This window comes from Pseudomonas sp. Z1-29, assembly GCF_051131995.1.
Taxonomy (GTDB): domain Bacteria; phylum Pseudomonadota; class Gammaproteobacteria; order Pseudomonadales; family Pseudomonadaceae; genus Aquipseudomonas.
On record NZ_CP071645.1, the window covers coordinates 849,159 to 905,503 of the forward strand.

50 protein-coding genes and 1 pseudogene (2 of these 51 cut by a window edge) are annotated in these 56,345 nt (G+C 61.8%); 25 read left to right on the top strand and 26 right to left on the bottom strand.

Annotated elements, in window-relative coordinates; translation table 11 throughout:
- Together J3P84_RS04020 and miaB are read right to left on the bottom strand one after the other, a co-directional pair.
- Window positions 1-124 carry the 5' portion of a PhoH family protein gene (locus J3P84_RS04020; protein WP_434627991.1) on the bottom strand. Its footprint begins 884 nt before the window's first position, so only the first 124 of its 1,008 coding nucleotides appear in the window; its start codon is at window positions 122-124; the stop codon falls past the left edge of the window.
- 215 nt (window positions 125-339) lie between these two features.
- Window positions 340-1,668 (bottom strand): tRNA (N6-isopentenyl adenosine(37)-C2)-methylthiotransferase MiaB, encoded by a 1,329-nt coding sequence (miaB, locus tag J3P84_RS04025; RefSeq protein ID WP_434627994.1) that lies wholly within the window; start codon window positions 1,666-1,668, stop codon window positions 340-342.
- Window positions 1,669-1,801: 133 nt separating this feature from the next.
- On the opposite strand from miaB, the gene J3P84_RS04030 reads away from it, so the two are divergent.
- Entirely contained in the window at window positions 1,802-2,131 is a 330-nt protein-coding gene (locus tag J3P84_RS04030; protein WP_003185742.1) for a DUF1820 family protein, read from the top strand.
- 215 nt (window positions 2,132-2,346) lie between these two features.
- On the opposite strand, the pseudogene J3P84_RS04035 reads toward J3P84_RS04030, so the two are convergent.
- Window positions 2,347-2,478, bottom strand: a pseudogene (locus J3P84_RS04035) (tetratricopeptide repeat protein); the annotation flags it as partial.
- A 235-nt stretch (window positions 2,479-2,713) separates the two neighbouring features.
- On the opposite strand from J3P84_RS04035, the gene J3P84_RS04040 reads away from it, so the two are divergent.
- Window positions 2,714-5,488 (top strand): RHS repeat-associated core domain-containing protein, encoded by a 2,775-nt coding sequence (locus tag J3P84_RS04040; protein ID WP_434627997.1) that lies wholly within the window; start codon window positions 2,714-2,716, stop codon window positions 5,486-5,488.
- A 20-nt stretch (window positions 5,489-5,508) separates the two neighbouring features.
- Here the strand turns inward: J3P84_RS04040 and J3P84_RS04045 are convergent, their stop codons facing one another.
- The 4 genes from J3P84_RS04045 to J3P84_RS04060 form a co-directional block, all read right to left on the bottom strand.
- Window positions 5,509-6,063: a tetratricopeptide repeat protein gene (locus J3P84_RS04045; RefSeq protein WP_305498608.1), complete on the bottom strand. Its 555-nt coding sequence runs from the start codon at window positions 6,061-6,063 to the stop codon at window positions 5,509-5,511.
- Window positions 6,064-6,285: 222 nt separating this feature from the next.
- Window positions 6,286-7,569: a glutamate-1-semialdehyde 2,1-aminomutase gene (gene hemL / locus J3P84_RS04050; RefSeq protein ID WP_434571634.1), complete on the bottom strand. Its 1,284-nt coding sequence runs from the start codon at window positions 7,567-7,569 to the stop codon at window positions 6,286-6,288.
- Between the two features lie 27 nt (window positions 7,570-7,596).
- Window positions 7,597-8,223 carry a thiamine phosphate synthase gene (gene thiE, locus J3P84_RS04055; RefSeq protein WP_434571635.1) on the bottom strand — a complete coding sequence of 209 codons (627 nt, stop codon included), beginning with the start codon at window positions 8,221-8,223 and terminating at the stop codon, window positions 7,597-7,599.
- A gap of 15 nt (window positions 8,224-8,238) precedes the next feature.
- Window positions 8,239-9,036, bottom strand: a complete 798-nt coding sequence (locus tag J3P84_RS04060; RefSeq protein WP_434628003.1) for a hydroxymethylpyrimidine/phosphomethylpyrimidine kinase — start codon at window positions 9,034-9,036, stop codon at window positions 8,239-8,241.
- A 406-nt stretch (window positions 9,037-9,442) separates the two neighbouring features.
- Between J3P84_RS04060 and J3P84_RS04065 the strand changes: the two genes are divergently transcribed.
- The 4 genes from J3P84_RS04065 (at window position 9,443) to J3P84_RS04080 (ending at window position 16,061) form a co-directional block, all read left to right on the top strand.
- Window positions 9,443-11,827, top strand: a complete 2,385-nt coding sequence (locus J3P84_RS04065) for a hybrid sensor histidine kinase/response regulator (protein WP_434628006.1) — start codon at window positions 9,443-9,445, stop codon at window positions 11,825-11,827.
- A gap of 73 nt (window positions 11,828-11,900) precedes the next feature.
- Window positions 11,901-13,550: an acyl-CoA dehydrogenase family protein gene (locus J3P84_RS04070; RefSeq protein ID WP_434628009.1), complete on the top strand. Its 1,650-nt coding sequence runs from the start codon at window positions 11,901-11,903 to the stop codon at window positions 13,548-13,550.
- A 299-nt stretch (window positions 13,551-13,849) separates the two neighbouring features.
- Window positions 13,850-15,349 carry an AMP nucleosidase gene (amn, locus tag J3P84_RS04075; RefSeq protein WP_305501175.1) on the top strand — a complete coding sequence of 500 codons (1,500 nt, stop codon included), beginning with the start codon at window positions 13,850-13,852 and terminating at the stop codon, window positions 15,347-15,349.
- A 145-nt stretch (window positions 15,350-15,494) separates the two neighbouring features.
- Window positions 15,495-16,061: a pseudouridine synthase gene (locus tag J3P84_RS04080; RefSeq protein ID WP_434631154.1), complete on the top strand. Its 567-nt coding sequence runs from the start codon at window positions 15,495-15,497 to the stop codon at window positions 16,059-16,061.
- Here J3P84_RS04080 and J3P84_RS04085 read toward each other — a convergent pair.
- Both J3P84_RS04085 and J3P84_RS04090 read right to left on the bottom strand, forming a co-directional pair.
- Window positions 16,056-16,265: a DUF2788 domain-containing protein gene (locus J3P84_RS04085; RefSeq protein ID WP_305498615.1), complete on the bottom strand. Its 210-nt coding sequence runs from the start codon at window positions 16,263-16,265 to the stop codon at window positions 16,056-16,058. The genes J3P84_RS04080 and J3P84_RS04085 overlap by 6 nt on opposite strands.
- Before the next feature lie 227 nt (window positions 16,266-16,492).
- On the bottom strand, window positions 16,493-16,972 hold the full coding sequence (locus tag J3P84_RS04090; protein WP_305498616.1) for an Lrp/AsnC family transcriptional regulator: 480 nt from the start codon (window positions 16,970-16,972) through the stop codon (window positions 16,493-16,495).
- A gap of 413 nt (window positions 16,973-17,385) precedes the next feature.
- Here J3P84_RS04090 and J3P84_RS04095 point away from each other — a divergent pair, with 413 nt between their 5' ends.
- On the top strand, window positions 17,386-18,366 hold the full coding sequence (locus tag J3P84_RS04095; protein WP_434571643.1) for a DUF6515 family protein: 981 nt from the start codon (window positions 17,386-17,388) through the stop codon (window positions 18,364-18,366).
- A gap of 145 nt (window positions 18,367-18,511) precedes the next feature.
- Here J3P84_RS04095 and J3P84_RS04100 read toward each other — a convergent pair whose 3' ends face one another.
- Complete coding sequence (locus J3P84_RS04100) at window positions 18,512-19,405, bottom strand: cation diffusion facilitator family transporter (protein WP_434628014.1); 894 nt, start codon at window positions 19,403-19,405, stop codon at window positions 18,512-18,514.
- A 27-nt stretch (window positions 19,406-19,432) separates the two neighbouring features.
- Window positions 19,433-19,852 (bottom strand): polyribonucleotide nucleotidyltransferase, encoded by a 420-nt coding sequence (locus J3P84_RS04105; protein ID WP_434571645.1) that lies wholly within the window; start codon window positions 19,850-19,852, stop codon window positions 19,433-19,435.
- Window positions 19,853-19,947: 95 nt separating this feature from the next.
- On the opposite strand from J3P84_RS04105, the gene hrpB reads away from it, so the two are divergent.
- Window positions 19,948-22,464, top strand: coding sequence for an ATP-dependent helicase HrpB (gene hrpB, locus J3P84_RS04110; protein WP_434628017.1), 2,517 nt, complete (start codon window positions 19,948-19,950; stop codon window positions 22,462-22,464).
- A 130-nt stretch (window positions 22,465-22,594) separates the two neighbouring features.
- On the opposite strand, the gene J3P84_RS04115 is transcribed toward hrpB, so the two are convergent.
- Both J3P84_RS04115 and J3P84_RS04120 read right to left on the bottom strand, forming a co-directional pair.
- Window positions 22,595-23,674: an endonuclease/exonuclease/phosphatase family protein gene (locus J3P84_RS04115; protein ID WP_434628020.1), complete on the bottom strand. Its 1,080-nt coding sequence runs from the start codon at window positions 23,672-23,674 to the stop codon at window positions 22,595-22,597.
- Window positions 23,671-24,330, bottom strand: a complete 660-nt coding sequence (locus tag J3P84_RS04120; RefSeq protein WP_434571649.1) for a YciC family protein — start codon at window positions 24,328-24,330, stop codon at window positions 23,671-23,673. The genes J3P84_RS04115 and J3P84_RS04120 overlap by 4 nt, the downstream gene beginning before the upstream one ends.
- 176 nt (window positions 24,331-24,506) lie before the next feature.
- Here J3P84_RS04120 and J3P84_RS04125 point away from each other — a divergent pair, with 176 nt between their 5' ends.
- From J3P84_RS04125 to J3P84_RS04145, 5 genes are all read left to right on the top strand, one after another.
- Window positions 24,507-25,277 (top strand): DUF2076 domain-containing protein, encoded by a 771-nt coding sequence (locus tag J3P84_RS04125; RefSeq protein ID WP_434628024.1) that lies wholly within the window; start codon window positions 24,507-24,509, stop codon window positions 25,275-25,277.
- Window positions 25,278-25,405: 128 nt separating this feature from the next.
- Window positions 25,406-25,885 (top strand): NYN domain-containing protein, encoded by a 480-nt coding sequence (locus J3P84_RS04130; RefSeq protein WP_030140338.1) that lies wholly within the window; start codon window positions 25,406-25,408, stop codon window positions 25,883-25,885.
- A gap of 21 nt (window positions 25,886-25,906) precedes the next feature.
- Entirely contained in the window at window positions 25,907-26,518 is a 612-nt protein-coding gene (locus J3P84_RS04135; RefSeq protein WP_434571652.1) for a 3'-5' exonuclease, read from the top strand.
- Between the two features lie 375 nt (window positions 26,519-26,893).
- Window positions 26,894-27,796, top strand: a complete 903-nt coding sequence (yedA, locus tag J3P84_RS04140; RefSeq protein WP_434628027.1) for a drug/metabolite exporter YedA — start codon at window positions 26,894-26,896, stop codon at window positions 27,794-27,796.
- Between the two features lie 58 nt (window positions 27,797-27,854).
- A complete protein-coding gene (locus J3P84_RS04145) occupies window positions 27,855-29,192 on the top strand; it encodes a DEAD/DEAH box helicase (protein WP_434571654.1) in 1,338 nt (445 codons plus the stop codon).
- A 135-nt stretch (window positions 29,193-29,327) separates the two neighbouring features.
- Here the strand turns inward: J3P84_RS04145 and J3P84_RS04150 are convergent, their stop codons facing one another.
- On the bottom strand, window positions 29,328-30,569 hold the full coding sequence (locus J3P84_RS04150; protein WP_434628031.1) for a TIGR03862 family flavoprotein: 1,242 nt from the start codon (window positions 30,567-30,569) through the stop codon (window positions 29,328-29,330).
- Window positions 30,570-30,850: 281 nt separating this feature from the next.
- Window positions 30,851-31,771, bottom strand: coding sequence for a histone deacetylase family protein (locus J3P84_RS04155; protein ID WP_434571656.1), 921 nt, complete (start codon window positions 31,769-31,771; stop codon window positions 30,851-30,853).
- Between the two features lie 72 nt (window positions 31,772-31,843).
- Here J3P84_RS04155 and J3P84_RS04160 point away from each other — a divergent pair, with 72 nt between their 5' ends.
- From J3P84_RS04160 to J3P84_RS04170, 3 genes are all read left to right on the top strand, one after another.
- Window positions 31,844-32,413, top strand: coding sequence for a GNAT family N-acetyltransferase (locus J3P84_RS04160; RefSeq protein ID WP_434571658.1), 570 nt, complete (start codon window positions 31,844-31,846; stop codon window positions 32,411-32,413).
- Window positions 32,414-32,517: 104 nt separating this feature from the next.
- Window positions 32,518-33,387: an acyl-CoA thioesterase II gene (gene tesB / locus J3P84_RS04165; RefSeq protein WP_072411434.1), complete on the top strand. Its 870-nt coding sequence runs from the start codon at window positions 32,518-32,520 to the stop codon at window positions 33,385-33,387.
- Entirely contained in the window at window positions 33,384-33,977 is a 594-nt protein-coding gene (locus tag J3P84_RS04170; protein ID WP_434628036.1) for an HAD family hydrolase, read from the top strand. Before tesB ends, J3P84_RS04170 begins: the two co-directional genes overlap by 4 nt.
- Before the next feature lie 123 nt (window positions 33,978-34,100).
- On the opposite strand, the gene J3P84_RS04175 is transcribed toward J3P84_RS04170, so the two are convergent.
- Window positions 34,101-35,048 (bottom strand): alpha/beta hydrolase, encoded by a 948-nt coding sequence (locus J3P84_RS04175; RefSeq protein ID WP_434628039.1) that lies wholly within the window; start codon window positions 35,046-35,048, stop codon window positions 34,101-34,103.
- The gene (gene ypfJ, locus J3P84_RS04180) at window positions 35,049-35,936 is read right to left on the bottom strand and encodes a KPN_02809 family neutral zinc metallopeptidase (RefSeq protein ID WP_434628042.1); all 888 of its coding nucleotides are present in this window, start codon (window positions 35,934-35,936) and stop codon (window positions 35,049-35,051) included. It abuts the gene before it with no gap.
- Window positions 35,937-36,183: 247 nt separating this feature from the next.
- On the opposite strand from ypfJ, the gene J3P84_RS04185 reads away from it, so the two are divergent.
- Window positions 36,184-37,062 carry a DMT family transporter gene (locus J3P84_RS04185; RefSeq protein WP_434571664.1) on the top strand — a complete coding sequence of 293 codons (879 nt, stop codon included), beginning with the start codon at window positions 36,184-36,186 and terminating at the stop codon, window positions 37,060-37,062.
- Between the two features lie 154 nt (window positions 37,063-37,216).
- On the opposite strand, the gene J3P84_RS04190 is transcribed toward J3P84_RS04185, so the two are convergent.
- A complete protein-coding gene (locus tag J3P84_RS04190) occupies window positions 37,217-38,554 on the bottom strand; it encodes an MFS transporter (protein ID WP_434628046.1) in 1,338 nt (445 codons plus the stop codon).
- A gap of 269 nt (window positions 38,555-38,823) precedes the next feature.
- Between J3P84_RS04190 and quiC the strand changes: the two genes are divergently transcribed.
- The gene (gene quiC, locus J3P84_RS04195) at window positions 38,824-40,722 is read left to right on the top strand and encodes a 3-dehydroshikimate dehydratase QuiC (protein WP_434628049.1); all 1,899 of its coding nucleotides are present in this window, start codon (window positions 38,824-38,826) and stop codon (window positions 40,720-40,722) included.
- Window positions 40,723-40,824: 102 nt separating this feature from the next.
- Entirely contained in the window at window positions 40,825-41,502 is a 678-nt protein-coding gene (locus J3P84_RS04200) for a TetR/AcrR family transcriptional regulator (RefSeq protein ID WP_320389482.1), read from the top strand.
- Window positions 41,503-41,646: 144 nt separating this feature from the next.
- Here J3P84_RS04200 and J3P84_RS04205 read toward each other — a convergent pair whose 3' ends face one another.
- The 4 genes from J3P84_RS04205 to J3P84_RS04220 form a co-directional block, all read right to left on the bottom strand.
- On the bottom strand, window positions 41,647-42,498 hold the full coding sequence (locus J3P84_RS04205) for a shikimate dehydrogenase (RefSeq protein WP_434628052.1): 852 nt from the start codon (window positions 42,496-42,498) through the stop codon (window positions 41,647-41,649).
- Window positions 42,499-42,503: 5 nt separating this feature from the next.
- Window positions 42,504-42,944 carry a type II 3-dehydroquinate dehydratase gene (gene aroQ, locus J3P84_RS04210; protein ID WP_434628055.1) on the bottom strand — a complete coding sequence of 147 codons (441 nt, stop codon included), beginning with the start codon at window positions 42,942-42,944 and terminating at the stop codon, window positions 42,504-42,506.
- A 261-nt stretch (window positions 42,945-43,205) separates the two neighbouring features.
- On the bottom strand, window positions 43,206-44,285 hold the full coding sequence (gene trmA, locus J3P84_RS04215; protein WP_434628058.1) for a tRNA (uridine(54)-C5)-methyltransferase TrmA: 1,080 nt from the start codon (window positions 44,283-44,285) through the stop codon (window positions 43,206-43,208).
- Window positions 44,282-45,577 (bottom strand): NCS2 family permease, encoded by a 1,296-nt coding sequence (locus J3P84_RS04220; protein WP_305498657.1) that lies wholly within the window; start codon window positions 45,575-45,577, stop codon window positions 44,282-44,284. Before J3P84_RS04220 ends, trmA begins: the two co-directional genes overlap by 4 nt.
- Window positions 45,578-45,795: 218 nt before the next feature.
- On the opposite strand from J3P84_RS04220, the gene J3P84_RS04225 reads away from it, so the two are divergent.
- Both J3P84_RS04225 and J3P84_RS04230 read left to right on the top strand, forming a co-directional pair.
- A complete protein-coding gene (locus J3P84_RS04225; RefSeq protein ID WP_434628061.1) occupies window positions 45,796-46,233 on the top strand; it encodes a DUF4879 domain-containing protein in 438 nt (145 codons plus the stop codon).
- An 80-nt stretch (window positions 46,234-46,313) separates the two neighbouring features.
- Window positions 46,314-46,880: a DJ-1 family glyoxalase III gene (locus J3P84_RS04230; RefSeq protein ID WP_434628064.1), complete on the top strand. Its 567-nt coding sequence runs from the start codon at window positions 46,314-46,316 to the stop codon at window positions 46,878-46,880.
- 5 nt (window positions 46,881-46,885) lie between these two features.
- Here the strand turns inward: J3P84_RS04230 and J3P84_RS04235 are convergent, their stop codons facing one another.
- The gene (locus J3P84_RS04235; protein WP_434628067.1) at window positions 46,886-47,173 is read right to left on the bottom strand and encodes a HigA family addiction module antitoxin; all 288 of its coding nucleotides are present in this window, start codon (window positions 47,171-47,173) and stop codon (window positions 46,886-46,888) included.
- 14 nt (window positions 47,174-47,187) lie between these two features.
- Window positions 47,188-47,466: a type II toxin-antitoxin system RelE/ParE family toxin gene (locus J3P84_RS04240; RefSeq protein WP_434628070.1), complete on the bottom strand. Its 279-nt coding sequence runs from the start codon at window positions 47,464-47,466 to the stop codon at window positions 47,188-47,190.
- 179 nt (window positions 47,467-47,645) lie between these two features.
- Between J3P84_RS04240 and J3P84_RS04245 the strand changes: the two genes are divergently transcribed.
- Genes J3P84_RS04245 through J3P84_RS04255 form a run of 3 tightly spaced genes read left to right on the top strand, consistent with a single transcriptional unit; the run spans window position 47,646 to window position 51,357 of the window.
- The gene (locus tag J3P84_RS04245; RefSeq protein WP_434571674.1) at window positions 47,646-48,170 is read left to right on the top strand and encodes a (2Fe-2S)-binding protein; all 525 of its coding nucleotides are present in this window, start codon (window positions 47,646-47,648) and stop codon (window positions 48,168-48,170) included.
- On the top strand, window positions 48,167-49,159 hold the full coding sequence (locus J3P84_RS04250; protein WP_434628074.1) for an FAD binding domain-containing protein: 993 nt from the start codon (window positions 48,167-48,169) through the stop codon (window positions 49,157-49,159). The genes J3P84_RS04245 and J3P84_RS04250 overlap by 4 nt, the downstream gene beginning before the upstream one ends.
- A complete protein-coding gene (locus J3P84_RS04255; protein ID WP_434628077.1) occupies window positions 49,156-51,357 on the top strand; it encodes a xanthine dehydrogenase family protein molybdopterin-binding subunit in 2,202 nt (733 codons plus the stop codon). Before J3P84_RS04250 ends, J3P84_RS04255 begins: the two co-directional genes overlap by 4 nt.
- Before the next feature lie 164 nt (window positions 51,358-51,521).
- Here J3P84_RS04255 and J3P84_RS04260 read toward each other — a convergent pair whose 3' ends face one another.
- Both J3P84_RS04260 and J3P84_RS04265 read right to left on the bottom strand, forming a co-directional pair.
- Window positions 51,522-52,307: a hypothetical protein gene (locus J3P84_RS04260; RefSeq protein ID WP_434628080.1), complete on the bottom strand. Its 786-nt coding sequence runs from the start codon at window positions 52,305-52,307 to the stop codon at window positions 51,522-51,524.
- Between the two features lie 80 nt (window positions 52,308-52,387).
- Window positions 52,388-52,717 carry a hypothetical protein gene (locus J3P84_RS04265; RefSeq protein WP_434628082.1) on the bottom strand — a complete coding sequence of 110 codons (330 nt, stop codon included), beginning with the start codon at window positions 52,715-52,717 and terminating at the stop codon, window positions 52,388-52,390.
- Between the two features lie 671 nt (window positions 52,718-53,388).
- Between J3P84_RS04265 and J3P84_RS04270 the strand changes: the two genes are divergently transcribed.
- On the top strand, window positions 53,389-56,345 hold the 5' portion of the coding sequence (locus tag J3P84_RS04270) for a Tc toxin subunit A (protein WP_434628084.1). The gene runs 3,319 nt beyond the window's last position; the window shows 2,957 of its 6,276 coding nt (coding positions 1-2,957); the start codon lies at window positions 53,389-53,391; the stop codon falls past the right edge of the window.

Below are 56,345 nucleotides of genomic sequence, written 5' to 3' on the forward strand. Positions count from 1 at the left end.
TCTCGATGGCCAGGCGCTGTTCGATCAAGCGCAGATGCTCGTCGAATTGCCCGCACAGATTGGCGAAGCGGCGAGCCTCGAAGGGCTCGAGAATGAAACGATGTGGTTCGATGGGTGCGTTCAAGGTCGTTTTTAGCCGCCCAGGGGCAATTAAGATGAAATCAAGGATAACGCCAGTAGGCTGGGTGCGAAAGCTCTTAAGCGGCGCAATCTGACAACAGGCTCGCCACGACCAGTGTGGGAGCGAGCCTGCTCGCGAAAGCGCTGTCACATCCAACCTCGATATTGACCGTAATAGCGCATTCGCGAGCAGGCTCGCTCCCACATGGAGTGGTGTTGTTACTGGACCAGCGAACCGCGCAGGGAGTGCGGTTGCGCGGCGTCGATGTGCACGTCGGCGAACTGGCCGATCAATGCCGGAGTGTCGCAGCGGAAGTTGACGATACGGTTATTCTCGGTGCGCCCCTGCAATTCGCCCGGGTCTTTTTTCGAGTAATCGGTCACCAGGATCCGCTGGATGGAGCCGACCATTTGTCGGCTGATCTCGAAACCTTGCTGGTTAAGGCGGTGCTGCAAGGCATTGAGTCGCTCCTTCTTCACTTCCTCGGGCGTCTCGTCCATCAGGTCCGCCGCTGGCGTGCCGGGGCGCTGGCTGTAGACAAAGGAATAGGAGAAATCGAAGCCCACATCCTCGATCAGCTTCATGGTCTGTTGGAAATCCTTCTCGGTTTCGCCGGGGAAACCGACGATGAAATCCGAACTGATGCAGATCCCCGGGACCGCCGCGCGCAACTTGCGCAGCTTGGATTTGTATTCGAGCGCCGTGTGGTTGCGCTTCATGGCCGCGAGGATCCGGTCGGAACCCGATTGCACCGGCAGGTGCAGGTGCTTGACCAGTTCGGGGACCTCGGCGTGGGCCTGGATCAGGCTGTCGGAAAACTCCAGCGGGTGTGAGGTGGTGTAACGGATGCGGTCAATGCCGTCCACCGCCGCCACGACGCGGATCAGTTCGGCAAGGTCCGCCAGGCGACCGTCATGGGTCAGCCCTCGGTAGCCGTTGACGTTCTGCCCCAGCAGGGTCACTTCGCGCACGCCGTTTTCCGCCAGGTGGATGATCTCGGCAATCACGTCGTCGAAGGGGCGGCTGACTTCTTCGCCGCGGGTATACGGCACCACGCAGAAGGTGCAGTACTTGCTGCAGCCTTCCATCACCGATACGTAGGCACTTGGGCCGTCGATACGCGGTTCGGGCAGGTGATCGAATTTTTCGATTTCCGGGAACGAGACGTCTACTTGCGGCAGCTTGGTAATGCGTGCGGCGTCGATCATCTCCGGCAGGCGGTGCAGGGTCTGTGGGCCAAAGACCACGTCCACGTAGGGCGCGCGGTCACGAATGGCCGCGCCTTCCTGGCTGGCGACACAGCCACCAACGGCAATGACCATGTCCGGGTTGGCCAGCTTCAGTTCGCGCCAGCGGCCCAACTGGGAATACACCCGGTCCTGGGCGCGTTCGCGGATCGAGCAGGTGTTGAGCAGGATCACGTCCGCGTCTTCCGCGCGAGCGGTGACTTCCAGGGCCTGGTGTTCACCCAGCAGATCGACCATGCGCGAGCTGTCGTACTCGTTCATCTGGCAACCGTGGGTTTCGATGTAAAGCTTCTTGGCCATGGACGGGTTCATCACGTGATTCAAAGAACCGCGCATTATAGGGAAATAGTGGCCTGTGTGGCTAATTCCCGCGAGCAGTGGCTATGCTATAGTTCGCGCCCTCATTTTTACCCGCCGATGTGTTTCGCCAGCCATGACCAAACGTGAAGCTCCAATCTACAAGGTGATTTTCCTCAACCAGGGCCAGGTATTCGAAATGTACGCCAAACAGATCTATCAGAGTGATCTGTGGGGCTTCCTGGAGGTCGAGGAATTCGTCTTTGGCGAGCGCACGCAAGTGGTCGTCGACCCGAGCGAAGAAAAGCTCAAGGCGCAGTTCGAAGGCGTGGTGCGCAGCTTCGTGCCGATGCACTCGATCGTGCGCATCGACGAGGTCGAGCGCCTGGGCACGCCGAAAATCAGCGAAGCCCGTGGCGCGGTCGGCAATGTCATGCCGTTTCCGATGCCGATGCCTGAGAAATAAATCCGCTGACAAGCTGAGCGCAGTCCTTTGTGGCGAGGGAGCTTGCTCCCGCTGGGCCGGTCCGACGCCTCGGGCGAAGCGGCCCCCAGATGTTGCGGTCGCTGCGCAACCGAGCGGGAGCAAGCTCCCTTGCCACAATAAGTACCAGTTCAGTTCCAGATCTGCGGCGGGTTCAGGGCAGCGGGGAAAAGGCATACGCCCACGGCGTTCTGCTATTCCATCAGATATTTGCAAAAGATCTGCCCTAGCACCTGGGGCGCCACTTCCAGCTCGTCGCGGGGCATCTGTTCGGCGGCTTCATCGGCGGTGTCCGGGGCTTCTTCGACGGCATTGACCGCCGCCATCTTCTTCCCGAGGCAATCGGCAAAATGACCGGCTCGGTGGTTACTCAGGAGCTACCTGTCAGATCTGACAGTAGCGGCATTTTCATCCGACGATAATATTTTCCTCACCGCGAGTCGGTGGAGTACCGGGACGCGGTGACTTGCTCTGTCTTGGTCTCGGTTACACCAGTACCGCTGGAAATGGTCCCGGGTGGGCAGCGTGCTGCCTCGCCACAGATGAATAGGAGTGTGGCTGCACATGTCTCTCACTGGTTTGCTGCACAGTAACACTCCGACTCTGAACATCATCGACCCACGGGGCCTGCCGTCACGCGCGGTGCGCTATTGCCGCACTTCATCAGGGCAAGATGCCGAAGCGCGGATAGAACGCCAGGTATTCGACGCCGCCGGACGTGGGGTGGCGCAGTGGGATGCGCGGTTATGGACCCGGCACGAGGCCGGCGAGGCAGTAACACCGAACCAGACCGCAATCCATAGCCTGTCGGGGCAGGTGCTATCGACCGTAAGCGTGGACGCGGGTTGGCGGGTGGCGCTGCCGGGCGAGGCCGGACAGGTTCGACAGGCTTGGGACGGGCGCGGTAGTCATCGCACTGATTATGATGGCTTGCTGCGTCCGGTGGCGGCATACGAACAGGCAGCCGGGGAGGCCGGGCATCGTGTGGAGCGTCTGGCCTATGGTGGCCCCGCGGAAGCCGGCAGCAATCGTTGCGGCCGACTGCTGCGTCACGACGACCCGGCCGGCACGCGACGCTGGCCGAGCTACTACCTACGGGGCCAGGCTCGGGTCGAAATCCGCAACTTCCTGCTGACGCTGGAGACTCCGGACTGGCCTGAAGACGAGGTCGAGCGCGATGCGTTGCTTGAGCCAGAGGCCTTTACCACGATCTGGACCTATGACGCGTTCGGCGCGGTGCTCACCCAGATCGATGCGCGCGGCCACGAGCGGCGCCACGCGTACACGGTTGCTGGGCAGCTAAGGGAAAGCGGGTTGACCCTCTCGGGAGGTACCGAACTGTGCCTGGTCCACGAACTTGCCTACAACGCTTTCGGCCAGGTTGAGTCTCAGGCAGCGGGCAACGGCGTGCGCAGCACGGCCACCTACGATCCGGCCGACGGCGGCCTGCTGCACTTAGCGACCAGTCGCCCCGGCGGCGCCCAGCTGCAGGCACTCAGCTATGTTTACGATCGGGTTGGCAATGTGCTGAGTATCGAGGATGGCACCGTGGCGATCACTTATTTCGCCAACCGCAAGAGCGATGGGCTAAGCACCTATGCCTACGACAGCCTGTATCAACTGATCGAGGCAACGGGGCGGGAAACTCCCGGCGTCGGCGTAGGCCCCGGGTTGCCGGGAACCATCCCGCTGCCCGGCGCTGGAGACACCAGCGTACTCACACCTTACACCGAACGTTATGTCTATGATGCCGGTGGCAATCTCACCTTGCTGGCACACCAGGGCTTGCAGAGCTGGACCCGGCGCATGGCTATTGCCCCCACCAGCAACCGCAGCTTGCCGTGGCCAGAGAACAGCCCCGAACCGGACATCGAGGCGGGTTTCGATGCCAACGGCAACCTGCGAAGCCTGGAAGGCCAGCCATTGGCGTGGGGCGTGCGCAACCAACTCCGGCAGGCAGCTCAACTGCTGCGCGAGGACGGGCCGGCGGACCGAGAACACTACATCTATGACGGCGACAACTGGCGAGTGCGCAAGACCACCCTGCGCCAGGCGTTAGCCATCACTCACGTCGCCGAAGTGCGCTACTTGCCGGGGCTGGAACTGCGGACCAACACGGCTACGGGAGAGGCGGTGGAAGTGGTCACGGCATCGGCCGGACGAGCCCAGGTGCGAGCTTTGCACTGGCAGGCGGGGCGCCCGCCCGACATCCCCAACGATCAGCTGCGCTACCAGTTCGGCGACCACTTGGGCAGTGCGGTGATGGAGCTCGATGGCCAGGCCCAACTGATGAGTCGGGAGGGCTACTATCCGTACGGCGCTACGGCCTGGAGGGCGGCCCGCAGCGCCACAGAGGCGAAGTACAAGGTGATCCGCTACTCAAGCCAGGAGCGTGATGCCACAGGGCTCTTATATTACGGCTTCAGGTATTACGCCCCGTGGCTGCAGCGGTGGGTCAATCCGGATCCGGCGGGGGATGTCGATGGTGTGAACCTGTTCAGGATGGTGCGGGGGAATCCCCTGGCTCTGGTCGATAAACAGGGGCATGGCGCGGTACCCGTCATAGGCGAGGCTGCGGACGACTACCGATATTTGCCGATTGGTCTGACATCGATAAATGAGCTGAAAGATATAAGGCCAGCCGGTAATGCAACACCCTTGAAAGACAGTGATTTGGTTCACTCGATTGAGCCGCCAAAAGAATTCTTGCTTGACGATGCGAGTCGCGAAACCTTTAGCGAAGCTGCCCAAGGAACAGCATTCACAGGCGTGGCGCATATCAATACCGGCGTGATTTATCTTGCTCCGTTGCGCGCCAGTGGGCGCTCCATGCCTCATACAAATAGAACGTGGGACAGTGCAACGGTAACGAACATAAAAGGCGAAAGAGTAAAAATCCTGCCGATTACGCACAATGATCCCGCGCAACCTATACCGGGTCACACTCAATTAGCGGAGAAGATTGAGGTTGATCAAAGCGAGCTGGTTGGTTTCTCGGCAATCAAAGGGGTAGGGGGAGCAGTTTACAGTGTGGGGTACACTTCCAGGTCAAGTCAGAATACGCCGCTTGTTGAGGGTGCCGATACGATAGGTTCACCAGATGACTTCAAGAGTTTTAAGTTTGTTAGAAAAAATGACCTGGTTGGATTTACGCATATGGTTGGTGTCATTCCCGAAAAATGGGCGAATCCGATCCGTAATCGCCTGACGCAAGAGTTTGGAACATCAACCGAAAACCCTAACCCCTTTGCTCAAGCTACTTCAACCGCGATTGCACTGCCGCCCCCACCGCCACCGCCACCCCCACCGCCATTATCGATTGGCAGACCGCGCCGCTAACATTCAGGGCTGCGCAATAATCAGGGCAATGGCGAGAACGGCGTACGCCCGTCGGCGTTCTGCAATTCCATCAGGTATTTGCGAAAGATCTGGCCCAGCACCTGGGTCGCCACTTCCAGCTCGTCGCGGGGCATCTGCTCGGCGACTTCGTCGGCGGTGTCCAGTGCTTCTTCGGCGCCGTTGACCGCCGCCATCTTCAAGACGATGTAAGCCTGGACGTTGTTGGCCGGCACGCCTTCGCCATGGAAGAACATGCCGCCAAGCTTGAATTGCGCCTGGGCGTGGCCTTGCAGCGAGGCTTTTTCGAAATAGTCGAGGGCTTGCTTGAGGTCGCGGGGCGCGGCCTTGCCGTCATAGTAGAACTCGCCCAGCTCATATTGCGCTTGGGCATCGCCCTCGTCGGCGGCTTTTCGACAGGCGTCGAGTGCCGGTGCCAGATCTTGTGGCTGGGTGTTGAGCGTGCAACGGCCCATCGCCGGGATCAACAACGAGTTGCCGCCTGCCTGTGCGTTGGCGAGCAGGGGCTGAAGGAGCAACAGGCAGCCCAAGGCAAGGGTGCGGCCGGTGCGGTTCATGGGAATCGACTTACCTCTGAGGGGCGCGTGGACCCTCCGGGGGATCCAATAAGCGCGCATTATGAAATAAGCAGGGCCATCCTTACAAAGTCTTTACTCGTTTTTCTGCTGCGAGGGAACGATAGCGGCCACTTGTTGGGCAAATACCTGGAAAAAGGTATCCCGGGGCAATGGCCAATCACTGACGCTGGTGTCAGCCAGCGTCAGTGATTGGCCATACATTTACTTCAGCGCAGCAAAGGCCCGCTCGGCCGCGTCGAGGGTGATCTTCAACTCGGCCTCGCCATGGGCGATGGAGGTGAAGCCGGCTTCGAACGCGCTTGGCGCCAGGTAGACGCCACCCTCGAGCATCAGGTGGAAGAAGCGCTTGAAGCGGTCGGCGTCGCTGGCCATCACGTCGTCGAAGGTCACGATGTCATCGGCGCCACTGAAGTACAGGCCGAACATGCCGCCGGCCTGGGTGGTCACGAACGGGATGCCCGCCGCATCGGCGCGTACTTGCAAGCCGTCGAGCAGGCGAGTGGTGAAGTCGCTCAGCTCGGCGTGGAAACCCGGACGGCTGATCAGGCGCAGGGTGGTCAGGCCGGCAGCCATGGCCAGCGGATTGCCCGACAAGGTACCGGCCTGGTAGACCGGCCCCAGCGGGGCGATGCATTCCATGATCGCGCGCTTGCCGCCGAAGCAGCCTACCGGCATGCCGCCGCCAATGATCTTGCCGAAGGTGCTCAGGTCCGGCGTTACGCCGTAATGAGCCTGGGCACCGCCGAGGGCGACGCGGAAGCCGGTCATCACTTCGTCGAAAATCAGTACCACGCCGTGCTGGTCGCACAGGCTGCGCAGGCCTTCGAGGAAACCCGGCGCTGGCGGCACGCAGTTCATGTTGCCGGCCACCGGCTCGACGATGATGCAGGCCACTTCCTGGCCGACTTCCCCGAGCATTTTCTCGACTTCTTCGAGGTCGTTGAACGGCAGGGTCAGCGTGTGTTTGGCAAATGCCGCCGGTACGCCCGCCGAGCTGGGCACGCCTTGGGTCAGCGCACCGGAGCCGGCCTTGACCAGCAGGCTGTCGGAGTGACCGTGGTAGCAGCCTTCGAATTTGATGATGCTGTCGCGCCCGGTGTAGCCGCGCGCCAGGCGGATCGCGCTCATGGTCGCCTCGGTGCCGGAACTGACCATGCGCACCATTTCCATCGATGGCACGATGGAGCAGACCAGATCGGCCATTTCGGTTTCCATCGCGGTCGGCGCGCCATAGGACAAGCCGTGCTCCAATTGCTTGCGCACCGCGTCCAACACGTCCGGATGGCTGTGGCCGAGGATCATCGGACCCCACGAACCCACGTAGTCGACGTAGCGCTTGTCGTCTTCGTCGGTGACATACGCGCCCTCGGCGTGCTTGAAGAACAGCGGGGTGCCGCCGACGCTCTTGAACGCACGAACAGGTGAATTCACGCCGCCGGGGATGTGTTTCTGAGCGTTGGCAAACAGGGTTTCGGAACGGGACATGATAGGGCTCTCGAAATCGGGAAATGACTATTTGGTTTGCAGCAGGTCGTTGAAGGCGCGGGCGCGGCGCGTCACCTCAGCCGTGCTGTCGGCGCCGAACAGGCCATGGACCACCGCGAGCAGGTCGACGCCATGGGCCACCAGCGGGGCGGCGTTTTCCAGAGTGATGCCGCCGATGGCGCACACCGGTATATGCAGTTTGATACGGGTCTGTTCGAGCAGTTCAAGGTTTGCGGCGGGCGCCCCGGGCTTGGTATTGGAATTGAAGAAGCGCCCGAACGCGACGTAGCTGGCGCCTTCCCGGACGGCCTGTTCGGCCAGTTCCAGGCTGGCGTGGCAAGTGGCGCCGACGATTGCCTTGTGCCCCAGCAACGCCCGCACCGGCGCCAGCGGGCCATCGGTCTGGCCCAGGTGGACGCCGACGCCGAGGCGTGCGGCCAGTTCGGCGTCATCGTTGATGATCAGTTGAGTCTTGTAGCGCTCGCACAGGTTGCGCAGCGCCTCGGCCTCGCGCAAGCGCCGGGCCTCGTCGCTGCTTTTGTCGCGGTATTGCAGCAGGGTCACGCCACCTTCCAGCGCGGCTTCCACATAGGCGAGGAACTTGCCGGCCAGCAACTGGCTGTCGGTGACGGCATAAAGGCCACGTAGTTTCATTCCACGGCTCCTTTGCTACGAGCAGAAATCCAGCGGCAGGCGACGCGGTACGAACTGGCCTTTGCCCAATTGTTCGGCATCGCGCAGGGTGCGCCAGGTGTAATCCAGCGCGGTCTTCACCGCGCTGGCGAGCTGTTCACCCTGGGCCAGCCGGCCGGCCAGGGCGCTGGCCAGGGTGCAGCCGGAACCGTGATAGCTGCCGGGCAAGCGCTGGCAGGTGAAGGTCTCGCGGTGTCCGTCGCGGCTGTACAGGCGATTGTGGACTTCATGTTCATCGCCGTGACCGCCGGTAATCAGCAGGTGCTTGACGAAGGGCAGCAGTTTTTCGGCGCATTCATCAGCGCTGCCTTCCGGAAGTTCGGCGAGAATGCGTGCTTCAGGAAGGTTGGGCGTGGCGATGATTGCCAGCGGCAGCAGGCGCTCGCGCATGGCGTAGCCGACTTCATCCTTGCCCAGCCGTCCGCCACCACCGGCGCGCAGCACCGGGTCGCAGACCATCGGCAGGTGTGGATGCGCCTGGAGCAGCTCTACCACTGTGTCGACCATTTCCAGCGAACCGAGCATCCCCAGCTTGACCGCCGCGACGGGCGAATCGTTGAGCACGGCATTGGCTTGGGCCATTACCCACTCGCGATCGAGTACGCGGAAATCGCTGACATTGACCGTGTCTTGCACGGTCAACGCGGTAACGGCCGGGGCGGCATGACAACCCTGGGCGAGCAGGGCTTCGATATCTGCCTGCAAGCCGGCGCCACCACTGGGGTCGTGGCCGGAGAGACAGAGGACAACGGGGCGGGAGTTGTAGATATTCATGGTGCGCGAGCTTATCACCAAACCCCATTTATCGGTGATCGGGCTCTGAGGGATTTACGCGACGTTTCCTGCTGGCGACTGCTTTTGTGGCGAGGGAGCTTGCTCCCGCTGGGGCGCGAAGCGGCCCCGAGATCTTGCGGTCGCTACGCAACCGAGCGGGAGCAAGCTCCCTCGCCACGAATGGCCCTCCAGTACCAACCTGACCAAAGCAACAGCTCTATCTCAACGCTTGGCGCTGAGACGCCCGTGCTAGAGCCTTTTGTCGGAAAAATTTCAATGGTGCAAATTGGCCATCAACGGCTATGCTACGGATGGATCCAACCAATAACAGGTAATGCCGGTTTTACGTCTACTCAGGGAATGGGGGGCTTCCTGACTCAACCGGACAGGCCACGCTGGGGCTTTAATGCGCTATTTGCTGATGTTGCTGCTGTGCTTGTCCCCCTTGGCAAGCGCCCTTGAATTCGATGAATCTACCCGAAGCCTGCCCTTGGGCCATGCCTTGCAGGTGTTCGAGGATGCCAGCGGCACGGCCACGCTCGAGGACGTCCTGGCCCAGGCCGCGGTTGGGCGCTTCAAACCCCACGACCAAGCCACGCTGAACGCAGGGTATTCGCGCTCGGCGTTCTGGCTGAAGATCGACTTGCACTACCGCCCGGGCAATCCCGGCGCCCAGCGCACCTGGCTGCTGGAGCTGGCGTATCCGCCGCTGGACCGCCTGGACCTGTATCTGGCCGATGCGCAAGGTGCCTATCGCCTGGTTCGCCAGACCGGCGATGCCTTGCCGTTCGCCAGTCGCGAGGTGCGCCAGAACAACTACCTGTTCAGCCTGGATTTCCAACCCGATCAACGCCAGACCGTGTATCTGCGCCTGCAAAGCCAGGGCTCGATCCAGGCTCCGTTGACGCTCTGGTCAAGCACCGCCTACCTGGAACAGCAGCCGGTGCGCCTGTATGTGCTGGGCATCATCTACGGCGTACTGCTGGGGATGCTGGTCTACAACCTGTTCATCTACCTGAGCGTGCGCGACACCAGTTACCTCTATTACATTTTCTATATCGCCTCGTTCGGCCTCTATCAATTGTCGGTCAACGGCGCGGCGGTTGAGTATTTCTGGCCGGACAACCCCTGGTGGGCCAACGCCGCGACGCCGTTTTTCATTGGTTGCGCGGGGGTGTTTGGCAGTCAGTTCGCCCGCAGTTTTCTGCAAACCGCTCAGCACAGCCGTTGGCTCGACCGATTGCTGCTCGCGCTGATTGCCTACGGCGCGGTGGTGGTGGGCCTGTCGTTGATGACCAGCTATGCGCTGGCGCTGCGCCTGGCGACGGCGCTGGCCCTGGTGTTCACCGTGGTGATTTTCGCCGCCGGCTTGTTCGCCTGGTGGCGGGGGCTGCGGGTGGCGCGTTACTTCATTATTGCCTGGTCGGCGTTTCTGCTGGGGGGCGTCGTCAATACGATGATGGTGTTGGGTTACCTGCCGAACATCTTCCTGACCATGTATGCCAGCCAGATCGGCTCTGCCATTGAGGTGGCGCTGTTGTCCCTGGCCCTGGCGGACCGCATCAACGCCATGCGCGAACAGCAGGCGCAGACGCTGTTCGACGCCGGGCAGAAACTCGAAGTGCTGAACCAGCAGTTGGCCCAGGGCAACAAGCTCAAGGACGAATTTCTCGCCACGTTGACCCATGAGTTGCGCACGCCGATGAATGGTGTGATCGGTTGCCTGGAACTGATGGAAACCGTCGAGATGGACGAGGAACTCAGCCAGTATCAGCAGACCGCAGCCGGTTCGGCGCGGGACATGATGCGCATGGTCAACGGCATGCTCACCCTCACCGAGTTGCAGGCCGGCAAGCTCAAGGTGTATCCGGCGCCGTTCAGCCTGCGCAGCGTGATAGAGGCCCTGCAGGTGCAGTTCGGCGCCAACGCGGCGGCCAAGGGCCTGGATTTCAAGGTCGACGTAGCGCCTGGCCTGGCGGACCGCTTGCTAGGTGACAGCGGTAAATTGGCCCAGTGCCTGGAATGCCTGCTGGACAATGCCATCAAGTTCACCCGCGTCGGTGGCATCGCGCTGCGGGTCAGTGGCCGGACGTCGGAGCTCGATCGCCTGGTGCTGTCTTTTGCCGTGATCGATACCGGCATCGGCTTTACCGATCTGGGGGAGGCGACCCTGTACCAGCGTTTCTTCCAGCTCGACGGCTCGATGACCCGCGAATACGGCGGCCTCGGCGTCGGCCTGGCGATTTGTCGGCAACTGGTCGAATTGCTCGGCGGACGCCTGACCCATACCTCGGAGCCGGGGCGCGGCAGTCGTTTCCAGCTGGACGTGGAATTTGACATCGCATTGCCTGTGGCCGTCCCGGCAACGTTTCCTGGCGGCGCACGCCGGGCTGCGCGCTTGCCCCAGGAGTGCACGGTGCTGCTGGCCGACGACAACAACATCGACCAATTGGTGATGCGCGGCATGTTGCTCAAGCTTGGCTACCGAGTACGCACCGCCGACAGTGGCCGCGCGGCGCTGGAGCTGCTGCAGGGCGACAGTTTTGACGCGGTGCTGCTCGATTGTCAGTCGACACCATCGGATGGGGTGTCGGTCTGCTGTCAGATCCGCGCGATGTCAGGTTGCGAGGACTTACCCGTGCTGGTGGTCAGCCCGAACGTGGACCAGGCGCATTGCCCTGCGGGTAGCCTGATCGATTACCTGAGCAAACCGGTGAAATTCGAAGCACTGCAGGCGATTCTGCAACGACGGGTACTTTGTCCGAAGCAGGGTGAAAGCGCCGGCATTTAGGCGGATATGCCACTTTGATCGGCCAGGAGGCGGTGCTTAACTGACCTCTGCTGGCCGACCAAGGAGCCCCGTCATGAACCTGCACCAGTTCGCCGAAACCCACGACGTCACCAATCAGCCTCCGTCCCTGGATGGCGCCAACCTGTACCGTATCGACCTGCCGCTGCAAGAGTGGTCGCGGCGTTTCGGCGCAGGGTGGGCACAGGCGCGGATTGACGCCTATGGTGCCCTGGCCGGCGGGCCGTTGATGGAGGCGGGGTTCCTGGCCAACCAGAACAAGCCGATATTTTCCAGCCACGACCGTTACGGCCATCGTATCGACCTGGTGGAATTTCATCCTGCCTATCACGAGCTGATGCGCACCGCCATCGAACATGGCCTGCCCAGCCTGCCGTGGGCCCATCCACAACCTGGCGCGCATGTCGCCCGCGCCTCGATGACGTACCTGCACAGCCAGGCCGAAGCCGGCACCGGTTGTCCGTTGACCATGACCTTTGCCAGTGTGCCGGCCCTGCGCCTGCAACCGGACCTGGCCGAGCGCTGGGTGCCGAAAGTGCTCGCCACCGAATACGATCCACGTAACGTCGGCATGGCCCACAAGGCCGGGGTCACTCTCGGTATGGCGATGACCGAGAAGCAGGGCGGCACCGATGTGCGCGCCAACACCACCAAGGCGTATCCGGTAGGCACCAGCGGCCCGGGCCAGGCCTATGAGCTGGTGGGCCATAAATGGTTCTGTTCGGCGCCGATGTGCGATGCCTTCCTGACCCTGGCCCAGACCGACAAGGGCCTGACCTGCTTTTTGCTGCCGCGCCACCGCCCGGACGACACCCGCAACCAGTTCTACATCCAGCGTTTGAAAAACAAACTCGGCAATTGCTCCAACGCCTCCAGCGAGGTGGAGTTCCGTGGTGCGCTGGCCTGGATGGTCGGCGAAGAGGGCCGAGGCGTGCCGACGATCATCGAAATGGTCGCCATGACCCGCTTCGATTGCATGGTCGGCTCCAGCGCCCTTATGCGCCAGGCCCTGACCCAGGCCAGTCACCATTGCGCGCACCGCAAGGTCGGCGGCAAGTTGTTGAGTGAGCAGCCGCTGATGCAGAACGTACTCGCCGACCTGGCCCTGGAAAGCGAAGCTGCGTTGGCGCTGAGCTTGCGCATGGGCCGGGCGCTGGATCATCTGAACGATGAGCATGAAGCCAAATTCGCCCGGCTGGTGACGGCAGTAGGCAAATACTGGATCTGCAAACGCGCCCCGGCAATGATCAACGAGGCGGCCGAATGCATGGGCGGTGCCGGCTATGTCGAGGACAGCATCCTGCCGCGCCTGTACCGCGAGGCACCGGTCAATTCGACCTGGGAAGGCTCCGGCAATGTGCAGTGCCTTGACGTCTTGCGCGCTCTGTCCAAAGAGCCGGGCGTGTTGGAAGTGCTGTTCGACGAACTGGGCGACGGCCATGGGGACAATCGCCTGGCGGCCCATATCGACCGGTTGCACGCAGCGTTCAAGGACACCGATGACATCCAGTATCGTGCCCGGCAATTGACCGAAGACATCGCCGTCGGCCTGCAAGCCAGGCTGTTGCTGGAAGCGGGGAACAGCGATGTCAGCGATGCCTTCATCGCCAGCCGGCTGGGTTCCACTGGCCGGGTCTACGGCGCGTTGCCCCGCGGCCTGAATGTCGAAGCCATCGTCGCCCGCTCGACCCCGCACGGCTTCTAAACAACCCATACCCCTGTGGGAGCGAGCCTGCTCGCGAAGGCGTCGGTACATTCAGCATCGGCGTTTCCTGGCACACCGCTTTCGCGAGCAGGCTCGCTCCCACAGTGGAACTGTGCTGCACGCAACATCTGAGTAAACATCGAACCCTGTGGGAGCGAGCCTGCTCGCGAAGGCGTCGGTACATTCAGCATCGGCGTTTCCTGACACACCGCTATCGCGAGCAAGCCCGCTCCCACAAAAGGCTCTGCGCAAGGACAACTAATACGCCACTGTTCCCGTCGGCCTACGATGCAGGCAAGATGAAGGCCTGCAAGTCAGAACACAGGAAGCTGATCGTGACCGAAGCGTTTATTGTCGTTCAAACCGCCGAGCAAGCCGTGGACCGGCTGGCGGCCCTGCACGAGCGTGCGACCACTGCGCTGAACCAGGCGCTCAAGCGTTATCTCAAGGACCGCATCGAGCCGGATGCCGAGCAACGCGCATTGTTCCGCTATCCGGCCCTGCGCCTGACCTACCATTGCCATGGCGAAGTCCCGCAGACCACCCGCGCCTACGCCAAGGTCCAGCTGCCGGGCACCTACAGCGTCACCGTCACCCACCCGGCGGCATTTCGAAAATACCTGCTCGAACAGCTTGTCCCGCTGATGCACGACTTCACCGTCACCGTCGAGGTGGGCGTCAGTGAGCAGAACATTCCGTACCCGTATGTGGTGGAGCAGGGCGATGAACTGGCCGGTTCCGGTGTGACGGCGGCAGTGCTGGCGCGGGTGTTCCCCAGCACCGACCTGTCGGCCGCCACCGATGGCATCGCCGATGGCCTCTACGATTGGGAAAACACCGACCCGCTGCCCCTGGCACTGTTCGACGCCGCGCGGGTGGATTTCTCCCTGCGCCGGCTCGTGCATTACACCGGCAGCGATTGGCGCCATGTGCAGCCGTGGATTCTGCTGACCAACTATCACCGCTATGTCGACCAATTCATCGTCCACGGGCTGGAGCAGTTGCGCAGCGATCCGCGTTTCGTGCGCATGGTGCTGCCGGGCAACGTGATCATCGACAAGAACATGGATCACGGTGAAGCCTCGGCCATCGCCGCTGGCGTGGTCTGGCATCGCTACCAGATGCCGGCCTATCACTTGCAAGCCAGCGATGGCCACGGCGTGACCCTGGTGAACATCGGCGTTGGTCCGTCCAATGCCAAGAACATCACCGATCACCTGGCCGTGCTGCGTCCGCATTGCTGGCTGATGATCGGCCACTGCGGCGGCCTGCGTCAGTCCCAGACAATCGGCGATTACGTCCTGGCGCACGCCTATATGCGCCGCGATGGCATCCTCGACCGCGTGGTGCCGCCGAATATCCCGATCCCGGCCCTGGCCGAAGTGCAGCTGGCACTGCAGCAGGCGGCGGCGAACATCACCGGCGAAAAAGGCGACGAGCTGAAAAAACGCCTGCGCACCGGCACCGTGCTGACTTACGACGACCGCAACTGGGAATTGCGCTGGGCCCAGGAGCGTCCGTTGATCAACCTGTCCCGCGCCGTGGCGGTGGACATGGAAAGCGGCACCATCGCTGCCCAGGGTTACCGCTTGCGGGTGCCATACGGCACGTTGCTGTGCGTCTCGGACAAGCCGCTGCACAGCGAGATCAAGCTGCCGGGCTCGGCCAACGCGTTTTATGAGCGGGCGGTCAACCAGCACCTCAAGATCGGGATCGCGGCGCTGGACCTGCTGCGCAACGAACTCAACTCGTTGCACTCGCGCAAACTGCGCAGCTTCGACGAGCCGCCGTTCCGCTGATACCGTCCTGAAAGGTGGTTATTTAACGGTCGGGCCACTAGCATGTCGGCCTCGACCGTTGGATATTGTTGCCGCCATGCCCCGTCCTCCACGCCCCGCTTCCCGCCGCCCTGGCGCGAAGCCTCCCGCTTCCACCCCGCGCCGTGTGGCCAAGGCGCCGCCGGCCGAAGCGAAACTGATCCTGTTCAACAAGCCTTTTGACGTGCTGACGCAATTCAGCGACGGCGAAGGGCGCGCCACGCTCAAGGATTTCATCGACGTACCGGGCATCTACCCGGCCGGTCGGCTGGACCGCGACAGCGAAGGATTGCTGTTGCTGACCAATGACGGCCAGTTGCAGGCGCGCATCGCCGATCCCAAGCACAAGCTGGCCAAGACGTACTGGGTACAAGTCGAGGGTGAGCCGAGCGACGAGCAACTGCAGCGTTTGCGTGATGGGGTCGAGTTGAACGACGGTATGACGCTGCCGGCCGAGACCCGTCAGCTGGACGAACCGCAATTATGGCCGCGCAATCCACCGGTGCGCTTTCGCAAAAGCGTGCCGACGAGTTGGCTGGAACTGGTGATACGTGAAGGGCGCAACCGCCAGGTGCGGCGCATGACCGCCGCGGTGGGTCTGCCGACCCTACGCCTGGTGCGGGTCAGGATCGGTGACTGGACGATCGAAGGGCTCGATCAGGGCCAGTGGAAAGAGGTACCGGCGCGTTTATAACGAGCCGGATTCGATCAGACCGATGACCACGCTCTTGATGATGAACGCCGCCACGCCCAGGCCGAGCACGAAAAACAGGATGAACGAGCCGAAACGCCCGGCCTTGGATTTCTTCGCCAGGTCCCAGACGATGAACCCCATGAAAATGATCAGGATGCTGACCAGTCCGGTCATCATCCACTCTTCGAAAACAGCAGGATCCATCGGCGCACTCCGGCGTGGGCGGGGTTGAAAAGGCAGGGGCGAGTATACGGCATGGCGGCGGGGCGCAGGATCGGGCTGCGGCGGTGTGTCGCAGCCCGGATATTCATGGGCTGCTTTTTGTGGCGAGGGAGCTTGCTCCCGCTCGACTGCGCAGCAGTCGCAAACCAGTGGAGATTTGGGGTCGCTGCGCAACCCAGCGGGAGCAAGCTCCCTCGCCACAGAAGCTCTCAGCTGCGCAGGTGGGTAAGCGGCAGCTCGGTACTGTTGAGCACCTGGTTCAGCACAAAACTCGAACGCACGCTGGTGACGCCTTCGATCCGGGTCAGGTGGCCCAGCAGCAGCTTCTGGTAATGATCCATGTCCGGCACCACGACCTTCAGTTGGTAGTCCGCGTCGATGCCGGTCACCAGGCTGCATTCAAGCACTTGCGGCAGGTTGCGGATCGCGGCTTCGAAGGTCTCGAAGCGGTCGGGGGTGTGGCGGTCCATGCCAATCAGCACATAGGCGGTCAGGCTCAGGCCGAGCATCTTGCGATCGAGCAGGGCAACCTGGCGGGTGATGTAGCCGTCGTCTTCCAGTTGCTTGACCCGCCGCGAGCAGGGGGAGGGCGACAGGCCGATGCGCTCGGCCAATTCCTGGTTCGAGATGCGCGCGTCGCGCTGCAATTCCGCCAGGATGCTCAGGTCGTAACGGTCGAGTTTGCTCATTGAGCGGGCCTTTATTCGGTTAATTGCGGAAGATTATCCATCCAAGGGTAAAAATTGCGCAAGTAGTGTTTATTCAAGCAATCTTAGCAATCATCTGCGGGCGCCTCGGGCCTATGCTTACCACCAAGATCACTGCTCGGACAAACAGTCCAGTGCAGCCCGCCCAATCAGGCCGGCTGCGGTCGCAGTACCCATCGGTACTGGCAGACCCCCGAGCTGCACACTGTCCAGAAGACGGCGTGAGGTGAGCCGATGCCACAAGCGTCGCGCACGGACTAGATTCTCAAGGGGAGGCCGACGGGCCTCCCTTTTTTATGCCTGCGAAATAAACCTCGCGCCTGATAACCTGTCGCCGAACCGGCCTGGGCTTTTCCAGTCTTATTTTCAGGCCCCGAACCGCTGTGAGGAATTTCATGAAGTCGCGCATCTGGCGTTTGGCAGGTGTTGGTCTGTTGTGGGCAAGTGTCAGTGCGCAGGGAATGGCGGATGATCAGCAGAACCGTGGCGGCCCAAACGGTAATGGCCCGGGTTATTCAGGCCAGCCCCGGCCGCAAAGCAACGAGATCATTCGTGGCGATAACAGCCGACAGTTCGAGGTCCAGCCGCAATCTCCAGGTGGGCAACACTACGAGCGTCCACCGCAGGACCCCAACGTACACAACCGCCCGCCGCAACAGCAACCGGGCAACAATCTGCCGATCCAGGGCCGGCCCGACAGCGTGACCCAGACCCAGGAGCCGCGACCGGGCTACTACCGCGACATTCCACGGCGCAACGACGGCTATCCGAACGGCGGGCCGCGTCCAGGCCACGACAACCGGCCCGATCAGCACTGGCCCGGTCGGCCGGACGGCCATGGCAACGGTTGGGGGCAGGGGCCGCAATATCGGCCAGGGTATGTGATCGATCGTTTCCCGGATCGTAATTACCGCGTGCCTTATCGCGGCCAGGATTATTTCTATTCGGGTGGCTACTGGTATCGTCCGCAAGGGCCGCGTTATGTCGTGGTGCAGCCGCCTCGAGGCATTCGTACCCGCTATCTGCCCGATTATGCCCGTGAGGTCTGGATCGGCAGCTCGCTGTTTTTCCTCGCCGCCGGTGCCTATTACATTTACGAGGCCAACACCCGGGACTACGTCGTGGTCGAGGCGCCGGTCGCCAATCCGCAGCCGCAGCCCCAGGGCAACAGCTTCGACGTGGTGGCTTATCCGGCCAACGGCCAGTCGCCCGAGCAGGTCAACCAGGACGGCTACGATTGCTATCGCTGGGCGGTGCAGCAGAGTGGTTTCGACCCGCGCACCTATACCTACCCACCGGCGCCGGAAGTGGTGCAAACCTACCGCCGGGCCCAGGGCGATTGCTTGAGCAGTCGTGGGTATCAGGTGACGTACTGATTACTCGAAATAGAAAAAACAGCTCCCTGTGGCGAGGGAGCTTGCTCCCGCTGGGCTGCGCAGCGGCCCTAAGATCTTGCGGTCGCTGCGCAACCGAGCGGGAGCAAGCTCCCTCGCCACAGGTTGTGTGTTCAAATCTTGAGTATCAAGCGTTGGCGCGCTTCACCACTTCTGTCGGATCGGCATGCACCAGCACCTCGGCCTTCGGATAAGCGCGATGGATCGCATCGGCGGCCTGGTCGCTGATGCCGTGGGCCACTGACAGGGTCAGTTCTCCCGGCAGTTCCAGGTGCAACTGCACGAACCAGTGGTTGCCGGAGATTCGTGTGCGCAGGTCATGGGCGCCGACCACGCCGGGCACCGCGCAGGCCAGTTCGAGCATGTGCTGGCTGACGTCTGGCGGCAGTTCTTCATCCATCAGCACGGCGAAACTTTCCCGGGCAATCTGCACTGCGCTCCAGAGGATGTACGCGGCGATGCCCAGGCCGAACCAGGCGTCGAGCTGGTACCAGCCGAACCCGGCCAGGACCAGGGCCACCAGAATGCTGCCGTTGAGCAACAGGTCCGAGCGGTAGTGCAGCGAGTCGGCGCGCACGGCGTTGGAGCCGGTGGCGCGCACGACCCGATGCTGCAACGCCAGCAGCGCCAGGGTCAGTGCCAGGGAAAACACGATCACGCCGACGCTGAGCCAGGGCGCCTCGACCGGCAGCGGCTGCTTGAGTCGTTCGTATGCCTGCAATGCGATCAGCACCGCGCTGCCGCCAATAAAGAGTGCCTGGGCCATGCCGGCCAGTGATTCAGCCTTGCCGTGCCCGTAGCGATGATCGTCATCAGCCGGTCGCAGGGCATAATGCACCGCCAGCAGATTGAGCAACGAAGTGACGCCGTCCAGCGCCGAGTCGGTCAGGCCGGCAAGCATGCTTACCGAGCCGCTGAGCCACCAGGCCAGCGCCTTGGCAATGATCAGAATGCACGCCACGGCCACCGAAGCGCGGGTGGCCAGGCGTAGCAGGCGAGCATGTTCGGCGCTGGTGGTCATGGCGCGGTCTTCCTTGGGCTGCGCCTCTTACGCGGCGGGTACGAGACCGAGCGTGGCCAGTTGTTGCACGTTGCCCTTGTGCTGGATCAGGCGCGGGTCGTCCAGCGGGAAGCTGCGGCCCAGCTCGCGCTCCAGGATGGCTTGCAGCTTCTGGTTATTGACCGTGCCGTCGGCGTTGATGGCCGGCTTGAGTTTCTCCGGTTCGATCTGCACGCTTCTGCCCGGCTCGAAATAGATCGCGCCGGTGGCAAAATCCACGGCAAAGGCGATCAGGCCGGGGATGATGTAGAACAGCAGGCCGACGGCGTCGAGCGCGGCGATGGCCGGGTCGATCTTGCCCTCGATCTGGCCGCGACGGTCGGGGTAGAAGATCGAGCCACAGGCGCTGATCTGGGTCAGCAAGCTGGCGACCAGCACGCCGCCGATCACGCGAAAGGGAATACGCATAACAATCTCCTGAGCAGGTAAGGGCGTTGCTGGTTGGAGTCCAGACCACGCTAAACAGTTCGCCGTTATACTCGGCCCTCTGTTTTGGAGCCAGCATGATTTCTTTGCCGATTGATGAAGTTTTACCGGCCCTGCGCCAAGCCTTGGCGTCGCGCCACGAAGCGGTGCTCGAAGCGCCCCCCGGTGCCGGTAAGACCACCCGCGTTCCCTTGGCCCTGTTGAACGAGCCGTGGCTGGCCGGGCAGACCATTCTGATGCTCGAACCCCGGCGCCTAGCGGCACGGGCGGCGGCTGAGCGCCTGGCCAGCGAGCTGGGGGAAAAGGTCGGCGAAACCGTGGGCTACCGGATTCGCCTCGACAGCAAGGTCGGGCCGAAAACCCGCATCGAAGTGGTCACTGAAGGCATCCTCACCCGTCGCCTACAGGATGACCCGGCACTGGATGGCGTGGGGCTGTTGATTTTCGATGAATTCCACGAACGCAGCCTCGATGCCGACCTGGCCCTGGCGTTGAGCCTCAACGGTCGGGAGCTGTTTCGCGAAGACCAACCGCTGAAAATCCTGCTGATGTCCGCGACCCTGGAAGGCGAGCGCCTGGCCGGGTTGCTGGACGATGCGCCGATCCTGCGCAGCGAAGGACGCATGTTCCCGGTGGCGGTGCGCTGGGGCCGGCCATTCCAGCCCGGCGAATTCATCGAACCGCGACTGGTGCAGACCCTTCTCGAAGCGCTGCACGACGAAACCGGCAGCGTGCTGGTGTTCCTGCCGGGGCAGGCGGAGATTCGCCGCGTTCATCAACAATTGGCCGAAGCCTTGGGCGAGGGCGGCAACGTGTTGCTGTGTCCACTGCATGGCGAGCTGGACCTGGCCGCCCAACGCGCCGCCATCGATCCGGCACCGCCCGGCCAGCGCAAAGTGGTGCTCGCCACCAACATCGCCGAGACCAGCCTGACCATCAACGGTGTGCGGGTGGTGGTCGATGCCGGGCTCGCCCGCGTACCGCGCTTCGACCCGGGCAGTGGCATGACCCGCCTCGACACCCAGCGTATCTCCCGCGCCAGCGCCACCCAACGGGCCGGCCGGGCCGGGCGACTGGAGCCGGGGGTGTGTTACCGATTGTGGTCCGAAGACCAGCATGAACAGCTGGCGGCCTACGGCAGCGCCGAGATTCTCTCGGCGGACCTGGCCGGGCTGGCCCTGCAGTTGGGCCGCTGGGGCGTGACGCCGCAGCAGTTGACGTGGCTCGACGTCCCGCCGACCGCCGCGTATGCCCAGGCGCGGGATTTATTGCAGCGCCTGGGTGCGCTGGACGGTGGACAACTGACTCGGCACGGCCAGGCCATGGCCGAGCTGCCGGCCCATCCGCGCATCGCGCACTTGCTGCTGCGGGGCCAGGCGCTGGGGCTGGCGGACATGGCCTGCAATGTCGCGGCGCTGTTGGGCGAGCGTGACATTCTTCGAGGCGCCGGCGCGGATTTGCACAGTCGCCTGGCGTTACTGTCCGGCGAGGAACGAGCGGCACGCGGCGCTCAGGGCGGTGTGCAGCGGGCGCGGCAATTGGCCCGGCAATATCGTGGCTACTTGCGCGGCAAGGCCGAGGAAGCTGTCGTCGATCCCGAGCATCCGCGCTGGCTCGGCGCGCTGTTGGCGCTGGCCTATCCGGATCGCGTCGCGCAACAGCGGCGACCCGGCGGCGCGGAATATCGCCTGGCGAATGGGCGCGCGGCGCTGTTTGCCGAGGCCGACAGCTTGATGAAGCAACCGTGGTTGGTGATTGCCGAACTGGGCAGTCGCCAAGGCCAGCGGGAAGAACGGATCTATCTGGCGACGGATTTCGATCCGGTGCTGTTCGATTCGGTGCTGGCAGAGCAAGTACGTACCGAAGACCAACTGGATTGGGACGAGCGCGAAGGCGTGCTGCGGGCCGAGCGCCAGCGCAAGGTCGGTGAACTGGTGCTCAGCCGCGAGCCATTGACCGGCCTGGATGAATCTGCCCGCAGCCGGGCGCTGGTCAACCTGGTACGGCGCAAGGGGTTGGAGTTGTTGCCGTGGACGCCGGAGCTGCGTCAGTGGCAGGCGCGGGTGGCGCTGTTGCGTCGGCTCGACCTGGATACCAAGGGCGACAGCGAGTGGCCGGACGTCAGCGATGCGGCGTTGCTGCTCAGTCTTGAAGACTGGTTGATGCCATATCTGGGCCGGGTGTCGCGCCTTAGTCATTTTGCCAACCTGGACCTGTCGAGCATCGTCCGTAACCTGTTGCCCTGGCCTCTGCCGCAAAGGCTGGACGAACTCGCGCCGCAGCACTTGAGCGTGCCTTCCGGTTCATCGATTCGCCTGGATTACAGCGAACACCCACCTATCCTGGCGGTGCGCTTGCAGGAGCTTTTCGGCCTGGCCGACACCCCTCGTATCGCCGATGGCCGGCAGGTGGTCAAGCTGCACCTGCTATCGCCCGCGCGCCGACCGGTGCAAGTGACCCAGGACCTGGCGAACTTCTGGCGCAGTACTTACGCCGAGGTGAAGAAGGATCTCAAGGGACGGTATCCCAAGCACTACTGGCCGGACGACCCGCTGGTGGCGGAGGCGACGGCGCGGGCCAAGCCGCGTAAGTGAGGCCCAACACAAACCGCCTGTGGGAGCGAGCCTGCTCGCGAAGAGGTCGCACATTCAGCATCTCCGTCGACCGTGACACCGTCTTCGCGAGCAGGCTCGCTCCCACAGGAGTGCGGCGCGGTTGTCTGGATCACGGGGTAGCCGGCAACAGAAACCGCGCGATCACCGGCAAATGATCGGAAATGCGCAACGTATCGTCCTGCCGGACCTGGGCTTCGACCCGTTTGAGGCGGGGGCTGTAGAACAGGTAATCGACGGTCCGATCGGGGCCGTTGAGGCCGGGGTCGTTGGGGTAGTGGGTCAGCCAGTTTGCGCGGTCGATGCCGCTGGCCTCGTTGTTGGTGGGGATCATCGGGTATTTGTCCCACAGCAGGTGCAATTCGCTGTCGGCGGAGTAGGGGGAGCGTTGCTCGGTGGGCAAGCGTCGGTATTGGCCCAGGGGTAACAGGTTGAAGTCTCCCCCGGTCAGCCAGGGAGTGCCGGCGGATTCAAGCTTGTCCAAGGCCTTGGCTATCGCGCTGACTTGTGCGCGCGCCGTGTCGTCCGGCTGGGTGGCCCGCTCCAGATGTGTATTGAGCACCGCCAGTTGGCCGCCGCCGCTCAGGGGCAGGTAACTCACCAGCAAGGCATTTTTCGGCTGGAACTGGCGGGTGATGAAGTTCGCCTCGGCCACCGGCAATTGCACCCGCTCGGCGTGGTCGATGCGATAGCGGCTCAGCGTCGCCAACTGGCGACCAACGCTGCCGAAGATATGTGGGCTGGGAATGAAATCGGCTTTCCAGTCAAAAGCGCTGGTGCCGCAGGGATAGAGGTCGGCCAGCCGTTCCTGCAAGAGCTTGAGCTGGTTCTGGTAGTCGCTGGCCTTGGCGCCGTTGTCGAGTTCCTGCAATAGCACCACGTCCGGCTGCTCGTCGCGAATGACCCGTGCCACTTCGTCGAGGCTGAAGGCCATGTCTTCCGGGGTCGGGCTTTCATCGTCGCCCTCGGCCAGGTCGTGCCAGAACACGTAGCGCTTGCCAGCCAGGAACTGCACGTTCCAGGTCATCACCTTCAGGGCCTGGCCGGGCACCAGCGGTGGGGCGTTCGCGGCGCAGCTGACGGGCATCGCTTCCCGGGCCTGTGGGCGCCAGGTCGGGCCATAGATGGAAAAGGCTGCAATGCCGACGAGCAACAACAGGCCCAGCAAGGTGTATCGCAGCAGACGGGTCATGGCTCGGGTTTTTCTGCAATCAACATGAACATTCGGAACAGCACCACGGTGGTGAACAGTTGCAAGAAACTGTGAACGCTGTCGATCAGCAAACTGATGAAGGGGTTCTGCGGCGGCGGATACACCGAGACGCTGGCGCCCTTGAGCAGCCACAACGGGACCATTACGGCGAGGATGCATAACAGGATTCGCCAGAAATTGCCTCGACTCAGGCGCGCGCTTTCCTTCATGGCCGCCAAGGGCGCCATGCCCCGCAAAACCAACAGGTATTCACCGAAGGCGAGGACGACCATCAGCCACAGCCCCGGCAGGAAGTACAAGGAAATGCCGATCAGGATCAGCAACGTGTTAAGGGCGGTCAGCAAGGCGAAGCGCGGCCACTGGAGGAGGGCTGCCGCGAGCAGGTCACGGGCACGCGGGGCTTCGCCGCGACTGCGGGCATCGAGAAACAGGATCAACGCCGCGGTATACAGCGGGTACACGAGGAGACCGACGATCACGCTGTAGCCGGAGAAACCGTCGGCGCCGATGGCGCTGTCCACCCCTTGTTGCAGGACCGCCTCAAGTATTACCAGCGGCAGGCACAGCTGGGCGATCCGGCCCAGGTTGCGCTTGAAAAAATACAAGGAGTCACGCAGTACTTCTAACGGATTCATGAGTCGGTATCGCAGTTCGAAAAAGCGGTCCGACACTTTAACCGATCAAGCGACCGCACAAGCAAACGTAAACATCAGGTAAAGACCATTGAAAGCTTCCTGCGCAGCCCCATTACTGAATCGCACCGGTCTTTGCGACCGGCCTGGTTTTAATCCGGCAATCTGATGAGGTCGCCATGAACAGCGAAGAACAAACCCTGATCGATGGACTGTTTTCCCGGCTGCAACAGGCCGAAAAGGATTCAGCCCCGCGCGACGCCCAGGCAGAGGCGCGGATCAAGGAACACTTGGCCAACCAGCCTGCCGCGGGCTATTTCATGGCCCAGGCGATCCTGGTGCAAGAGGCGGCGATCAAGCGCCTGGACGAGCAGAACAGACAGCTCGCCCAACAGGTCGAGCAATTGCAGGGCGAATTGCAGCAGGCCCGCAGCCAGACTTCGGCGCCAAGCGGCGGCGGTGGTTTCCTTTCGAGTATCTTCGGTGGCAGCAACCGCGATTCACGGCCAGCAAGCGCACCGGCATCCAGCGGTGGCGGCTGGCGCGAACCTGCGCGGCCTTCCTTCAACGCACCGGCCCAGCCAGGCTTTGGCGCTGCGCCCGGCAACTATGCCGCGCCGCAACAGCAGGCCCCAGCGGCGGGCAGCTTTCTCGGTGGCGCCTTGAAAACCGCGGCGGGCGTGGCCGGTGGTGTGATGCTCGCCCAGGGCATCAGTAGCCTGTTCCACAGCAATCAACCCGAGGAGATCGTCGAGGTCCTCAAGGAAGAGCCGGCCCAGCCGGTCAATGACACCGCCAACAACGGTGACAGCGGTTGGGGCGATGATCAGCGCGTGGCCGACAGCGATAGCGACGGCAACAATAGCTATGGCAACGACCAGGGCGGTTTCAGCGACGCCGACTACAGCGACGATTCGTCCTTGTTCGGCGACGACGACTCTTTCGTCTGATCCGCCGTTCGTCCGGGGCGCCCTGGCGCCTCGGGCCGATTATTCGCGGAACGCTCCTCGAGACTGGCATACTGGGCGACTTTTCGGCCCGGGTGGCCTGCGCGCGTGTGCATTCAAGAGGAAACGCGGTGAAAAAAATCGCAGTGTTCGCCGATGTCCAGAACCTCTACTACACCGTGCGCCAAGCCTATGGCTGCCATTTCAACTACGCGGCGCTGTGGGCTGATGTGAGCAAGCAGGGGCAGATCGTCGAGGCCTATGCCTACGCGATCGATCGCGGTGACAGCAAGCAACAGCAGTTCCAGCAGATCCTGCGCAACCTGGGGTTCACCGTGAAACTCAAGCCCTATATCCAGCGCAGCGACGGCTCGGCCAAGGGCGACTGGGACGTGGGCATCACCCTGGACATCATGGACGCCGCCGACCATGTCGACGAGGTGGTCCTGGCCTCCGGTGATGGCGATTTCGACATGTTGCTCGAACGCATCATCAGCAAACACGGCGTGCAGGCTGTGGCCTATGGAGTACCTGGGCTGACCGCCAACTCGCTGATCCGCGCCGCCAGCCGCTACGTGCCGATCGAAGGCGCGTTGCTGCTCAAGAATTGATTTTCAAGGAGCCCCACCGGTTTGGAACGCATCGCAGTCATCGACTTTGAAACCACCGGCATCACCCCGAGCAGCGGTTGCCGGGCCACCGAAATCGCCGTGGTGATCCTTGAGCAAGGCCGGATAGTCGACCGTTACCAGAGCCTGATGAACGCCGGCGTGCGCGTGCCGGCCTTCATCGAGCAACTGACCGGTATCAGCAATGCCATGCTGCGCAGCGCACCGCCAGCGGAAAAGGTCATGAACGAGGTCAACGAGTTCGTCGGCATCACGCCGCTGCTGGCTCACAATGCCGCGTTCGACCAGAAGTTCTGGGACTTCGAACTGGGACGAATCAAGCGCACCCGCCTGCAGAATTTTGCCTGTTCACTGCTGTTGGCCCGACGCCTGATGCCAGCGGCGCCGAACCACAAGCTCGGCACGCTCAACGCTTTCGCCGGCCTGCCCCACACCGGCCAGGCTCACCGGGCCATGGCCGACGCCGAAATGGCCGCCAACCTCACCGCGCACCTGGCCTCGGAGCTGCGGCAAAAGCATGGGTTGCGGGAGCTGTCCCATGATCTGCTGTGCAGCTTGCAGAAGGTGCCGGCAGCGAAGATCAACGAGCATCTCAAGCGCCATCGCGGGTTCTGAACACTGCACAACTCTCCTGTGGGAGCGAGCCTGCTCGCGAAAGCAGTGTGTCAGCCACCACAGATGTTGGCAGGGCGGACGCCTTCGCGAGCAAGCTCGCTCCCACAGGGTTCGATGGCTACTCAGATGATGCGTACAGCACAAGCTCCATTGTGGGAGCGAGCTTGCTCGCGAAGGCGGTGTGTCAGTCGGCATCGATGTTGGCTGGTCTGTAGCTTTCGCGAGCAGGCTCGCTCCCACAGGGTGGGTTGTGTTGATCTGAGATCTGCCGTGTCTTGAAAAGTGTATGGCTCGGATAAACAGATTTTGTAACTTAATTTCTGTCGATTGCCTTTTTAGAATGACAGGTTTCATCGTCCTGACTTCGAGCTGAACATGCCTGGCCCACGCCGTTTTCCGTTGCCATTGATCGCTGCCTTCTTCGCCTTGTACGTCATCTGGGGATCGACCTATCTGGTGATTCGCATCGGCGTCGAGCATTGGCCGCCCTTGCTGCTGGCCGGGATTCGTTTTGTGATCGCCGGGTCGTTGATGTACGGCTTCTTGCGCTGGAAGGGCGCGCCGGCGCCGACCTGGGCGCAATGGAAGGCCGGGGCGCTCATTGGCGTGTTGCTGCTGACCTTCGGCAATGGTGCGGTGAGTATCGCCGAGCATACAGGCGTAGCTTCGGGCGTGGCGGCGCTGGCCGTGGCGACGGTGCCGTTGTTCACCTTGCTCTGCGGGTATTTCTGGGGTGCACGCAATACCCGTCTCGAGTGGGCGGGGATTGTGTTGGGGTTGATCGGCATTGCCATGCTCAACCTGGGTTCCAACCTGCAGTCGAGCCCGTTGGGGGCGGCTTTGCTGGTGTTCGCCGCCGCCTCGTGGGCCTTCGGTTCGGTGTTGAGTAAACATGTGCAACTACCCGCAGGCGCCATGGCCAGCGCCGTGGAGATGCTGGTGGCCGGCGTGGTGCTGTTGATCGGCAGCTTCGCCAGTGGCGAGCGCCTGGAAAGCATGCCGCCGCTGGAAGGCTGGTTCGCGCTGGTCTATCTGATCGGTTTCGGTTCGATCATCGCCTTCAACGCCTACATGTACTTGCTCAAGCATGTGCGTCCGGCCGCAGCCACCAGCTACGCCTATGTCAACCCGGCGGTAGCGGTGTTGCTGGGGATCGTCTTCGCCGGGGAAACCATCGGTATCGAAGAGGCCTTGGCGATGCTGGTGATTATCAGCGCCGTGGTCCTGATCGGGTTGCCGCAGTGGCGCAAGCCCAAGCCCCCACCGGCCGAATCATGATTTAGGGTAAACTGCCGCGCATTGCACACCTTGCGCTGATTTTTCCTACGGTATCTCCATGACTTTCGCCACTCTTGGCCTGATCGAACCCCTGCTGCGCGCCCTCGAGACGCTCGGCTACCAGACGCCGACCCCGGTCCAGGCCCAAGCCATGCCGGCGGTGCTCGCCGGTCGCGACCTGATGGCAGCAGCCCAGACCGGCACCGGCAAGACCGCCGGTTTCGCCGTGCCGCTGTTGCAGTTGTTGACCACCGAAGGACCGAAAGTTGCCGCCAACTCGGTGCGCGCGCTGATCCTGGTACCGACCCGCGAGCTGGCCGAGCAGGTCCATGAAAGCGTGCGCCAGTACGCGCAGAACCTGCCGCTGAGCACCTACGCGGTGTACGGCGGTGTCAGCATCAACCCGCAAATGATGAAGCTGCGCAAAGGCGTCGATCTGTTGGTGGCCACGCCGGGCCGCTTGCTCGACCTGTTCCGCCAGAACGCGCTGAAGTTCAACCAGTTGCAGACCCTGGTGCTGGACGAGGCCGACCGCATGCTCGACCTGGGCTTCTCCGAAGAACTGGCGAACATCTACAAGGCCCTGCCGAAGAAGCGCCAGACCTTGCTGTTCTCGGCGACCTTCTCCGATGCGATCCGCCTGCTGGCCGGGCAGATGCTCAACGACCCGCTGAGCATCGAAGTGAGCCCGCGCAACGTGGCCGCCAACACCGTCAAGCAATGGGTGGTGACGGTGGACAAGAAGCGCAAGCCGGAACTGTTCATCCACCTGATGCGCAAGCACAAGTGGAAGCAGGTGCTGGTATTTGCCAAGACCCGCAACGGCGTCGATGCACTGGTGGAAAAACTCCAGGGCCTGGGCGTCAACGCCGATGGCATCCACGGCGACAAACCCCAGGCGACCCGCCAGCGTGCGCTGGATCGTTTCAAGGCCAGCGAAGTGCAGATCCTGGTGGCCACCGACGTCGCGGCCCGTGGCTTGGACATCGAGGACTTGCCGCTGGTGGTGAACTTCGATTTGCCGATCGTCGCCGAGGACTACATCCACCGTATCGGTCGTACGGGCCGTGCGGGTGCCACCGGGCAGGCGATTTCCCTGGTCTGCGCCGATGAAGTGAATCTGCTGTCGGCCATCGAAACCCTGACCCGCCAGGCATTGCCCCGGCAGATGGAACATGATTTCGAACCTGAGCATCGCGTGCCGGAAACCGATGCCAGCGGCCAGGTGATCAAGAAACCGAAAAAACCAAAAAAGCCGAAAGCTTCCGGTGGTGGCGGCAAGCGCAACCTTGGCAAGTGGGTGGACAGTGGCGACTCGGGGCCGGTGGAGCCTTCGGTGAAACCTGTGCGAAAAGTGCCGGTGTTCAATACCGGACCGCGCAAGCGTAAGCCTTGATGATTTGCTGCGTCGGATAGATTGCTTTCGCGAGCAGGCTCGCTCCCACGAGGGCTTCGTGGTGTTCACCGCTCTGGTGTCCAGCGCCCGATCCCTGTGGGAGCGAGCCTGCTCGCGAAGGCGACAACAAAGATTTCAAGCCTGGCGCTGCAGCCACTCCACCATCCCCAACCCCGCCGCACGACCGCTGGCAAAGCATGCCGTAAGCAAGTACCCGCCGGTCGGCGCTTCCCAATCGAGCATCTCTCCCGCGCAGAAAACGCCGGGCATTTGCTTGAGCATCAGTCGCTCATCGAGTGCCTCGAAGGTCACGCCGCCGGCACTGCTGATGGCTTCGTCCAGCGGACGGGTTTTCACCAGCGTGACCGGCAACGCCTTGATCGCCTGGGCCAGCCGCGCCATGTCGGCAAAACAATCGGCTGAAGTCAGTTCCCGTAACAACGCCGCCTTCACCCCGTCGAGCCCCAACTGGCTGTGCAGATGCTTAGCCATCGAGCGAGAACCGCGAGGCTTGCTTAATGCCAGGAGAATCTTGTCCACAGGCCGGCCCGGCAGCAGGTCCAGATGAATGGTCGCGCTGCCGTGTTGGTTGATAGCCTCACGAATCCGCGCCGACAGCGCATAGATCAGGCTGCCCTCGATGCCGGTGACGGTGATGACGCATTCGCCGAGGCGTGGCACGTCATCGTCGAGGCCGATGGCAATGTTCTTCAGTGGGGTGCCGGCAAATTTGGCGATCAGCAGATCGCTCCAGCCCGGCACATCGAACCCGCAGTTGCTTGGCTGCAAGGGCGCGAGGACCACGCCGCGCTGTTCCAGCGGCAACATCCAGGCACCGTCGGAGCCCAGGCGTGACCAACTGCCGCCTCCCAGCGCCAATAAGGTCGCGTCGGGCTGTAGGGCCTTTTCCCCGTCCGGGCTGGCAATGCGCAGGCTGCCGTCGGCATTCCAGCCAAGCCAGCGGTGGCGCGTATGAATCACCACGCCGGCATCGCGCAGGCGCTTGAGCCAGGCGCGCAGCAGCGGGGCGGCCTTCATATCGGTAGGAAATACCCGCCCGGAGCTGCCGACAAAGGTGTCGATGCCCAGGCCATGAATCCATTCGCACAACTCATCGGCGCCGAATGCCCGCAGCAGCGGGGCGATATTCGGCGTGCGTTCGCCGTAGCGGGAGAGGAACGCCGGGAAAGCTTCCGAGTGAGTGATATTCATGCCGCCGACACCGGCCAGCAGAAATTTCCTGCCCACCGATGGCATGCCGTCGTACAGGTCGACCTGGAAGCCGGCCTTGCTCAACACCTCGGCCGCCATTAGGCCGGCCGGGCCGCCGCCGATAATGGCGATGTTTGGGGTGGAAGGCTTGGTGGTCGAGGTCATGATCGGGCTGTGGGGGCAGGAGTAGGCGGGGCATTCTACCAGCTCGAATCCCTGTGAGAGCGAGCCTGCTCGCGAATGCGGTGTGTCAGTTACATGACTATCAACTGGCGCACCGTATTCGCGAGCGGGCTCGCTCCCACAGGGGGGATATAGGATGCGTGGAAAGTCTGGTTAAAAAACAGCCAAGCTCTCGCGAGCTATAGACGGCATAGGTTGCAGGCCCTTTCGCTCAGGTTATCCACAGGCCGCTCCACAGGCATTGTGGGTAACGCACCCAGACTTCAATGACAACCTGATGACGTCCAGACCTTCTGTGCGCTGTGGTGCAGGATTCCGTGCCGGCGGGCCAGGGCCTTGCGGTCCTTGCTGTAGCCGCCGCCGATCACGCCGACTACCGGAATGTCCCGGCCCAGGCAGTGGCGCATGACGCTCTCGTCCCGGGCGGCGAGGCCTTCGTCGGTCAGCTTCAGGTAACCGAGGGCATCGTCCTTGTGCACATCGACGCCGGCGTCATAGAGCACCAGATCGGGCTGATAGAGCGGCAGCAGGTAATTGAGCGCGTCATCGACGACTTTCAGGTAGGCGGCGTCCTCCATGCCCATCGGCAGGGGAATATCCCAGTCGCTTTGCGCCTTGCGTGCAGGAAAATTCTTTTCGCAGTGCAAGGAAACTGTCACGGCGTCGGGAGTGTCATGGAGTATTCGAGCCGTACCGTCGCCCTGGTGCACGTCGCAGTCGAAAATCAGCACTCGCGAGACCTGACCGCTGGCGAGGAAATAGCGGCTGATCACCGCCAGGTCATTGAAGATGCAAAATCCGGCCGGGTGGTCGTAGTGGGCGTGATGGGTACCGCCGGCCAGGTGACAGGCCAGTCCGTGTTCGAGGGCCTGCTCGGCGGCCAGCAGTGATCCGCCGACGGCGCGTACCGTTCGGCGAGCCAAGGCTTCGCTCCAGGGCAGGCCGAGGCGCCGTTGGTCTTCGCGAGACAACTCGCCGCCCATGTAGCGTTCGATATAGGCGCGATCGTGGGCCAAGGCGAGAATGTCCGGCGGGCATAGGGCCGGACGCAGCAGGTCCGCGTCCCGGGCCAGGCCGCTGTCCACCAGGTGATCGCGCAGCAGGCGGAACTTGTCCATGGGGAAACGGTGCTCCGCAGGGAATTCGGGGCTGTAGTCTTCGTGGTAGATCAGCGGTAGCGGCATGGTGTTTTCAGTGGCGGGTGAGTGACGGATCCTACCAGCGATGTAGACTCTGGGCATGGAAAGGGAGTGAAGATGGAGCCGATACTGGAAGTGGAAAGCGCACGGCTGATTCTGCGGCAGTGGCGCGATGAAGATCTGCCGGCGTTTGCGGCGATGTCTGCCGATCCGCAAGTGATGCGTTATTTTCCGGCCCCCCTGAGTCGTCTGGAAAGCGCTGCGTTGATCGGCCGGGTGCGCGGGCATTTTGCCGAGCATGGTTTTGGTTTGTGGGCATTGGAGCGCAAGGACACCGGTGCCTTCATCGGTTTTACCGGGCTGGGCGTGGTCGGGTTCGATGCGCATTTCACCCCGGCGGTGGAAATCGGCTGGCGCCTGGCGCGCGAACACTGGGGGCTGGGGTATGCCAGCGAAGCCGCATGGACCGCGTTGCGTTGTGCCTTCGACCGCCTGGGCCTGGATGAAGTGGTGGCGTTTACCGCTGTGGATAACTTGCCTTCGCAGAAGGTCATGCAGGCCATCGGCATGCAGCACGATCCGGACGATGATTTCGAACACCCAAAGCTCGCGGTCGGTCATCCATTGCGTCACCATGTGCTCTATCGCATCAATCGTGAGCAATGGTTGCAGACCCTTCACGGTTAACCGACACGGACGTTTACAATGCCCGCCAAAATGGCCCGGGCCAATTATCGATCCGCCGCCGCAGCACAGCCTGCGCGGTTTTGTGCTGTGTGAGGAAAATCTGAATGAGCCACGTGTTGGAAGATCTGGTCGACCTGCTGACCCTGGAACCGATCGAAGAGAACCTGTTTCGCGGTCGCAGCCAGGACCTGGGCTTTCGCCAGCTGTTCGGCGGCCAGGTGCTGGGCCAGTCGCTGTCGGCGGCCAGCCAGACCGTGGAAGAGGCGCGCCATGTGCATTCGATGCATGGCTACTTCCTGCGTCCGGGCGATGCGGCGTTGCCGGTGGTCTACCAGGTGGATCGCGTGCGTGATGGCGGCAGCTTCAGCACCCGACGGGTCACGGCGATCCAGAAGGGCAACCCGATCTTCACCTGCAGCGCGTCGTTCCAGTACGACGAGCAGGGCTTCGAGCACCAGAGCACGATGCCGCAGGTCGTCGGGCCGGAAAACCTGCCCTCGGAACTGGAACTGACCCAGCAGCGCGCGCACCTGTTGCCTGAACACATGCGTGAAAAACTGCTGTGCCCCAAGCCGATCGAGGTGCGCCCGGTCACCGAAAAGGACCCGTACAACCCGCAACCGGCCGATCCGGTCAAGTACGTGTGGTTTCGTGCCGATGGCGCCTTGGCGGATTCCCCGGCCCTGCATAAATACCTGCTGGCCTACGCGTCGGATTTCGGCCTGCTGACCACCTCGTTGCTGCCTCATGGCAAATCGGTCTGGCACAAGGACATGCAGGTCGCCAGCCTCGACCACGCGTTGTGGTTCCATGCCGACCTGCGCGCCGATGACTGGTTGCTCTACGCCATGGACAGCCCCTGGGCCGGCAATTCCCGTGGGTTCTCCCGGGGCAGTGTGTTCAATCGCGCCGGGCAACTGGTGGCCTCGGTGACCCAGGAAGGCCTGATCCGCCATCGCAAGGACTGGGCATGAGCCTCGCCGATGTGCGGCACTGGGTGTTCGATATGGACGGCACGCTGACCATCGCCGTGCATGATTTCGCCGCGATCCGCGTGGCCCTGGCGATTCCGGCCGAAGACGACATCCTCACGCATCTGGCGGGATTGCCCGCTGAAGAAGCCGCGGCCAAACATGCCTGGTTGCTGGAACACGAGCGGGATCTCGCGCTGGGCTCCAGGCCCGCGCCGGGGGCGGTGGAGCTGGTCCGTGAGTTGGCCGGGCGTGGTTATCGCCTGGGCATCCTGACGCGCAATGCCCGCGAGCTCGCCCACGTGACGCTTGACGCGATCGGCCTGGCCGATTGTTTTGCCGTGGAGGACGTTCTCGGCCGTGATGAAGCGCCGCCCAAACCTCATCCCGGTGGCCTGTTGAAACTGGCCGAGGCCTGGAACGTGGCGCCCGAGACCATGGTGATGGTGGGCGACTACCGCTTTGACCTCGACTGCGGTCGCGCGGCGGGGGCGCGGACGGTGCTGGTGAATCTGCCGGACAATCCCTGGCCTGAGCTGACAGACTGGCATGCGCGTGATTGCGCCGAGTTGCGGCGGATGCTTTCGGTTTGATTCGGGCGGTGCCTGACTTGCCGCTTTCGCGAGCAGGCTCGCTCCCACAGCGATTCAGGACCAGCGCAGCTCCCCTGTGGGAGCGAGCCTGCTCGCGAAAGGGTTTCCCGGTCGACACAACGCTCACTGCCCAAACAACACCTTCAACCCCTCCGGCGAATTGAACATCCCATCCCCATCATGCCCAACCCCGGGCACTTCGATCAGTCGCTGGTTCAACCCTTGCGGATGACGCCGGGTCAGGTAGTCAAAGAAGAAATGCCCCCGTAGCAGCCGATACGCCCCTTGTGTCTGCGCTTCACAACCTTTATCCAGCGCCGGATGTTCCGGGTCGATGTCCTGTTGCCCCAGCAGATAGACGATGTCGCGCTTGATGTAGCGATTTTCCAGCTGGGCAGGCGTTTGCCCGGTAGCGTAGGCGGGCAGGTTTTCCAGGCCGTATTTCCAGCGATTGAAGCCTGGGCAACTGACCGGGTCGAACGCCATGGGCCGCTGTGCGTCCAGGTAGGCATAGGACGAAGGGTTGGCGATCACGAACCGTGGGCTGATGCGATAAGTGCCATGGGTAAGCAGGGCATAGCGCTGCACCACTTGGGCGCCGCCGGAGTGGCCGGCGATGATGATGTCTTTCACTGCGGGAAACTGCTGGCGGTCGCTGACCCGCGCAACGATGTCGTCCAGCACCTGGAATGAACTGAGCGGTTTCGGCCCCGTGGACAGGCCTCCCGCCATCCAGTCGTTGCCCTGCCAGCGCAGGATTTCGGCAGGCAACTGATGGCGCGCCACGTCATGTTCGTTGAGAAACTGTGGGGCAATGATCAACGTCGTCGCTGATTGACCGGCCTGTGCCGCGGCTTTTTCAGCGCTGTGCAAGTAAGTATCGGCATTGCGCAGCCGACCATGGAGGATGATCAGCACCCGCTCGATCGAGGCCGGTGGCGGGCTGACACCGACGGCCATGGCGCCGCCCCTGATCTGCAAGCGTCCCTCGGCGATCACCTTGACGCCGTGTTCCTCGGCCTGGGCTACGGCGCAGCACAGCACCAGCCCGATCAATGCCCGCCACTTCATCTACAGGGTTTTCGCCGCGAAGGTGTCGCACTGGCTGACCTGGCCTTGAGAAAAACCGGTCTTGAACCAGCGCACCCGTTGGGCGGAAGTGCCGTGAGTAAACGAGTCCGGCACCACGCGGCCCTGGCCTTGTTGCTGCAGGCGATCGTCGCCAATGGCATTGGCGGCGGTCAAGGCCTCTTCGATATCGCCCGGTTCAAGCCAGTTCAGGCGCTTTTGCGCATGGTTGGCCCAGACGCCCGCCAGGCAATCGGCCTGCAATTCCTGACGCACCAGCAAACCACCGTCGCCTTCCATTTGCCGGCCTTGCTGGCGCGCTTCCTGGATTTTCGCCGACACGCCGAGCAGCGTCTGCACGTGGTGGCCTACTTCATGGGCGATGACGTAGGCTTGGGCGAAGTCTCCGGCGGCGGAAAAGCGCTGGGACATTTCCTTGAAGAAACTCATGTCCAGGTAAACCTGCCGGTCCGCCGGACAGTAGAAGGGGCCGGTCGCCGAGGAAGCCAGGCCGCACGCCGAGTTGACCCGACCGCTGAACAGCACCAGCTTCGGTTGCTGGTACTGGCGCCCGGCCTGTTGGAAAACCTGGCCCCAGGTGTCTTCGGTATCGCCCAGGATGGAGCGCACGAATTCAGCCTGTTCGTCGTTGGCCGGTGGTGCCTGGCGCGTTTGCGAAGAGGCGGGCGCGGAAGCCTGGTCCATCTGCCCGGTCAGTTGCCCGAGAATCTGCATGGGGTCCTGGCCGGTGATCCAGCCGATGCCGACGATCAGGATAATGGCCGTCAGGCTCAAGCCCTTGCCGCCACCAAAACGCATCCCGCCGCCGCCCCCACCGTCACCGCGGGCGTCCACCACGTTGTCACTGCGGCGACCTTTTTTCCATAACATGTGGGGAATCCTCTGGATGACGTGCGAAGAATGGCAGCTGTGGCGAAGAGTCTAGCTTTCAGGAGCGCAAGGTGCGCGCATGCTTGAGCTTTCAGGCAACTGACAGGGATTTTGGTTCATCGGTGCGCCGGTCCTGCCCGAGAGTGGAATTTTCATTACACTTCGGATCAGAACTATCGGAATCCTCGCTGGCCCAACAAGTGCATCAAGGATCACGGCCTTTCATCAAGCAACGCAGGTTTCCCTCATGACCGTCAGCACTCCGCTCTCCGGCGTCAACCAGGCTTTCAAGGGCATCGTGCTTATTCTGGTCGCAACGTTCCTGTTCTCCAGTCACGACGCATTGTCCAAATATCTCTCGGGTTTTTATCCGATCATCATGGTGGTCTGGGCCCGTTACGTGGTGCACACGTTGTTGATGGCGGGCATTTTCCTGCCGCGCTCGGGGCTGCGGGTGCTGCGGACCAAGCGTCCGTTGTGGCAACTGGCCCGGGCGTTGTGCCTGTTGGGCACCAGTCTGTTTTTCACCACGGCGCTGATGTACATCCCCTTGGCCGAGGCGACCGCGGTCAACTTCCTCGCCCCCGTGCTGGTCACCGCGCTGTCAGTGCCGTTGCTGGGCGAACACGTGACGCGCGGTCAGTGGATCGCGGTGATCTTCGGTTTCATCGGGGTGCTGATCATCGTTCACCCCGGTGGTGATCTGTTCACGCCGGCGGTGCTGTTGCCGTTCTGTTCGGCGCTGTTTTTCTGCTTCTACCAATTGCTCACGCGCAAGCTCAGCGAGATCGACAGCCCGACCACCAGTAACTTTTTCGCAGGACTTTGCAATACCCTGGTGATGAGCGCGCTGGTGCCGTTTTTCTGGCAAGTGCCCAGCGTGACCCACGGCTTGATGATGCTCGCATTGGGTGCCTGCGGGATGACCGCGCACCTGATGCTGACCCAGGCCTTCCGCTTCGCCGCCCCGGCGTTGCTGGCGCCATTCGGGTATTGCCAGATTATTTTCGCCGGGCTGCTCGGCTGGCTGTTGTTCAGCCATACGCCGACGCTGACCACGGTGGTGGGTATCGTCCTGATCTGCTTGAGTGGATTGGCAGCGGCGTGGCAGCAGCGGCGCAAGTAAAGCTCAAGCCTTTTATGGCTGGCACAGGCTTTTGTGGCGAGGGAGCTTGCTCCCGCTGGGCTGCGAAGCGGCCCTCGCTTTTTTACGATTGCTGCGCAATCGAGCGGGAGCAAGCTCCCTCGCCACGGGTAGATCGCTGTCCGTTAGTTCACGGTCAGTTTTCCAGGGTCGGAACCTTGCGCGGCGCCATGAAGTACATCCAGATCAGCGCAATGAAATACATCGCCGGAATCAGGGTGAACAGCACCGTGTAGTTGTTATTGGTGACGGTCAGGATGTGCCCCACCAACTGGGTCATGAACATCCCGCCGACGGCGGCGCACATGCCGCCGAAGCCGAACACGGTGCTCATCATGTGCTTGGGCGTGTAATCCATCACCAGGCTCCAGATATTTGCCGTCCAGGCCTGGTGCGCGCCGATGGCCAGGGAGATGGCAAACACCGCCACCCACAGGCTGCTGGAGCCGGCGGCCATGATCACCCCAACGATGCAGCAGGCGAACAGCAGCATGGAGACCAGTCGCGCCTTGATCGGGTTGACCCCGCGACCGATCAGGAACGAGGACAGGATCCCGCCGCCGACGCTGCCGAAGTCGGCGGTCAGGTAGATGATGATCAGCGGGATGCCCATCTGGGTCACGTTGATGCCCAGGTTGTATTGCTGGTTGAGAAACGGCGGCAGCCAGTAGAGGTAGAACCAGAACACCGGCGCGGTAATCGAGTACGCCAGGGCGAAGGCCCAGGTGCCACGCATGCGCAGGATACGGGAGAACGGTACGCGGACCTGGTCCGGTTCTTCCTGGGCCTGGATGTAGTCCAGTTCCGACTGTTTGACGCTGGGGTGATCTTCCGGGTTGAAGTATTTCAGGCCCCAGAACAGTAACCAGATCCCGCCCAGCGCGGCCATGCACAGGAACGCGGCCTGCCAGCCCCACACGTGCAGGATCAGCGGCAGCAGCATCGGCGTGAACATCGCGCCAACGTTGGTGCCGGCATTGAAGATGCCGGTGGCCACGGCCCGTTCGCCGGCCGGGAACCACAGCCGCGTGGTCTTGACGCAGGCCGGGTAGTTGGCGGCTTCGGTCAGGCCGAGGATGAAGCGGCAGACCATGAAGCCCACCGCCGAAGTGGCCAGGCCATGGGCGCCGGTTGCCAGGCTCCAGAGCAGCACGGCGCAGAAGAACACGCGCTTGACGCCGATCCGGTCGATCAGGCGACCTTGCAGCAGGAAGCCGACCGCATAACCGACCTGGAACCAGAAGTTGATATTGGCGTAGTCCATCGCCGTCCAGCTCATCTCCTTGGCCAGGATCGGCTGCATGACCCCAAGGGCGGCGCGGTCGATGTAGTTCAGGGTGGTGGCGAAAAACACCAGGGCAAGCATGCCCCAACGGGTCTTGCCCACGGCCATGGCGCCACGGATCTTGTCGCCGATGCCGTCTTGGGCGGCACTCAGGCCGGGGGCCAGGCGGGAACTCTGGGAAGGAATCATAGGTGCACCCGTTCTTGAAATTCTTATGGTGTGGTCTGGGTCTGCATTGAGGCTCGCGCCGCAACCCGGCGTCAATGTGGGGTCGATGGTGCGCAGTGGACAAAAAATCGTCAATTCGCTGATCGGGCATTGTGTTCGATAATCGCCCAAAAAACTAACCGGATGGTACATATTAAATTGCCCAAAAAAACCGACCGCTCAATAATCGGCTGACTCTTTCAAAAGCGGCGCACCTTGTGTAGCCGATGCCTGTCCCGGGAGCCGAAGTCATGCAGCGTTCCATTGCCACTGTTTCCTTGAGCGGTACCCTGCCGGAAAAACTCGAAGCGATTGCCGCCGCTGGTTTCGACGGCGTGGAAATTTTCGAGAACGACCTCCTGTATTACGACGGCAGCCCTCGGGACATCAGGCAGATGTGCGCCGACCTGGGTATCGCCATCACTTTGTTCCAGCCATTTCGGGATTTCGAAGGCTGCCGCCGGGATCGTCTGGCGCGCAACCTTGACCGCGCCGAGCGCAAATTCGATCTGATGCAAGAGCTGGGCACCGATCTGGTGCTGGTGTGCAGCAATGCCTCGGCCGACAGCGTCGGCGACGAGCAGGTCCTGATTGATGACCTCAGGCTGCTGGCCGAGCGCGCCGGTGCGCGGGGCCTGCGCATCGGCTATGAAGCGTTGGCCTGGGGCCGCCACGTGAATACTTATCAACAGGTCTGGAACATCGTGCGCCAGGCCGATCACCCCAGCTTGGGCGTGCTGCTCGACAGCTTCCACACCTTGTCCCTCAAGGGCGACCCGAGCGCCATCGCCGAGATTCCCGGGGACAAGATTTTTTTCGTGCAGATGGCCGACGCACCGATCCTGGCGATGGACGTCCTGGAGTGGAGCCGGCATTTCCGCTGTTTCCCGGGCCAGGGCGAATTCGACCTGCCGGGTTTCCTCGCGCCGATCATCCAGAGCGGTTACACCGGGCCGCTGTCGCTGGAGATCTTCAACGACGGGTTTCGCGCCGCGCCGCCCAGGGCCAACGCCGCCGACGGTTTGCGTTCGCTGCTGTACCTGGAAGAGAAAACCCGTGAGCGCCTGGCCGCGCAAGCGCCTGCGCAGAACAGCGATATCCTCTTTGCGACAGCGCCGGCCAGCGAATACAACGGCGTTGAATTCCTGGAGTTCGCCGTGGATGACAACCTCGGCGCCAAGCTCTCCCACTGGCTGGAGCGGCTGGGGTTCGTCAAGGCCGGCCAGCATCGCTCCAAGAACGTCAGCCTGTTGCGCCAGGGCGATATCAACCTGATCCTCAATTGCGAGCCGTATTCCTTCGCCCACAGCTTTTTTGAAGCCCATGGCCCATCGTTGTGCGCCACCGCCGTGCGGGTCAAGGACAGCGCCAGCGCTCTCAAGCGGGCGGTGGCCTACAAGGGCCAGCCTTATCGTGGCCTGGTCGGGCCCAACGAGCTGGAGCTGGCGGCGGTGCGAGCGCCGGACGGCAGCCTGATCTACCTGGTGGACCAGGACGCCGATGTCTATGGCACCGATTTCAACTTGCAACCCGGTGCGGTCATCGGCGCCGGGCTCAAGCGCATCGACCACATGGCGATGGCGCTGCCGGCCGACAGCCTCGACAGTTGGGTGCTGTTCTACAAGAGCCTGCTGGATTTCGAAGCTGACGATGAAGTGGTGTTGCCTGACCCCTATGGCCTGGTGAAAAGCCGTGCGTTGCGCAGCCGTTGCAGTTCGATTCGTTTGCCGCTGAACATTTCCGAGAACCGCAACACCGCGATCTCACATGCACTGTCGAGTTATCGCGGTTCCGGCGTGCACCATATCGCCTTTGACTGCGACGATATCTTCGCCCAGGTCAGCCGTGCCAAGGAGGCCGGGGTGCCGTTGCTGGACATTCCGCTCAACTACTACGATGACCTGGCGGCACGTTTCGATTTCGATGATGAGTTTCTCAGCGAGCTGGCCTATTTCAATGTGTTGTACGACCGTGACGCTCAGGGCGGCGAGTTGTTTCACGTCTATACCGAACCGTTCGAAGGGCGCTTTTTCTTCGAAATCATCCAGCGCAAGAACGGTTATGCCGGCTACGGCGCGGCCAACGTCGCGGTGCGGCTGGCGGCCATGGCCAAGTCTCGTAGCGGTGGCTTGCGGCACGCCAAGTTGTAGGGAAATCGTAAGCGCGGCGGTAAAGGGCAACGCCGTGGCTTCCTTCACTGTGCGGTGCGGCCCATAATCGCCAACCTGTGCAGTGATGGCCGTGAGCCCGTAATGACTATGAATCCAGAGCTTTCCGCAGCCCTCGACGAACCTGTCGCCGCGCCGCGCAAGAGTCGCAAGAACAACCCGGAAAAGACCCGGGAAAACATTCTTCAGGAAGCTATCGTCGAGTTCGTCCAGCAGGGCCTGGCCGGCGCGCGGGTCGACGCCATCGCCGAGCGCATCCACACCTCCAAGCGGATGATCTATTACTACTTCGGCAGCAAGGAGCAGCTGTACGTCGAGGTGCTGGAAAAACTCTACGGCGATATCCGCACCACCGAAAGCCGCCTGCACCTGGCGGAGCTGGCGCCGGTCGACGCGATCCGGCGCCTGGTGGAGTTCACCTTCGACCACCATGACCGCAACGTCGATTTCGTGCGTATCGTCTGCATCGAGAACATCCACAACGCCGAATACGTGAAGCAGTCTGGCGCGATCAAGGCGATGACCAACACCATCCTCGATTCCCTTGGCGTGATATTGCGTCGAGGCGCCGAGGAGGGCGTATTCCGCGCCGGTCTCGAGCCGCTGGATGTGCACCTGCTGATCAGTTCGTTCTGCTTCTACCGGGTGTCCAACCGCCAGACGTTCGGTGAGATCTTTCAGATCGATCTGTCGGACGAAGCGGTCAAGCAGCGCCATCGGCAGATGGTCTGTGAATCGGTATTGCGGTACTTGCAGGCCTGACACCGAACCTTATGTGGACGCGAGCCTGTGTGGGAGCGAGCTTGCTCGCGATAGCGGCCGATCAGCCAGCACCAGTGGTGACTGGAACACCGCCATCGCGAGCAAGCTCGCTCCCACAAGGTAAGCAGGGATTGTGATCAGGCTTCAGTGATCCATGCGCTGAAAATGCGCCAGCATCCGCCCCGCATCGGGCGCCACGCCGCTGAACAGTTCGAACGCTTTCACCGCCTGGAACACCGCCATGGTGCCGCCATCCAGCGTGCGGCAGCCGAGGGCGCGGGCGTTGCGCAGCAGTTCGGTTTCCAACGGGAAATAGACGATTTCCGCGACCCACAGATCGCCTCGCAACAGCTCCACCGGTACCGGCATCCCCGGCAGTTTCGCCATGCCCATGGGCGTGGTGTTCACCAGCCCGTCGGCCTCGGCCATGGCGGTGGGCAGGTCATGCCCGGCGCGAGCACGGCCGGTGCCGAACTGTTGGTTCAGGTTGTTCGCCAGCGCCTCGGCACGGCTGGTCTCGACATCAAAGATGCTCAGCGTCTCCACGCCTTCGGCGAGTAGCGCGTGGGCAACGGCAGCCCCGGCACCCCCTGCGCCCATCTGGACGACATGGCGACGGGAAACATCGCCCAAGCCTCGACGAAAGCCTTCGGCGAACCCGAGGCAGTCGGTGTTGTGGCCGATGCGTTTGCCGTTCTTGAGCACCACGGTATTCACCGCACCGATGCCACGCGCTTCGGGCGACAACTCGTCCAGCAGCGGGATGACCGCCTGTTTACAGGGAAACGTGATATTCAACCCGGTAAAACTCATGCGTTCGGCAGCCACCAGCAAATCGCCCAGGGCGCCGCTGTCGAGTTTCAGCGCATCCAGATCAATCAGCCGATACAGGTAACGCATGCCTTGGGCATCGCCTTCGTGTTCGTGGAGCGCCGGCGTGCGAGAGGCCTGGATGCCCGCGCCGATCAGGCCGGCCAGTACAGTGACGTTGGACATATTCATCAACCCTTCAACCGCTGACTGAAATGTTCCAGGGCCAGGCGATAACCATGGCTGCCGAACCCGCACATCACGCCGATGGCGACTGACGAGACAAAGGAATGGTGGCGAAAGGTTTCGCGGGCGTGGACGTTGGACAGGTGGACTTCGATCACCGGGACTTCACTGGCCACCAGCGCGTCGCGGATCGCAACCGAAGTGTGGGTCCAGGCCGCCGGGTTGATGATGATCCCGGCACACCGGCCACGGGCGCTGTGGATCCAGTCGAGCAATTCGCCTTCCTGGTTGGTCTGGCGGAACTCCACGGCCAGGCCGAACTCCTCGGCGGCGCAGCCGCACAGCGCGGAAATATCAGCCAGGGTTTCGTGGCCATAGGTGGCCGGCTCGCGGGTGCCGAGCAGGTTCAGGTTCGGGCCGTTGAGCACCAGAACGATCGGAGGCATCGCAATTTCTCCACATTTTTATTGTTGGTGTGGGCTGTAGTTCAGCCTGTGGGGATAAATTGTACTAGATGGTTAATTTGGTCAAATAAAGCAGCGGTCATCGGACAATAACTGTTCGATGATCGGACGTTGCCGTTATAAGGAGAGGGCAGTTGTGGCGAGGGAGCTTGCTCCCGCTGGGCTGCGCAGCAGCCCCAGGTTTTTGCGGTTGCTGTGCAACCGAGCGGGAGCAAGCTCCCTCGCCACGACGGTTTGCGTAGGTCAGCGCCGGGTCAGCAACACGCCGGATTCCATGTGATGAGTCCACGGAAACTGATCGAACAACGCGCAGCGCGTGATGCGGTGGGTGTCGCTCAACTGCGCGATGTTCGCGGCGAGGGTTTCCGGGTTGCAGGAGATGTAGAGGATGTTGTCGAAGCGTCGGGTCAGTTCGCAGGTGTCCGGGTCCATGCCGGCGCGAGGTGGGTCGACGAAGACGCTGCCGAATTCGTAGCTTTTCAGGTCGATACCCTGCAAGCGGCGGAATGGGCGGACTTCGTTCAAGGCTTCGGTCAGTTCCTCGGCGGACAGCCGTACCAACGTGACGTTATCCACAGCGTTTTCGCTGAGGTTGCTCAGCGCTGCGCTGACCGATGTCTTGCTGATTTCAGTGGCGAGCACTTTGCGCGCGCGGGTGGCCAGGGGCAACGTGAAGTTGCCGTTGCCGCAGTAAAGCTCCAGAAGATCGTCGCTGCGATCGCCCAAGGCTTCATAAGCCCAGTTGAGCATCTTCTGGTTTACCGTGCCGTTGGGCTGGGTGAAGGCACCTTCGGGCTGGCGATAGCTGAAGGCACGGCCGCCCACCTCAAGTTTTTCCACCACATAATCGTGGCCGATCACTTCCCGTTTGCCTTTGGAGCGCCCGATGATACTGACGCCCAGGTCGGTCGCGAGCTTCGACGCCGCGGCGTGCCAGTGTTCATCCAGCGGGCGGTGATAACACAGGGTGATCATCGCGTCGCCGGCCAGGGTGGTCAGGAATTCCACCTGGAACAGCTTGTGGCTCAAGGGCGCGCTGGCCTGCCAGGCGGCCTTGAGCTGCGGCATCAACTGGTTGATGCGCAAGCTGGCGATGGGGAACTCTTCGATCAGGATCGGCGTGCGCTTGTCGTCCTGGGAGAACATCGCATAGTGGCGTTCGCCGGCTTCGCGCCACAGGCGGAATTCGGCGCGCAGGCGGAAGTTCTGCAAGGGCGAGTCGAATACCTCGGGCTCGGGTGCATTGAACCGAGCCAGCAAGTCACGCAAGCGCGTGACCTTGTCCTGCAACTGGGCGGCGTAGGCCTGGGAATCAAAAGTCATGCGTTGAACCAACCCAACTTGATAACGAACAGGATCGACAGGATGACCAGCGCCGGGTTCAGCTCACGGCCACGGCCGGACACCAGTTTGATGGCGGTCCAGGCGATGAAGCCGAAGGCGATGCCATTGGCGATGGAGTAGGTGAACGGCATTGCCAGCGCCGTGATCACCACCGGGGCGGCGACGGTGATGTCGTCCCAGTCGATCTCGGCCAGGCCGGAGGTCATCAACACGGCCACAAACAACAGGGCCGGCGCGGTGGCGAAGGCCGGGACGCTGGCCGCCAGTGGCGAGAAGAACAGCGCCAGCAGGAACAGGATCGCCACGACGATGGCGGTCAGGCCGGTGCGTCCGCCGGCGCTGACGCCTGCCGCCGACTCGATGTAGCTGGTGGTCGTCGAGGTGCCCAGCAGCGAACCGGCCATGGCGGCGGTGCTGTCGGCGATCAGCGCGCGGCCCATCTTCGGCATGTGGCCATCCTTGCCCATCAGCCCGGCGCGCTTGGCGACGCCGATCAGGGTGCCGGAGTTGTCGAACAGGTCGACGAAGAGAAAGGCGAAGATCACGCTCACCAGACCGATGTCCAGGGCGCCCTTGATGTCCAGTTGCAAAAACGTCGGGGCGAGGGAGGGCGGCGCGGAAATGATCCCGCCAAACGGCGTGAAGCCCATTACGATCGAGACAACGGTGACCGCCAGGATGCCGATCAGCACGGCGCCGCGCACTTTCAGTGCTTCCAGGGCGACGATGAGGACGAAGCCCAGGGTCGCCAGGATTGGTGCCGGTTGCTTCAGGTCGCCGAGACCGACCATGGTCGCCGGGTTTTTCACTACGATGCCAGCGTTGTTCAAGGCGATCAGCGCCAGGAACAGGCCGATACCGGCGGCGATGGCCGAGCGCAGTGGCAGCGGGATGCTGTTGATGATCCATTCGCGAATACGAAAGATCGACAGCAGGAAAAACAATACGGCGGAGACGAACACCGCACCCAGCGCCACTTGCCAGGTATGGCCCATGTGCAAGACCACGGTGTAGGTGAAGAAGGCATTCAGGCCCATGCCCGGTGCAAGGGCGATCGGGTAGTTGGCGATCAGGCCCATGACCGTCGAACCAATGGCCGCCGCCAGGCAGGTGGCGACGAATACGGCACCCTTGTCCATGCCGGTTTCGCCGAGAATGCTCGGGTTGACGAACAGAATGTAGGCCATGGCCAGGAAGGTCGTGACGCCCGCCAGGATCTCGGTCCGCACGTTGGTGTTGTGTGCCTTGAGTTGAAACAGCCTTTCCAGCATGTCTGCTCCCCGTGGCGCGCGCGGCGCCGTGAATGTATCGACCTCAACAGCAAAGCACACTGCGCCAGGGGCGCCCGGGATTTTCTGCGGGTCGGAAAAAGCCGCGCATCATAGCAGCGCGGCGATGAGGCTGCGATCCTCGGTGTGCGTCGCAAAGTGTGCAGACGCAAAAGTTGGGCCATACTGCGCGCGATTCCGGGGAGGTCGGTATGTATCGCATGAAAAAATTCGCATGGGCCTGCGCGTTGAACCTGGCGCTGCTCGGACCGGCGGCGCACGCCGCCTCGGCGCCGCCGCTGAGCGAGGTCAAGGTGCTCAAGGTCGAATCGCCGACCTGTGGGTTTGAGAATATCGCGGCGGGGCAGACGCAGACCCGTTGCGATCACAGCGGGCCGAATATCAAGGTCTACGTGCTGGAGGTCGGTTATGGCCGCCAACCTCATGTCACGCTGGACGGCTTCGAAGTCGACGGCACCCGCTCGCCAGTGTGTGCGTTCAGCAATGGCAATCTCAACGACTGTTCGACAAGCACCAAGGTGGTCGGCTACCTGTATATCTTCGATCTGAAGGGCAAGCAGGAAGGCACTTTCAGCTTCAGCAATGTGTCAATCAACGCGCCGGGGAACCGGATGGCGACCGAGCTCTACATCAAATGACCACATCACGGGCTGTCTTCACATGACACGGCTCGGCAAAGCTGGCTAGTCTTGAGAGAGTCACCCAGCGGAGAGCGCCCATGATTCCTGGAACCAAGATCCCCCGAGCCCTGATTGCCGTGGCTGAAGGCGTCGACGATTTGCAGACGGTGACGCTGATCGATGTGTTGCGTCGTGCGCAGCTCGAAGTGGTGGTGGCGAGTATCGAGGGCCGACGCATGCTCACCTGTGCACGCGGCACGCGCCTGACCGCCGACGGCATGCTGGTGGACATGCTGGTCCAGGATTTCGACCTGATCGTCCTGCCGGGCGGCATCATTGGCGCGCAGCATCTGGCCGCCCACCAGCCGTTGCAGCAGTTGGTCAGGGACCAGGCCGCCGCCGGGCGATTTTTTGCCGCCATCGCCGAAGCGCCGGCGCTGGTACTCCAGGCGTTCGGCGTGCTACGCCAGCGCCGCATGACGTGCCTGCCCGCCGTGAGCCAGCAGCTGTCCGGATGCAGCTTCGTCGACCAGCCGGTGGTGGTGGATGGCAATTGCATCACCGCCCAAGGCTCGGCCGCCGCCCTGATATTTGCCCTGACGCTGGTGGAGCAACTCGCCGGCAAGGGTGTGAGGAGCGTGGTGGGGGCGGAGTTGCTGGCCTGACAGCGTCATGCGTGGTGGGCAAGGGGTTCGATCAAAGGTTGTTCGCGTTGCTCGGCCTGCCATAAGTCGTAATCCGTCTGCACGCCCAGCCAGACGCGTGCCTTGCCGATTCCTGCACGCTCAAGGCGCACCGCCAGGTCAGGGCTGATCGGCGCATGGCCATGCAATACACGGGAAAGATGCGGTCGGGCGAAACCCAGATGGCGTGCCAGTTCGGTCACCGTGATGCCCAGCTCGGGCAGCACGTCCACTAGCAATGTTTCGCCAGGATGTGGCGGATTGTGCATGGGCATGTTCCAGCCTCCTGTCAGTGATAGTCGAGGTAATCGACCAGTTCGATGTCGGACCCGATGAAGCGAAAAATGATTCGCCAGTTTCCCGAAACACTCAGCGACCAATATTCGGTCAGCTCGCCCTTGAGCGGGTGCAACCGCCATCCGGGTATGTCCAGATCGCTCGGAATACGCGCTCGATCCATGAACTGAAGCATGCGAGCCAGGCGTTTCCCATGGTCAGCCCGGACTCCACGCGTCGAACCCGTTTCATAGAAAATTCTAAGACCTTTGTGCTGGAAGGATTTAATCATGGAAGCGAGTGTAAGGCGACACATTACACTTGGTGCGGTACATAGTTACCTCACATGCGGGATAGAAGCGTGCTTTCGCAGCAGCAATTGCCTTGAACGCTCACCCCACCTCGAAGTCGTACCCCTTATGACGGCGGTTTCCCAAAACGCCGCGAGTACGACCAACCGTGAGGTGTTCCATGAGCGCGACCTTGTCCGAAGCGACGCAGGCGTCCTTCGTCCGTCATCCGATACGTCTGACACTCAATGGCGCCGTGCGTGAGTTGCAGGTGCTGCCCTGGACCACGTTGCTGGACCTGCTGCGCGAGCAACTGGACCTGGTAGGCAGCAAGAAAGGCTGCGATCACGGCCAATGCGGCGCCTGCACGGTGTTGCGTGATGGCAAGCGTATCAACGCCTGCCTGACCCTGGCGGTGATGTGCGACGGCGCCGAGTTGACCACCGTCGAGGGCTTGGCCAATGGCGATGAGCTGCACCCCATGCAGCGGGCGTTCATCAAGCATGACGCGTTCCAGTGCGGCTACTGCACGCCGGGGCAGATCTGTTCGGCGGTGGGGCTGGCCAACGAGGGCCGGGCGCAGACCAGCGCCGAAATCAGCGAACTGATGAGCGGCAACCTCTGCCGATGCGGCGCCTACAACAATATTCGCGACGCCATCGAGGAAGCGCTTCCGCTCTGCCAGCCAACGGAGGGCGAGCGATGAATCCCTTTAGCTACAGCAAGCCCGACACCGTGCAGGCGGCCGTCGAGTTGTCCAGTGCGAACTCGCGCTTCATCGCCGGTGGCACCAACCTGCTGGACCTGATGAAGGAAAACCTCAGCCGCCCCCAGCATCTGATCGATATCACCGGTCTGCCTTTGACGGACCTCAGCGAAACTCCCTCGGGCGGGGTGATGATTGGCGCATTGGTGAGCAATGCCGATCTGGCCTGGCATCCGTGGATTCAACGGCGCTATCCGCTGCTCGCCCAAGCCATCCTGGCGGGCGCCTCGCCGCAGTTGCGCAATATGGCCAGCACCGGTGGCAACCTGTTGCAACGCACGCGCTGCTATTACTTTTATGACGCCTCCGTGCCGTGCAACAAGCGGCGCCCAGGCAGCGGTTGCCCGGCCCGAAGCGGCCTGAACCGGATCCACGCGATTTTCGGCGCCAGTGATCAGTGCGTGGCGACTCATCCGTCGGACATGTGCGTGGCCCTGGCGGCGCTTGAGGCGGTTGTTCATGTGCTGGGACGGGGCGGCGCGCGGACCATCGAGTTCGCGGATTTTCACCGTCTGCCCGGTGACGCACCGGATCGGGACAACCAATTGGCCGATGACGAGCTGATCACCTACATCGAGTTGCCCCCAGTGGGTTTTGCTGAACATAGCCACTACCTGAAGATCCGTGACCGGGCCTCCTACGCCTTTGCGCTGGTTTCGGTGGCGGCGGCGCTGGAGCTTGATGGGCCGGTGATTCGCCAGGCTCGGCTGGCCCTCGGCGGTGTAGCCCACAAACCGTGGCGCGACAAGGCCGTGGAAAACTGGCTGGTCGGCCAGGCCGTCAGCCGCGAAACCTTTACGGCGGCTGCCGATGCGTTAATGCAGAACGCCGAGCCGCTGGAGCACAACGGCTTCAAAGTCAAACTGGCACGCCGGGCAATTATCCGCGCCTTGAGCGATGCCGCGCTGGTGGGGGGAACCACCCGATGAATGCATTGAGCAAAACCATAGGCAAGCCGCTTGACCGGACCGATGGCCTGCTCAAGGTCACCGGTCGGGCCCGATACGCCGGGGAGTATCCCGAAGATGGCCTGCTGCACGGCAGTGTCGTCTCCAGCGGTATCGCCCGTGGCCGGGTCGTGCGCATCGATGCTTCCCGAGCCTTGGCGCTGCCGGGCGTCGTCGCGGTGATCGACCATACCAACCGCCCGAAGATCGCCAGTTACAACGAGCCCTACCAGGATGCAGACGCCGCGGAGGGTTCGCCGTTCCGGCCGTTGTTCAACGACCAGGTCCTCTACAGCGGCCAGCCGCTCGCCCTGGTGGTTGCGGAAAATCTCGAGTTGGCGCGTTATGCCGGCTCGCTCGTTGAAATCGACTACGAGACCCAGGACCATCAGACCGATCTGACGATCCTGCAAAACGAAGCGCATCCGGCACCGGCCGAATTGCCCAAGCCCCGTGGGAATTTTCAGGGCGAGTACGCCAGCTCGGCACTCAGCGTTGATGTGTCCTACAGCACGCCGATCGAACATCACAACCCGATGGAGCCCCACGCGTCGACCGTTCTGTACCAACCCGACGGCAGCCTGCACATTCATGACAAAACCCAAGGCACGCAGAATTGCCAGGCGTATGTGCAAGAGGTGTTCGGGCTGGAAAAAGAACAGGTGCGGGTGTTTGCCGCCTATGTTGGCGGCGCTTTCGGTTCTGGGCTGCGCCCGCAGTACCAATTGCCGCTGGCAGTAATGGCCGCGCTGACGCTCAAGCGCTCGGTGCGGGTCAGCCTGACCCGTCAGCAAATGTTTACCTTCGGCTACCGGCCCCGGACCTTCCAGCGTGTGCAACTGGGAGCTGCGGCCAACGGACGTTTGCTCGCGGTGGCCCATAGCGCCGTCGGCCAGACGTCGCGCTTCGAGGACTTCACCGAGCATGTGGTGGAGTGGAGCGGCATGCTCTATCACTGCGATAACGTCGAATTGAGCTACAAGCTGGTGCCCCTGGACGTCTACACGCCGCTGGACATGCGTGCCCCCGGCGCCGCCCTTGGACTGATCGGTCTGGAGTGCGCCATGGACGAGTTGGCCTGCGCCCTGGCCATCGACCCGGTCCAGCTGCGCTTGATCAACTATGCCGAACGTAACGAGAACGAAGGCAAGCCGTATTCGAGCAAGGAGTTGCGCGAATGTTACGCCCAGGGTGCCGACCGTTTCGGTTGGAGCAAGCGCAATCCGGAGCCGCGCAGCATGCGCGCAGGGCGGCAACTGGTAGGTTGGGGCATGGCCGGCGGTGTCTGGGAGGCCATGCAGCAGAAGGCCAGCGCCCGAGCGTCGCTGGATCCCAGCGGCAAGCTGACCGTGAGCAGCGCGACCACTGACATCGGCACCGGCACCTATACCGTCATGACCCAGATTGCCGCCGAGACGTCCGGCGTTCCCCTGGAAAATGTCACCTTTGTGCTTGGCGATTCGTCGCTGCCGACCGCACCGCTGCAGGGCGGTTCGTTTACCGTCTCGTCAGTCGGCACCGCAGTGCAGCAAGCCTGTGAGGCGCTGCGGGAAAAACTGCTCGCGGTGGCTCGGCAGACTTGCCCGGCCTTCAGCGGCGCAACCCTTGAGCAAGTGACGTTTGTCGACGGTGAACTGCGCATGGGGGAGGCCAGTGTCACCCTGGCGCAGCTCGCTCAGAACAGCGGCGAGACGCCGTTGCAGGCAGAAGTCACTGCCCAGCCCGATAAGAAACGCCAGGCCTATGCCACCGCTACGCACTCGGCTGTGTTCGTCGAGGTGCTGGTCGACGAAGACCTGGGCACGGTGAAGGTCAACCGTGTGGTCAGCGCCATTGCGGCCGGGCGGGTGATCAACCCGAAAACCGCCCGCAGCCAGATTCTCGGTGGCGTGGTCTGGGGCGTCGGCATGGCCTTGCACGAAGAGACCCTGACCGACCACGCCCTGGGCCGTCACATGAACCACAACCTCGCCGAATACCACGTGCCGGTCAACGCCGACATCGGCGACATCGACGTGGTGTTTGTCGATGAACAGGACGACATCGTCAATGCGCTGGGGTCCAAGGGCGTCGGTGAAATCGGCATCGTGGGCGTGGCGGCGGCGGTGGCTAATGCCATTTATCATGCCACCGGCAAACGGGTGCGGGACTTTCCCATTACGCTGGATAAATTGCTCTGATGGAGTGATCAATAACGGTGAGCCTGCGGGACTTCGGTTCCGCAGGCTGGAGAGCAGTGGTTCAAACGCCTGCTGAGTTCAAAGCAGAGCCTCTGGTTGTCCTGCGTCCCGCTCAGGTGGAGGGGGCTTGTCGAACAACGGGTTGTCGCTTTTGAATAATCTGTTCAGGGCTCCTTGATATCGGTGTCGACCGCTGCTTTCTCCTCGGTGGAGGGCTTGCTGGCCGGTGAGGTATCGCCCTTGAACAGTTCGTTCCAGAAGTTTTCACTATCGATATCCGGTACTTCGGTGTTGAGGTCCATTGCTATATCAAGCAGGAGCCTGGCTTCGTAATCGACTGGATACTGCGATTGTTCAATGGCGGGCAAGCCACGGTAATGCTCAAGCACGTTCTTGTAGAAATCGGTCATTTTTCCTGTGTTGCTGTATTCCATCATCCCCTTGGCGATGACTATCTGCCGCCATGCCTCTTCCTGTTGGGATGCTTCACGTTGCGCAGAGCGTCGCTCATTGACAGTGAAGGCGCCGCTGTCATCGTAGATAATCAGATCCAGCTGATCTCTTGGCATACCAGCAAACGGGTTCGTGCCGCGGCCGCCTGTGCGGAGCCCATTGATGTACTCAGTTGCTTGTTTGGCGCGTGCCAAGAGTGCGGGATCGTCGGTATCAGGCACTTCAGGGAACTTGAAATTCAGTCCCAGTTTTTCGCTGGTACTCATCATCAGGGCAAACAGCTCTTGCCTGCTTAAGCTGGCGTCCCGAGCCTCTGCGCGTGCAGCGGCCTCGCTCAATTGACGTGAGAGGGCGGAAACTTTGCTGTTATCGTCGGCATCAGTCCTTTCCGGTGTCAGGATAATATGTTGACTTTCGGTAAAGGTGGCTTTGGTTCCGGTTGTTTTATTCAGTGCCGGAGGACTGAGGGTCGTGAAGTTGGTATTGGGAATTGCCATAGTGGTCACCTATTGCTAGCGACATATATCGATATCCATCGGCTGCGGGCTTGGCAAAAGCCTTCAACTCCGGGCAGCCCTTATTTCATGGTGATTTGCACTGCCCATTCATAGGTGCTGTAGCTTCTGGAAAGGACATCGATAGTGCAGATGGCGCCACCACTCGGAGTAGCGGATTCCTTCCATTTTGGAATCCTGGAGCCGCCTGGACCTGCTGTCGCGACAAAGGTTGTCGAATAAACACATTCCTTATTGCCTGCTTTATAGCGCAAGCTTGCATAGTTAGCGTCCGGAGATGTCCGGCTTTGTACAATATAAAAATTTGAGTTGTCTGCTGATACAGATGAGGCTGGGATGGGGTTTGAGTTGTATCTGGTGGAGGCCTCGTTGTTGTTTGTAATAGTGTGCATGGCTGGCTCAGGACCAAGATTCTTGAATGTGATGGATACGGGCGGCCCTGCAACAGCCGAGCCTATGGCGAAAGTTGTTAGCGCAAAAGACAAATAGTGCCCAGCTGCATGTGTTCATGTTTTTACTCCCTGTATTAGTTTTTATCCGTATAGCGTTGCTGATTTTTTGCTTGATGGAAGGTGTTTTTTTGAATGATGTATCGCTGATTGGGGATCTGCAATGCCCACGGGACGGTGGCGGTAAATTTCAGACAGGTATGTAAGAAGGGGGGGTGGTAGTTGTAGGAAACGAGCTCGTTTATATAAAAAACGGAATCAAAATTGCACATCTTTGATGGCTCAAGTGGATCGCTGTCGTGAGCGTAGACCCCGCTGACCACTTGCGCCAATGGCCAGGACACCCTTCACAAAACTATTCACAGCTCAAGTCCCGCCGCCTCCTTGATCCTCACCTGGAGGAAAACCGATGAACGGAAAACGTATTTAAAAACAATCACATCCCGTCCATAAACGCTCTTTTACTCACCTTTTAAAGCCCCTACCTGTCAGTTCTGACAGCTGACGGCCTCGGCCTTCTACGCGCATAACCCTTCAACCGGGGGATCACCCACCGCATCAACCCGACATCCCCGGGACAACCTCTATCCAGCGTCTCCCCAATGAGGCAGGTCATGAAGAAAGGTAAAGCCACTCCCAAAAACAAAGCCGAGCCCAAAGCGCCAATAAACCTCATGGCTCGGCTGGATGCCCCTGAACAGCGTCAGCAGTTACTGAACACCGCGTTTCCGACCGTCTTCAACATGGCCGCCCAATCGGTGCAGCAGGTATTGGCCGTCGATCCGACTATGCATATCACCGAAGCCCGTCCCTTGCTGGAGCAAGCCAAAGCACTGACCGTCAGCAATGCCCGGCTATTTCGCGAGCAACGCCTGAGCGCCGGCGTGCGCACCGCTTATGCTCAAGAGCCCGGTATTCAGGGGCTGATCCCCGGATCGCCCACCTACACCCACATGTTCACCCCTGATTGGGCCGCACAATGCCCGCCGGGGGCCATCGAAGCCACCACCTCACCCATTGCTTACCTGACGGATCTGTACCGGGAAGCAGAGGACATCGAAAAAAACGCCACCCCCGGTCGGAACATCCCCTTAGCCACTCGCCGCCCCGACCTGGCGAACCTGGAACTCAACCACACCACGCTGAACAAGGTTGAACCCACGTTGGTGCTGGTCAACGAAATCCTCGAAACCTCGATCCGCAAGCACCTGAATGACCACAGCGAGGGCGATACGCTGGTCGACGACGCGCTGCTAAAAACCCGCTACCCGCACACGCTGCCCTATGAACGCTACCAGCAGCAGATCAACCATGTACTGGGCACAAAGCAGCGCTCACTGGGCGACGCGGTTCGCTGCATCGACCGCCAATACCCCTATTTCAAAGAGGTGGGGGGCCGCTCGCCACACTCCGACGATGCCCTGCAACTGGACACAGGCTTTGGTCCCGAGCAACAAAGGTTACTGCTCGAAGCTCCCTACTTTGGTGAAGACACGGCAAACAACATCTTCGCATTCTTCCAAACCAATTATGGCGTGCAGGACTACACCCGACTGCTGAATACCCAAACTTTCTGCCTGCACACCGGGCTGAGCACCGACGAGCTGGACTCGCTACTGTCTACCGGGCCTTATGCCCCGACGCAATCGCCTAACACTGCCCAGGCATCCAGTCTGGACGGTGCTCTGTTTGGCTCGGTGTATATCAATGCCGGACAAAACGATACAACTCCAGCCATCGCCATTGAGCCCCAGTACAAAGAGGACGATGGCACAACCAGGCGGGTCATCGACTACTACAAACTGATCAATATCTCGTTCGACAGGTTCGACCGCATCAACCGCATGATCCGCCTGGCGCGCTGGTTGGGCTTGCCGTTCGATCAGGTGGATCGCCTGCTGCTCGCCTCGTTTGCCGCCCAACAGCAGAGTGAGACCCGGACATTCACCGCCGCGACCTTGCAGATCACCCCGGATACCCTGCGCTCACTGGGGTTGTTCCAGCGCTTGCGGGCCACGTACAACGTCACCGCGGACGACTTTGCCGCCCTGCTCGACGGCTTGGCCACCGTGGGTCGCGGCAAAGAGCTGTCGCAGTTCGACCGGGTGTTCAACAGTCAGGCGCTGTTCCCGACCCCGTTCAAGCTTGACGATAGCGAGTTCGAAATCATCCCGACAAAAGACACCGACATCCAGAAAATCGACCAGCTGTGCGCGGCGCTGGGCATGAGTTACGAAAGCTTCCGCTTCACCGCCAAACTGATCAAACAAAGCCTGGACGGCGTAGAACCCGAAGCGTTCAAGCAACAAAAGGAAGCGCTGACGAGCCCGAAACTGAAATGGTCCAACGTAGTGATCTCGGCGTTTTACCGGATGGCTCGCTTGCCGCGCTACCTGGGTTTAAGCACCATCGAAGCACTGGCACTCCTGGAGCTGCTGGACAAGGGCGGCAGCAAACTGGTGTCGCAACTGGCGGGGCGCACCAGCGTCAGCCTGAGCGCTGGCGCCACCAGCAGCGACACCCTGAGTGCCCTTCACGCACTGGTTGATTTCAGCACCTGGCTCAACGACAACCAATGGACGGTGAGCATGATCTGCCGGACGTTGCTGCCCGGCCAGTCGCGCAGTATCGCCAGCGAGGTCGAAAACAACGTTATCCGACATATTTACCAAGGGTTGGAAGCGACGCTGATCACTGCGAGCGCCTTTGCTGAGGCCGCGATTCCTATGCCGCCACCGGCGGAGGCGCCCAATACCCGTAAAACAAAGCAAGCCCATGGCAAAAGCGCAGCGATTGACTGGTTCACAATCCTGAAGGCGTTTATCGATGATGGATCGGAAACAGGGGGCAAAAAAGGCCTGATCCTTCATCTAGGTGTAGACGAACAACAGTTTGAGGCGAAATTAAGCTGCGCTATAGATGCAGCCTTGCCTCAGGAGGACCCCGATCGCCTCACGCTACATGAAAAATTGCTCACCATCATCCTGCGAAGCCGCGACGCGCAAGAAGCGTTGATTCTGGAAGGGCTGGCCCTTTACCTGGCCGTGCCTGCTCACCTCGCCAGAAGCTTGATGCAGTGGGCCAGTGGCAATCGTTACCTGATACTCAAAGATGTACTGCAGTATTCAGCTGCGACTGATACGCCGGTCAGTCATGTGTTCCTGCCGTTACTAAGCACACTGGTGAACCTGGCTACGGTGACCGACCATCTGAAACTGAGCCCGACCTTGATTGACCTGCTGGCAGACAAGCCCGCCTGGTTTGGCCTGCCCGATTCTGCCCTTACCTTGAACTGCCTGTATATCCTCACCCAGTACACCCGAATCCTCAGCCTGAGTGAGCAAAGTGAAGACGCGCTGCTCAACTACTTTCATCTGATCAATAACGCTTGGCCAACCGCCAGGATGGGCGACAAACCCTTATACCGCGACAGTAGCGCCAACAAGCTGGCCACCTTCCTGCAATGGGGGGCGCGCGAAGTATTGGCGACAGGTTTTCACCTACATCCTGCAGGGGTACCTGAACCTCAAACGAAAAAAACCAGGGCCAGGCGCACACTTGAACCTGATGG

What these genes read in the sequence shown, in the direction of transcription:
- miaB (WP_434627994.1), bottom strand. Translation starts at nt 1,668, where the DNA reads ATGGCCAAGAAGCTTTACATCGAAACCCACGGTTGCCAGATGAACGAG.
- J3P84_RS04030 (WP_003185742.1), top strand. Translation starts at nt 1,802, where the DNA reads ATGACCAAACGTGAAGCTCCAATCTACAAGGTGATTTTCCTCAACCAG.
- J3P84_RS04040 (WP_434627997.1), top strand. Translation starts at nt 2,714, where the DNA reads ATGTCTCTCACTGGTTTGCTGCACAGTAACACTCCGACTCTGAACATC.
- J3P84_RS04045 (WP_305498608.1), bottom strand. Translation starts at nt 6,063, where the DNA reads ATGAACCGCACCGGCCGCACCCTTGCCTTGGGCTGCCTGTTGCTCCTT.
- hemL (WP_434571634.1), bottom strand. Translation starts at nt 7,569, where the DNA reads ATGTCCCGTTCCGAAACCCTGTTTGCCAACGCTCAGAAACACATCCCC.
- thiE (WP_434571635.1), bottom strand. Translation starts at nt 8,223, where the DNA reads ATGAAACTACGTGGCCTTTATGCCGTCACCGACAGCCAGTTGCTGGCC.
- J3P84_RS04060 (WP_434628003.1), bottom strand. Translation starts at nt 9,036, where the DNA reads ATGAATATCTACAACTCCCGCCCCGTTGTCCTCTGTCTCTCCGGCCAC.
- J3P84_RS04065 (WP_434628006.1), top strand. Translation starts at nt 9,443, where the DNA reads ATGCGCTATTTGCTGATGTTGCTGCTGTGCTTGTCCCCCTTGGCAAGC.
- J3P84_RS04070 (WP_434628009.1), top strand. Translation starts at nt 11,901, where the DNA reads ATGAACCTGCACCAGTTCGCCGAAACCCACGACGTCACCAATCAGCCT.
- amn (WP_305501175.1), top strand. Translation starts at nt 13,850, where the DNA reads ATGAAGGCCTGCAAGTCAGAACACAGGAAGCTGATCGTGACCGAAGCG.
- J3P84_RS04085 (WP_305498615.1), bottom strand. Translation starts at nt 16,265, where the DNA reads ATGGATCCTGCTGTTTTCGAAGAGTGGATGATGACCGGACTGGTCAGC.
- J3P84_RS04090 (WP_305498616.1), bottom strand. Translation starts at nt 16,972, where the DNA reads ATGAGCAAACTCGACCGTTACGACCTGAGCATCCTGGCGGAATTGCAG.
- J3P84_RS04095 (WP_434571643.1), top strand. Translation starts at nt 17,386, where the DNA reads ATGAAGTCGCGCATCTGGCGTTTGGCAGGTGTTGGTCTGTTGTGGGCA.
- J3P84_RS04100 (WP_434628014.1), bottom strand. Translation starts at nt 19,405, where the DNA reads ATGACCACCAGCGCCGAACATGCTCGCCTGCTACGCCTGGCCACCCGC.
- J3P84_RS04105 (WP_434571645.1), bottom strand. Translation starts at nt 19,852, where the DNA reads ATGCGTATTCCCTTTCGCGTGATCGGCGGCGTGCTGGTCGCCAGCTTG.
- hrpB (WP_434628017.1), top strand. Translation starts at nt 19,948, where the DNA reads ATGATTTCTTTGCCGATTGATGAAGTTTTACCGGCCCTGCGCCAAGCC.
- J3P84_RS04115 (WP_434628020.1), bottom strand. Translation starts at nt 23,674, where the DNA reads ATGACCCGTCTGCTGCGATACACCTTGCTGGGCCTGTTGTTGCTCGTC.
- J3P84_RS04120 (WP_434571649.1), bottom strand. Translation starts at nt 24,330, where the DNA reads ATGAATCCGTTAGAAGTACTGCGTGACTCCTTGTATTTTTTCAAGCGC.
- J3P84_RS04125 (WP_434628024.1), top strand. Translation starts at nt 24,507, where the DNA reads ATGAACAGCGAAGAACAAACCCTGATCGATGGACTGTTTTCCCGGCTG.
- yedA (WP_434628027.1), top strand. Translation starts at nt 26,894, where the DNA reads ATGCCTGGCCCACGCCGTTTTCCGTTGCCATTGATCGCTGCCTTCTTC.
- J3P84_RS04145 (WP_434571654.1), top strand. Translation starts at nt 27,855, where the DNA reads ATGACTTTCGCCACTCTTGGCCTGATCGAACCCCTGCTGCGCGCCCTC.
- J3P84_RS04150 (WP_434628031.1), bottom strand. Translation starts at nt 30,569, where the DNA reads ATGACCTCGACCACCAAGCCTTCCACCCCAAACATCGCCATTATCGGC.
- J3P84_RS04155 (WP_434571656.1), bottom strand. Translation starts at nt 31,771, where the DNA reads ATGCCGCTACCGCTGATCTACCACGAAGACTACAGCCCCGAATTCCCT.
- J3P84_RS04160 (WP_434571658.1), top strand. Translation starts at nt 31,844, where the DNA reads ATGGAGCCGATACTGGAAGTGGAAAGCGCACGGCTGATTCTGCGGCAG.
- tesB (WP_072411434.1), top strand. Translation starts at nt 32,518, where the DNA reads ATGAGCCACGTGTTGGAAGATCTGGTCGACCTGCTGACCCTGGAACCG.
- J3P84_RS04170 (WP_434628036.1), top strand. Translation starts at nt 33,384, where the DNA reads ATGAGCCTCGCCGATGTGCGGCACTGGGTGTTCGATATGGACGGCACG.
- J3P84_RS04175 (WP_434628039.1), bottom strand. Translation starts at nt 35,048, where the DNA reads ATGAAGTGGCGGGCATTGATCGGGCTGGTGCTGTGCTGCGCCGTAGCC.
- ypfJ (WP_434628042.1), bottom strand. Translation starts at nt 35,936, where the DNA reads ATGTTATGGAAAAAAGGTCGCCGCAGTGACAACGTGGTGGACGCCCGC.
- J3P84_RS04185 (WP_434571664.1), top strand. Translation starts at nt 36,184, where the DNA reads ATGACCGTCAGCACTCCGCTCTCCGGCGTCAACCAGGCTTTCAAGGGC.
- J3P84_RS04190 (WP_434628046.1), bottom strand. Translation starts at nt 38,554, where the DNA reads ATGATTCCTTCCCAGAGTTCCCGCCTGGCCCCCGGCCTGAGTGCCGCC.
- quiC (WP_434628049.1), top strand. Translation starts at nt 38,824, where the DNA reads ATGCAGCGTTCCATTGCCACTGTTTCCTTGAGCGGTACCCTGCCGGAA.
- J3P84_RS04200 (WP_320389482.1), top strand. Translation starts at nt 40,825, where the DNA reads ATGACTATGAATCCAGAGCTTTCCGCAGCCCTCGACGAACCTGTCGCC.
- J3P84_RS04205 (WP_434628052.1), bottom strand. Translation starts at nt 42,498, where the DNA reads ATGTCCAACGTCACTGTACTGGCCGGCCTGATCGGCGCGGGCATCCAG.
- aroQ (WP_434628055.1), bottom strand. Translation starts at nt 42,944, where the DNA reads ATGCCTCCGATCGTTCTGGTGCTCAACGGCCCGAACCTGAACCTGCTC.
- trmA (WP_434628058.1), bottom strand. Translation starts at nt 44,285, where the DNA reads ATGACTTTTGATTCCCAGGCCTACGCCGCCCAGTTGCAGGACAAGGTC.
- J3P84_RS04220 (WP_305498657.1), bottom strand. Translation starts at nt 45,577, where the DNA reads ATGCTGGAAAGGCTGTTTCAACTCAAGGCACACAACACCAACGTGCGG.
- J3P84_RS04225 (WP_434628061.1), top strand. Translation starts at nt 45,796, where the DNA reads ATGAAAAAATTCGCATGGGCCTGCGCGTTGAACCTGGCGCTGCTCGGA.
- J3P84_RS04230 (WP_434628064.1), top strand. Translation starts at nt 46,314, where the DNA reads ATGATTCCTGGAACCAAGATCCCCCGAGCCCTGATTGCCGTGGCTGAA.
- J3P84_RS04235 (WP_434628067.1), bottom strand. Translation starts at nt 47,173, where the DNA reads ATGCCCATGCACAATCCGCCACATCCTGGCGAAACATTGCTAGTGGAC.
- J3P84_RS04240 (WP_434628070.1), bottom strand. Translation starts at nt 47,466, where the DNA reads ATGATTAAATCCTTCCAGCACAAAGGTCTTAGAATTTTCTATGAAACG.
- J3P84_RS04245 (WP_434571674.1), top strand. Translation starts at nt 47,646, where the DNA reads ATGAGCGCGACCTTGTCCGAAGCGACGCAGGCGTCCTTCGTCCGTCAT.
- J3P84_RS04250 (WP_434628074.1), top strand. Translation starts at nt 48,167, where the DNA reads ATGAATCCCTTTAGCTACAGCAAGCCCGACACCGTGCAGGCGGCCGTC.
- J3P84_RS04255 (WP_434628077.1), top strand. Translation starts at nt 49,156, where the DNA reads ATGAATGCATTGAGCAAAACCATAGGCAAGCCGCTTGACCGGACCGAT.
- J3P84_RS04260 (WP_434628080.1), bottom strand. Translation starts at nt 52,307, where the DNA reads ATGGCAATTCCCAATACCAACTTCACGACCCTCAGTCCTCCGGCACTG.
- J3P84_RS04265 (WP_434628082.1), bottom strand. Translation starts at nt 52,717, where the DNA reads ATGCACACTATTACAAACAACAACGAGGCCTCCACCAGATACAACTCA.